Origin of the sequence: Aminobacterium sp. UBA4987, from assembly GCF_002396985.1 — a bacterium.
GTDB classification, from domain to species: Bacteria; Synergistota; Synergistia; order Synergistales; family Aminobacteriaceae; genus Aminobacterium; species Aminobacterium colombiense.
Window position 1 is genome coordinate 117249 of the sequence record NZ_DGZF01000004.1, and the last position, 56947, is coordinate 174195.

At 45.1% G+C, this 56947-nt stretch carries 56 protein-coding genes (1 of these 56 running past the window's edge); 10 read left to right on the forward strand and 46 right to left on the reverse strand.

The genetic code is table 11. The features are described 5' to 3' along the window. The 27 genes from B2U56_RS01940 to B2U56_RS02070 all read right to left on the reverse strand — a co-directional run. Positions 1-489: the beginning of an MBOAT family O-acyltransferase gene (locus B2U56_RS01940; protein WP_286677069.1), read on the reverse strand. The gene continues 942 nt to the left of window position 1, outside the view; the window shows 489 of its 1431 coding nt (coding positions 1-489); its start codon is at positions 487-489; the stop codon falls past the left edge of the window. Then, the gene (locus B2U56_RS01945) at positions 479-1054 is read right to left on the reverse strand and encodes a winged helix-turn-helix domain-containing protein (protein WP_286677068.1); all 576 of its coding nucleotides are present in this window, start codon (positions 1052-1054) and stop codon (positions 479-481) included. The genes B2U56_RS01940 and B2U56_RS01945 overlap by 11 nt, the downstream gene beginning before the upstream one ends. A 116-nt stretch (positions 1055-1170) precedes the next feature. Continuing rightward, positions 1171-2106 carry a DMT family transporter gene (locus tag B2U56_RS01950; protein ID WP_286677067.1) on the reverse strand — a complete coding sequence of 312 codons (936 nt, stop codon included), beginning with the start codon at positions 2104-2106 and terminating at the stop codon, positions 1171-1173. 125 nt (positions 2107-2231) lie between these two features. Then, entirely contained in the window at positions 2232-2741 is a 510-nt protein-coding gene (locus tag B2U56_RS01955) for a sigma-70 family RNA polymerase sigma factor (protein ID WP_013049114.1), read from the reverse strand. Then, the gene (locus B2U56_RS01960) at positions 2738-3106 is read right to left on the reverse strand and encodes a YcbK family protein (protein ID WP_013049115.1); all 369 of its coding nucleotides are present in this window, start codon (positions 3104-3106) and stop codon (positions 2738-2740) included. Before B2U56_RS01960 ends, B2U56_RS01955 begins: the two co-directional genes overlap by 4 nt. Beyond that, on the reverse strand, positions 3063-3260 hold the full coding sequence (locus B2U56_RS01965; protein WP_013049116.1) for a YvrJ family protein: 198 nt from the start codon (positions 3258-3260) through the stop codon (positions 3063-3065). Before B2U56_RS01965 ends, B2U56_RS01960 begins: the two co-directional genes overlap by 44 nt. A 71-nt stretch (positions 3261-3331) precedes the next feature. Then, positions 3332-3538 carry a DUF2922 domain-containing protein gene (locus B2U56_RS01970; RefSeq protein WP_013049117.1) on the reverse strand — a complete coding sequence of 69 codons (207 nt, stop codon included), beginning with the start codon at positions 3536-3538 and terminating at the stop codon, positions 3332-3334. Between the two features lie 86 nt (positions 3539-3624). Then, positions 3625-3840 carry a DUF1659 domain-containing protein gene (locus B2U56_RS01975; RefSeq protein ID WP_013049118.1) on the reverse strand — a complete coding sequence of 72 codons (216 nt, stop codon included), beginning with the start codon at positions 3838-3840 and terminating at the stop codon, positions 3625-3627. Between the two features lie 187 nt (positions 3841-4027). Beyond that, positions 4028-4474 carry a hypothetical protein gene (locus B2U56_RS01980; RefSeq protein ID WP_013049119.1) on the reverse strand — a complete coding sequence of 149 codons (447 nt, stop codon included), beginning with the start codon at positions 4472-4474 and terminating at the stop codon, positions 4028-4030. 3 nt (positions 4475-4477) lie between these two features. After that, positions 4478-5293 (reverse strand): DUF3100 domain-containing protein, encoded by an 816-nt coding sequence (locus B2U56_RS01985; RefSeq protein ID WP_013049120.1) that lies wholly within the window; start codon positions 5291-5293, stop codon positions 4478-4480. Positions 5294-5308: 15 nt separating this feature from the next. Next, positions 5309-6619, reverse strand: coding sequence for an amidohydrolase (locus B2U56_RS01990; protein ID WP_286951933.1), 1311 nt, complete (start codon positions 6617-6619; stop codon positions 5309-5311). 514 nt (positions 6620-7133) lie between these two features. Next, a complete protein-coding gene (locus tag B2U56_RS01995; protein ID WP_286951934.1) occupies positions 7134-7889 on the reverse strand; it encodes an ImmA/IrrE family metallo-endopeptidase in 756 nt (251 codons plus the stop codon). Further along, entirely contained in the window at positions 7886-8230 is a 345-nt protein-coding gene (locus B2U56_RS02000; RefSeq protein WP_286951935.1) for a helix-turn-helix domain-containing protein, read from the reverse strand. Before B2U56_RS02000 ends, B2U56_RS01995 begins: the two co-directional genes overlap by 4 nt. Positions 8231-8426: 196 nt before the next feature. Continuing rightward, entirely contained in the window at positions 8427-9710 is a 1284-nt protein-coding gene (locus B2U56_RS02005) for a TRAP transporter large permease (protein WP_286951936.1), read from the reverse strand. Positions 9711-9725: 15 nt separating this feature from the next. Beyond that, the gene (locus B2U56_RS02010) at positions 9726-10205 is read right to left on the reverse strand and encodes a TRAP transporter small permease (protein WP_286951937.1); all 480 of its coding nucleotides are present in this window, start codon (positions 10203-10205) and stop codon (positions 9726-9728) included. A 23-nt stretch (positions 10206-10228) separates the two neighbouring features. After that, on the reverse strand, positions 10229-11224 hold the full coding sequence (locus tag B2U56_RS02015) for a DctP family TRAP transporter solute-binding subunit (protein ID WP_013049126.1): 996 nt from the start codon (positions 11222-11224) through the stop codon (positions 10229-10231). A 43-nt stretch (positions 11225-11267) separates the two neighbouring features. Further along, positions 11268-12443, reverse strand: a complete 1176-nt coding sequence (locus B2U56_RS02020; RefSeq protein WP_013049127.1) for a pyridoxal phosphate-dependent aminotransferase — start codon at positions 12441-12443, stop codon at positions 11268-11270. 16 nt (positions 12444-12459) lie between these two features. Then, positions 12460-13422 carry a C-terminal binding protein gene (locus tag B2U56_RS02025; RefSeq protein ID WP_286951938.1) on the reverse strand — a complete coding sequence of 321 codons (963 nt, stop codon included), beginning with the start codon at positions 13420-13422 and terminating at the stop codon, positions 12460-12462. A 17-nt stretch (positions 13423-13439) separates the two neighbouring features. Next, positions 13440-15074, reverse strand: a complete 1635-nt coding sequence (locus tag B2U56_RS02030; protein WP_286951939.1) for an amidohydrolase — start codon at positions 15072-15074, stop codon at positions 13440-13442. A gap of 247 nt (positions 15075-15321) precedes the next feature. After that, entirely contained in the window at positions 15322-16470 is a 1149-nt protein-coding gene (locus B2U56_RS02035) for an ATP-NAD kinase family protein (protein ID WP_286951940.1), read from the reverse strand. 6 nt (positions 16471-16476) lie between these two features. Next, positions 16477-18060 carry an aminomethyl-transferring glycine dehydrogenase subunit GcvPB gene (gene gcvPB / locus B2U56_RS02040; RefSeq protein ID WP_286951983.1) on the reverse strand — a complete coding sequence of 528 codons (1584 nt, stop codon included), beginning with the start codon at positions 18058-18060 and terminating at the stop codon, positions 16477-16479. A 25-nt stretch (positions 18061-18085) separates the two neighbouring features. Continuing rightward, complete coding sequence (gene gcvPA, locus B2U56_RS02045; RefSeq protein ID WP_286951941.1) at positions 18086-19477, reverse strand: aminomethyl-transferring glycine dehydrogenase subunit GcvPA; 1392 nt, start codon at positions 19475-19477, stop codon at positions 18086-18088. 111 nt (positions 19478-19588) lie between these two features. Continuing rightward, a complete protein-coding gene (locus B2U56_RS02050) occupies positions 19589-21199 on the reverse strand; it encodes an amidohydrolase (protein WP_286951942.1) in 1611 nt (536 codons plus the stop codon). A gap of 42 nt (positions 21200-21241) precedes the next feature. Beyond that, the gene (locus B2U56_RS02055) at positions 21242-22552 is read right to left on the reverse strand and encodes a TRAP transporter large permease (RefSeq protein ID WP_286951943.1); all 1311 of its coding nucleotides are present in this window, start codon (positions 22550-22552) and stop codon (positions 21242-21244) included. Positions 22553-22567: 15 nt separating this feature from the next. Beyond that, on the reverse strand, positions 22568-23032 hold the full coding sequence (locus B2U56_RS02060; protein WP_013049135.1) for a TRAP transporter small permease subunit: 465 nt from the start codon (positions 23030-23032) through the stop codon (positions 22568-22570). A 102-nt stretch (positions 23033-23134) separates the two neighbouring features. After that, positions 23135-24211 (reverse strand): TRAP transporter substrate-binding protein, encoded by a 1077-nt coding sequence (locus B2U56_RS02065; protein ID WP_286951944.1) that lies wholly within the window; start codon positions 24209-24211, stop codon positions 23135-23137. Positions 24212-24226: 15 nt separating this feature from the next. Continuing rightward, a complete protein-coding gene (locus B2U56_RS02070; protein ID WP_286951945.1) occupies positions 24227-24544 on the reverse strand; it encodes a pyrimidine/purine nucleoside phosphorylase in 318 nt (105 codons plus the stop codon). 701 nt (positions 24545-25245) lie between these two features. Between B2U56_RS02070 and B2U56_RS02075 the strand changes: the two genes are divergently transcribed. Further along, the gene (locus B2U56_RS02075) at positions 25246-25908 is read left to right on the forward strand and encodes a GntR family transcriptional regulator (protein WP_286951946.1); all 663 of its coding nucleotides are present in this window, start codon (positions 25246-25248) and stop codon (positions 25906-25908) included. Between the two features lie 209 nt (positions 25909-26117). Beyond that, entirely contained in the window at positions 26118-27185 is a 1068-nt protein-coding gene (locus B2U56_RS02080; RefSeq protein ID WP_286951947.1) for an AI-2E family transporter, read from the forward strand. A gap of 199 nt (positions 27186-27384) precedes the next feature. On the opposite strand, the gene B2U56_RS02085 is transcribed toward B2U56_RS02080, so the two are convergent. The 8 genes from B2U56_RS02085 to B2U56_RS02120 all read right to left on the reverse strand — a co-directional run bounded on the left by B2U56_RS02085 (position 27385) and on the right by B2U56_RS02120 (position 36475). Then, a complete protein-coding gene (locus tag B2U56_RS02085) occupies positions 27385-28599 on the reverse strand; it encodes an aminotransferase class V-fold PLP-dependent enzyme (RefSeq protein ID WP_286951948.1) in 1215 nt (404 codons plus the stop codon). 32 nt (positions 28600-28631) lie between these two features. Next, positions 28632-29693: a 1-aminocyclopropane-1-carboxylate deaminase/D-cysteine desulfhydrase gene (locus tag B2U56_RS02090; RefSeq protein WP_286951949.1), complete on the reverse strand. Its 1062-nt coding sequence runs from the start codon at positions 29691-29693 to the stop codon at positions 28632-28634. 57 nt (positions 29694-29750) lie between these two features. Beyond that, positions 29751-31121, reverse strand: a complete 1371-nt coding sequence (locus tag B2U56_RS02095; RefSeq protein WP_286951950.1) for an FAD-dependent oxidoreductase — start codon at positions 31119-31121, stop codon at positions 29751-29753. Between the two features lie 45 nt (positions 31122-31166). Next, complete coding sequence (locus tag B2U56_RS02100) at positions 31167-32084, reverse strand: dihydrodipicolinate synthase family protein (RefSeq protein ID WP_286951951.1); 918 nt, start codon at positions 32082-32084, stop codon at positions 31167-31169. Positions 32085-32141: 57 nt separating this feature from the next. Then, complete coding sequence (locus tag B2U56_RS02105; RefSeq protein ID WP_286951952.1) at positions 32142-32609, reverse strand: RidA family protein; 468 nt, start codon at positions 32607-32609, stop codon at positions 32142-32144. A 45-nt stretch (positions 32610-32654) separates the two neighbouring features. Beyond that, positions 32655-34604 (reverse strand): TRAP transporter permease, encoded by a 1950-nt coding sequence (locus B2U56_RS02110; RefSeq protein WP_286951954.1) that lies wholly within the window; start codon positions 34602-34604, stop codon positions 32655-32657. A 78-nt stretch (positions 34605-34682) separates the two neighbouring features. Then, entirely contained in the window at positions 34683-35678 is a 996-nt protein-coding gene (locus tag B2U56_RS02115) for a TAXI family TRAP transporter solute-binding subunit (protein ID WP_286951955.1), read from the reverse strand. Positions 35679-35734: 56 nt separating this feature from the next. Next, complete coding sequence (locus B2U56_RS02120) at positions 35735-36475, reverse strand: FCD domain-containing protein (protein ID WP_013049147.1); 741 nt, start codon at positions 36473-36475, stop codon at positions 35735-35737. A gap of 212 nt (positions 36476-36687) precedes the next feature. Between B2U56_RS02120 and B2U56_RS02125 the strand changes: the two genes are divergently transcribed. Next, entirely contained in the window at positions 36688-37491 is an 804-nt protein-coding gene (locus B2U56_RS02125) for an arsenite methyltransferase (RefSeq protein WP_286951957.1), read from the forward strand. Positions 37492-37812: 321 nt separating this feature from the next. Then, on the forward strand, positions 37813-38382 hold the full coding sequence (locus B2U56_RS02130; protein WP_286951959.1) for a helix-turn-helix domain-containing protein: 570 nt from the start codon (positions 37813-37815) through the stop codon (positions 38380-38382). Positions 38383-38471: 89 nt separating this feature from the next. Here the strand turns inward: B2U56_RS02130 and B2U56_RS02135 are convergent, their stop codons facing one another. The 7 genes from B2U56_RS02135 to B2U56_RS02165 all read right to left on the reverse strand — a co-directional run bounded on the left by B2U56_RS02135 (position 38472) and on the right by B2U56_RS02165 (position 46245). Continuing rightward, entirely contained in the window at positions 38472-39599 is a 1128-nt protein-coding gene (locus B2U56_RS02135; RefSeq protein WP_286951961.1) for a mandelate racemase/muconate lactonizing enzyme family protein, read from the reverse strand. A 56-nt stretch (positions 39600-39655) separates the two neighbouring features. Beyond that, the gene (locus B2U56_RS02140) at positions 39656-40963 is read right to left on the reverse strand and encodes a TRAP transporter large permease (protein ID WP_286951963.1); all 1308 of its coding nucleotides are present in this window, start codon (positions 40961-40963) and stop codon (positions 39656-39658) included. After that, positions 40951-41514, reverse strand: coding sequence for a TRAP transporter small permease (locus B2U56_RS02145; RefSeq protein ID WP_286951965.1), 564 nt, complete (start codon positions 41512-41514; stop codon positions 40951-40953). The genes B2U56_RS02140 and B2U56_RS02145 overlap by 13 nt, the downstream gene beginning before the upstream one ends. Before the next feature lie 73 nt (positions 41515-41587). Next, entirely contained in the window at positions 41588-42604 is a 1017-nt protein-coding gene (gene dctP / locus B2U56_RS02150) for a TRAP transporter substrate-binding protein DctP (protein ID WP_286951967.1), read from the reverse strand. A 97-nt stretch (positions 42605-42701) separates the two neighbouring features. Then, positions 42702-43787: an NAD/NADP-dependent octopine/nopaline dehydrogenase family protein gene (locus B2U56_RS02155; RefSeq protein WP_286951985.1), complete on the reverse strand. Its 1086-nt coding sequence runs from the start codon at positions 43785-43787 to the stop codon at positions 42702-42704. 463 nt (positions 43788-44250) lie between these two features. Continuing rightward, entirely contained in the window at positions 44251-45525 is a 1275-nt protein-coding gene (locus B2U56_RS02160; RefSeq protein WP_286951968.1) for a serine dehydratase subunit alpha family protein, read from the reverse strand. Between the two features lie 519 nt (positions 45526-46044). Next, the gene (locus tag B2U56_RS02165) at positions 46045-46245 is read right to left on the reverse strand and encodes a cold-shock protein (protein WP_286951969.1); all 201 of its coding nucleotides are present in this window, start codon (positions 46243-46245) and stop codon (positions 46045-46047) included. 288 nt (positions 46246-46533) lie between these two features. Between B2U56_RS02165 and B2U56_RS02170 the strand changes: the two genes are divergently transcribed. Beyond that, the gene (locus B2U56_RS02170; protein ID WP_286951970.1) at positions 46534-47388 is read left to right on the forward strand and encodes a transposase; all 855 of its coding nucleotides are present in this window, start codon (positions 46534-46536) and stop codon (positions 47386-47388) included. A gap of 246 nt (positions 47389-47634) precedes the next feature. Here B2U56_RS02170 and mscL read toward each other — a convergent pair whose 3' ends face one another. Then, positions 47635-48093, reverse strand: a complete 459-nt coding sequence (mscL, locus tag B2U56_RS02175) for a large-conductance mechanosensitive channel protein MscL (RefSeq protein WP_213700673.1) — start codon at positions 48091-48093, stop codon at positions 47635-47637. Positions 48094-48474: 381 nt separating this feature from the next. Between mscL and B2U56_RS02180 the strand changes: the two genes are divergently transcribed. Genes B2U56_RS02180 through B2U56_RS02200 form a run of 5 tightly spaced genes read left to right on the forward strand, consistent with a single transcriptional unit; the run spans position 48475 to position 53900 of the window. Further along, positions 48475-50142, forward strand: a complete 1668-nt coding sequence (locus tag B2U56_RS02180; protein WP_286951971.1) for an ABC transporter substrate-binding protein — start codon at positions 48475-48477, stop codon at positions 50140-50142. Beyond that, positions 50139-51113 (forward strand): ABC transporter permease, encoded by a 975-nt coding sequence (locus B2U56_RS02185; RefSeq protein ID WP_013049153.1) that lies wholly within the window; start codon positions 50139-50141, stop codon positions 51111-51113. The genes B2U56_RS02180 and B2U56_RS02185 overlap by 4 nt, the downstream gene beginning before the upstream one ends. Next, positions 51113-52297 carry an ABC transporter permease gene (locus tag B2U56_RS02190; protein WP_013049154.1) on the forward strand — a complete coding sequence of 395 codons (1185 nt, stop codon included), beginning with the start codon at positions 51113-51115 and terminating at the stop codon, positions 52295-52297. The genes B2U56_RS02185 and B2U56_RS02190 overlap by 1 nt, the downstream gene beginning before the upstream one ends. Continuing rightward, a complete protein-coding gene (locus tag B2U56_RS02195; RefSeq protein WP_013049155.1) occupies positions 52294-53076 on the forward strand; it encodes an ABC transporter ATP-binding protein in 783 nt (260 codons plus the stop codon). Before B2U56_RS02190 ends, B2U56_RS02195 begins: the two co-directional genes overlap by 4 nt. Then, positions 53073-53900 carry an ABC transporter ATP-binding protein gene (locus B2U56_RS02200; RefSeq protein ID WP_013049156.1) on the forward strand — a complete coding sequence of 276 codons (828 nt, stop codon included), beginning with the start codon at positions 53073-53075 and terminating at the stop codon, positions 53898-53900. Before B2U56_RS02195 ends, B2U56_RS02200 begins: the two co-directional genes overlap by 4 nt. Here the strand turns inward: B2U56_RS02200 and B2U56_RS02205 are convergent. From B2U56_RS02205 to rfbD, 3 genes are read right to left on the reverse strand one after another with little or no spacing between them, the layout of a single operon-like run. Further along, the gene (locus tag B2U56_RS02205) at positions 53845-55068 is read right to left on the reverse strand and encodes an MFS transporter (protein ID WP_286951975.1); all 1224 of its coding nucleotides are present in this window, start codon (positions 55066-55068) and stop codon (positions 53845-53847) included. The genes B2U56_RS02200 and B2U56_RS02205 overlap by 56 nt on opposite strands. Before the next feature lie 33 nt (positions 55069-55101). Beyond that, entirely contained in the window at positions 55102-55713 is a 612-nt protein-coding gene (locus B2U56_RS02210) for a ribonuclease HI family protein (RefSeq protein WP_211204278.1), read from the reverse strand. Then, a complete protein-coding gene (rfbD, locus tag B2U56_RS02215; RefSeq protein WP_013049159.1) occupies positions 55691-56566 on the reverse strand; it encodes a dTDP-4-dehydrorhamnose reductase in 876 nt (291 codons plus the stop codon). The genes B2U56_RS02210 and rfbD overlap by 23 nt, the downstream gene beginning before the upstream one ends. Positions 56567-56947 lie beyond the last annotated feature (381 nt).

The following is a 56947-nucleotide window of genomic DNA, read 5'->3' on the forward strand; positions in this document are numbered from 1 at the left end:
TCCTGCGATAAGTTGAGGAAAAAAGGAAACAAACAACGAAAAATTTAATAGGGAGGGAGCAACGATCTTCCCCTGGTAGACCTCAACTAAAAAGGCTATTTGTTGGAAGGTGAAAAAAGAAATCCCCAATGGAAGGAAGATATCTTTATCGACCCATTGGGAACTGGACAGGGCAAAGATATTGCTCATAAAAAAGTTCCCGTACTTAAAGTAGACAATCAATAATAAATTGACTGCGACTCCTAAGAACAGGAAATATTTTCTATATCTATTTTTTCCCTCAAGCGCCTTTCCAATACTGAAGTTAAATAATATGGAAAAAAGCAGCAAAAAAATAAATGGCGGGTTCCAGTATGCATAAAAGTAGAAAGATGAAATTGTTAGCCAAATTAAAGCCCCCGTCAAAAGCCTATTTGACGAAAGGAATCTAAATCCTAACCATACAATGGGGATAAAAAAAAGGATAAAACTATAGGAATTAAATAGCATTCTTCTCCCTGCCTTTATCGTTAACCATTAAGCTTGATTTGCCTTCCCAAATCACAAGCAGGTTATCTGCAAACCTGTTATGCAACGCTTGCAATTCTTTGGTAGTCAAAACCAGCACCCGAATCTTCCGTTCAATCATCTTTTCTAGCTTGTCTATGAGGTTTTGGAGGTAGGCTCTGTCAATATCGCCAACCAGCACGAGGTCGATGAGGCCAGAGTCTATGCCTTTTGCGTAGTCTCCCGTTATAAAGGCGAGCTCTACGTTGCCGAGGCGCCTTATAACCTGGTCCACAAGCTGGTCGATACCGAGGGTTTTTGTGACTATGGCCCGTATTTCGGGGAAGAGCGGGTGTTTTGTATTGGCTTTGTAGAGCTTGGTTCGCCCCTCGTCTTGGGATTGCAAAAGCCCTGCTTCAGCAAGGCGGTTGAGCTCTACCCGCACAGCATTGGTTGATTCGCCGAACTCTTCGGAAAGTTCACGAAGGTACGACCTGTTCTCAGGGTTGAGAAAGAACTTTAAGAGCAATTTGACACGGGTTTTTGAAGTAATTAAAGAATCAATCATGATTTATGTTTTTCCTTCTTCTTTTCGAGTCATTTTATTACTCACAAAAGAGGAAGTCAAATAAAAAGAAGGCTCTCTGCGCATATGTTTTTAGCTATTCGTAGTTTGATGCCTCTTTAGGCGTTGTTTTGCCGTGGAGCGCCCTTAAAACGGCCTTTAAAGACCCTTGGGGGAATAGCAGCCAGCACAATAGCCAGAATAATAATAGTGCAGCCCGCCATTTCTCTCAATGTGGGGAATTCTGCGCTCATAAGGGCGGCCAGAGTGATGCCCGTTATTATCTCTACAGTGCACATGAGGCTGGCAGCAGTGGCTGATATGTATTTCAAGGCCGTATAAAAAGCGGCATAGGCCAAGAGGCTGCCTACACAGGAAATAATGGCGATATATCCCCAGTTGACGAGGGAAAGGGGCGACACATCGGCCCACCCGGCAGTGAAGGTCTTTATGATAATGAGGCAAAGGCCGCCCCATACATGTGAATAGAAGATGATGCTGTTTCTGTTGAGTTCCCCTTTCTTGGACGTTTCTCTGCCCAGAAGGGATTGTCCCGACAATCCGAGAACAGCCACAAGCCCCCAGAGGATGCCGGGCAGTGAGATCTCTTGAGTTCCCTCCTTGCCAGAAAACATGCCTACCCATACTCCAACAAGGATGAGAAGGGCTGAAAGCACCTGTGCAGGTGTGGGAGGTTCTTTTGTTATCAGGAGGCCACCAAGAAGGGTCACCATTGGAAAGGTGTAATGAATGATAAGGGCTGCCGAAACAGTTAAATACTTGAGGGAAAAAAGAAAGCCTGTATAGGTAAAGACCACTGACAGAATACCGTATATTAAAAATATTTTCTGTTCTTTGAGGGAAGTGCGAAGGTACTGGGGACTCCGCAACGCCAGATAGAGCCCAAAGCCCGCAACCACCAGAAAGGTTCTGAGAACTGTAACGGTTACCATATTGATGCCCTGAAGGGCAAGGATTCGCCCGATAGGGCTTACTGTGCCCCATGAAACGCCTGTCATAAGGGCTAAGGAAATACCTAGAAAGTGCCTATCCATTTTTATATCGATCTCCACATGTATACGTTATTGTTTGTTTTACAGAGCTAACAGATGAAATTATACCCTTTCTGATGTAAAAGAGGGAGCCTGACGGCTCCCTCTCAGATTACAAACAATAGAGTCTATTCCATATCCCAATAGCGCCTCAGAAGGTCTTGTAAGTGTTTTCTTATTTTCGTAAGGCGATAGTGGATGGATTGCTGCGTCTTGTTAAGTTTTTCAGCAATCTCTTTCTGAGTGCAGCCCCACGAGAGGGCCCAGATGATGAAGAGGTCGGATTCGCTGAAGTTCCTTTCTAAAAGATCTATAAAATCGATTGGTATGTGTTTTTTTGGTGCGGGGATTGCCTCTTTGTGGGCTTCTGTCAGTTCGCAGTGAAGATCGGGATAGCGGTAGCGGTGCGCGGCATCCCGCACTTGGCCAGGCAGGCGTTTTCTAATGTAATTGGAGAGTTCTTCATTGGGGGGACATTTTCTTGCTAATGTGATGAGGCCCATTGACGCTTCTTGTTCCAGGTCTTCAACCTCTGCGCCGCGGCCTGCGTAACGCCAGGCTATTTTCTTAATGTAGTCAAAATAGTCTCTAAGGATTTTTTCTTCTGGGTCTTTGTCACTACAGGGAACACAGATCATTCGTTATGCCTCCTTGAATTTTTTATGGCCAGATGAATGAAGTTTCTTTTTCCATAGGGCAAGATGCTTGTGAAGCCAGCCCTTTCGGCCAGTTCACAAAAAAGTGGCTGATACCTATGCATTACTACCACGTCGGCAGCCCGGCCTTCCACGTGAAGGCTATTGGCAACTCCCCCAACCCTTTTATTATGGTTGGGGCAACGATATCCGCTGGTAAGTACGATGGGTTCTTTCCAGAGGCTTCTCAGCTTTTCCAGGCACTCTACTAGCGGGGGCCACAGTTTTACCTGTTGGCAACAGGAACATTGAAATTCTCGAAGATTAAAGTGGGGTGTGAGCTGCAACGAGTTGATGATTGGTTTCACTGAGTTCTCCTCCTTCCATATGGGTAATAGCGCTCTCCAGCCGCCGGATGGCTCCTGTCAGTTCATCCAGCCGTTTTTCCATGCGCACAAGCAAATAGGCTGCTACGGCTACAGAAAAACCACTTTGAAGACAGGATGCCAAAAAGTCTTCCATAACGTCACCTCCTTTTTTCAAGACACGAAAAAGCGGCCGGAAGAAGATTCCGGCCGCATGAGGCCTATGCTCTACTCTTCAATGAGAGTAGTGACAGAGGTCTCTACGAGTTCGGCCCCAAGAATTGAGACCAAACCCTTTATAAATATATTGTTGTCTATGATGGCTTGCATTGCTGTGCGAACCTCTTCTTCCGTCGCATCCTGACGCGCATAGCGAAGGGAGAGGGTTCGGTTCTTTCCATCGGCAGTACCAAACTTAAGGCGAAGGGTTTTCATCAAGTTTCACTCCTTTCTGCAATCAACCCGGGAGCGTCACTAATACCGCAGCGCGCTCACATTATACACTATTGACAAAATCTTCTCTACTCCACGACATTAGTGTCTATTTTTCGTGTTTCTGTTATGGGATAGTCGAGGAGTCCGCCAAGAGCCGCTGAAACAGCTGCCACATTGAGAGCCACTGCTTCAGATTGCACATCGGCAAAATTGAGAGAACGGGTTACTGGGTCTCCGTTATCGTCAAAACCAATGTTGACTCGAATCTGCAGGCGGCTTTCCATTGGAATGTAGACCTCCATATGTTTTCACCCCCCCTCACCTTATATAAGTGGGTTGAAGGAGGTTAAAAAACAAAAGGTTAAATTGATTTGGGGAATAATTAATGTTTCGGTGTGGTGTTGCTGGCAGTTTTAGTGAAGGAAAAGAAGGGAGGGGCTAGCCCCTCCCTTTGCGTCTGGAGTGTTACTTCTTTTTTACATGTGGTGCTTAGATTTCTCCTATCATTTTCAGGACAGCCTGAGCTATAACGGCTGAACCAATGTACGTTCCTATAAAAACGACGAATGAGACTACGACTATTCTCCAGCCTGTTTTTTTCAGCATTCCCAGGTCTTTCCCAAGAGAGATGCCCGCATAGGCAAGAATAGGTGTGGTAAGGGCCAGGAAATTAACGTTCTTGACCCAGGCCGAGAGAATGGCGGAACCGGGAAAACCAGGATAGGTCAGGATGCAGCCAATGGTTACGATATAGGCAACAGAGGGAATGCGAACTGGAATGGCCTTTGCGCAAAAAACTCCAGCCATGCAGATAGCCACTAACGCTGCCATGCCTGGAATGGCGCTCATAAGAGGTGTTTTTGCCCCCACCAGGTTTCCTATGAGGGTCATGACGGCAACAATGAGAAGCACAATAAAGACTTCAAAAGATTTCATGGTTTACACCTCCTTGTATTCTGGCTTTTCAGGGAACTCGCCGTATTTTATTTTATAAGTTCTTCGATAGAGCCATTCTGAGAGAGGCAAGGCCATCCATAGAGACATGTAAAGGCCGTCAAGGCCAGAGAGCATGTTGCTTGCCGCGCCAAGGGCCTGGATCTTGTCGGCGATATCAGGATACATGGCGCTCAGGGAACCGACGGAGGCGGTCATCATGCTGGCGCTTCCAACGCCGGAAGCCATTCCCAGAGCCAATGGATGGAAGATGTTAAGCGCTGCGGTAACAGTAGCCATAAGGCCATAAAAGATGGTTCCGAAGACTGTTCCGCAGATATAGACTCCCATTACCCCCTGCCCTTCAGGAGTATCGAGGCCATAGACGTCTCCGATGAGAGCTACGTTGGGCTCTCGCGATACAGAGTGGGCAGCACCGATTGCCTCCCTCTTCAGGCCGAGGAAAACCGCTATGGGAATACCTATGAGGACGGTTCCCAGATTGCCTAATTCCTGCAGAATAAGGGCCGGGCTTGTTTTGAGAATCATGGGCAGGTTGGGCCCCACAAGAGTGCCGTACCTCGCCATAAGAAGCATGAGGGTGACGCCGATGAGGCTGCCTGCGTCCACCATATCTTTTTGATTGACAACTTTGACAAATTTTGGCCCTAGAAGAGCCCCTATAATAAGAGCATAAAGCATTGGAAGAAGAACGATGGTGCCAATGCCAACCTTAAAAGAGTGAATGCCGATCAACTCTGCTATTACTACAAGGATGACAACTAAAGCATGAATCTTCCAGTTGCGAATTGCATCCTTCACCTTTTACCACTCCTTTCATATGTTGAAGTAACGCTCCAGAGTCTGAAGATATTCTTCTCGTGACATAAGAGGACGGTGGGCTTTAAGCAGTTCACGCCCCTTCTCTGCCCCGTTGCATAAGAGATCTATAACAGTTGTTGCCATAACCTTTGCAGGAAGAATCACCGCTGCATCGTAATCCACTACCCTGAAATCACCGGAATGGAGGGCTCCTGCAACCCCGCCGAAATAAGGATGGATAGCGGGCATAATGTGGCAGATATCCCCCATGTCGGTAGAGGCATCGAAGTGGGGAGCCGTGGCGATATTCTGATGGGGGAGGAAGCTCCCGGCATTCGACTCAAAAAGGCTGTTCATGGCGGCTGAGCAGGCGAGGGGAAGGTATCCCGGAATTGTAACTATTTCGGTTTTGGCCCCTACTGCATCGCCGCCAGACCTGAAGGCACGGTCGAACTTTTCGTGGGTGCTGTTGATGGCATCCATGGTTTTGCCCCGCACATAGGCTTCGAGACGAACGTCGGCAGGGATGGTGTTTACAGAGTCGCCTCCTTTAGTGATGATGAAGTGGACTCGAACGTGGTCGTCGTCGCGAAAAGTTTCTCTCATAGAGTGCACTGCGTTGATGCCGAGAACCGCGGCGTTAAGGGCGTTGATGCCTTCATGGGGGGCTGCGGCGGCGTGGGTGGCTTTTCCCATGTAGCGAATGGTTTTGGCAATGAAGCCATTGCCCGTCTCGCCAATCATGAACGAGGGATGGGGCATGTTTGTTCCGGCGTGAACCATCATGGCCATGTCTATATCGTCGAAGGCCCCCTGATAGACTAGCTCTTGTTTGCCTCCCAGGAAATGGATCTCTCCTTTTTGGCGGCGCTCCATTCGCTCTTGAATTTCGATAAACTCCTCTGCCGGCACCCCCATAAAGCAGATGGATCCGTCAAGTTCTTTTGCCGCGCTGGCCCATGTAAGGCCCATGGCAGCGCCAAGCATTGTGCCTATTTGCAGGTTGTGGCCGCATGCGTGGGCCGCATTTGTGCCTTTCACCACTTCCGGGTGGTCTGGGCTGATAACCCCGTCAAGCTCTCCTAAAATAGCCACTGTTGGCCCTGGCCGGCTTCCCTTCAATAGAGCTTTTACGCCTGTTACCGCCAATCCCGTCTGGACGGGGAGACCGAGGTCTTTTAAAAAAGCTGCAACGACAGAAGAGGTGCGGTACTCCTTGAACCCTAATTCTGCGTGGCTGCCTATTTCGCGAACGAGAGAGAGAAGGTCTTCTTTTTTCTCGTCAATACACTGACATATCTGATCTTTAAGATGTTGTACATTCATGGTGGCACCCCCTGTTGAGCGGAGAATGAGCTCGTTTTGTCATTATAACTCTTTTTTTATTGAGACGTATATTTAATTTTGATAGACAGAATATTAGCTATTTTGTGCTGTGATGTGAGTTGGTGTTGGCATCGTCGAATACTGAAGAGATTTTGAGAAAGGCAAACATTGAAAGCTACCTGATTGCGCAGCACCTTTGTATAATACACTGTTGACTAAATTTTATCTACTCTATAGCATTTTTGTTTATTTTTAGGGTTTTTAATATTGGATGGAGGCAGGGGCGCTTGCGGGTAAATGGGCGGGAGTATTTTTTTATTTTTAGTTTTTTAGTTTTTTAGTTTTATATTCCGTAAAGGTTGAAGTCGGCAAGATATGGGGGATACTAGGGTTACAAAGCTCATCGGAAACTTGCTTTGGCAGAATAATTCTTTCTGGGTAAAGGGTTAATAAAATTTTTTCTTCTTTCACCCATAAAAAGGAAGAAATACAGTCGGTATCAAAAAATAGTTTTTTAATCATAGTTTTCTGGAGGATTGAGCCCGTATATAATATCCCCCCTAAATCCTTCCAACATAATCTCTTCATATTTACCAGTAGAAATCAGTTCTTTATCTTTCAACTCTTCAGCCAGCTTGATATATTTTCCAAAGGTAATGTGCTGTTTATCTTCTGGCAACGGGCGATATAATTTGTCATCAAACCCCAGCCTTATTGCGGATGATATTATGCCTGTTTTCATTGTATTAGCTTTTTCTTGGGTGATATACCACCCATCATTAACCAATCGCCATAAAGTTGCCTGCCTGCTCAACCCATAGTGTTGCTCTATCTTTACGATATCATCAACGTGCAATGTCTGTTTTTCTTTTTTCAGCTTATTTTTAATAAAAGATGTCAATGCCTCGTAAGGTGCCAAAAAATAGGATGCAAAAAGATCCGCTTCTTTTTCTTGAAGATCCTTTTGAGCCTCAATATCTTTTGAACACACAATACTTTTAAAATCTTTATGAAAAAATAAATGATACAGCTCGTGAGCAATAGTGAAGCGCTGTCTGCCGTAAGTCGAAGTCGAATTAATACAAATGATTTTATTGTTCCCATCCCTTATGCACATTCCGCTAACCCGATTGCTCATAGGATAAAACACAATGGTCAAATCGCCGTTGTTGTGGAGCAAGGAGAAAACATCAATGGGGGAATCCGTATCTTCTCCAAATAGCTTGCGTAAATAGATTGCTTCCCCGTTGATTTCTATCTTCTCTTTCAAATGGATTCCTCCTTAAGCAGCTCTTCCATAAAGCGTAGGTTTAATGCTATTTTGTTCAACACTGCTATAGCCTCCAAATCTTCCCTGGTAACGCTTTTTGCTCGAAAAGCAATAGACATTGGTGAAAATTCGCTTGTTAAGCCTACAATATATTCCACCGGACACCCAAAAAGTGATGCAGCTTTTTCTAAAATATCAATACTGAATTGCCGTTCATTTTTTTCACATTTCGAAATATAGCTCTGATCTACGTCTAGATAAGCTGCCATCTGGCCTTGTGTTAGGCCACTCTTGCTCCGCAACTCATTAAAACGCTGTCCTATCAATTCATAATTTAGCATCTCATCACCACCCCTCCGCCAATATAATACTCCAAGTCTGTCATAAATTCAACTAATATATTGCTTAAAAATATGACAAGCGGTGAGCAGCAACTCTAAAACTTTCTACTAGAGAATTAAAACATTCTCGAAAGAACGATATGGGCAAGGAAAAATGGAATTTAAAAAGGGCGGTTTAAGAGCCGCCCTGAAAGGATTATCGCATTAAAAGATTGACTAATCCCATGCTGAAGACTGGGAAATAGGTGAAAATGGCCAGACAGATGACCATGGCTCCCACGAAGGGGAAGATCTTTCCGGATATTCTGTCTAACTTTTCCCCAGAAACAGCTGATGCTACAAAAAGATTGGCCCCGTAGGGAGGGGTAATAAAACCGATGGCGAGAGCAAGGGTCATGACCACTCCGAAATGAACAGGATCGATGCCTATCTGTTTTACGACAGGAAGAAAGATAGGCGTCAAGATGATCATGGACGATATGTTATCCACAAAACATCCTACTACAAGGAGCATCAGGTTGATGAGGAACAGGATAACCCACGGTTCGCTAGATACTGTGATGATCCACGCCCCCACCCGCATGGGGATCTGCTCCATGGTTAGATAAGTGGCAAAGGACATGGAAAGTCCCAGCATGAATGACGTGGCGCCGTTCACCATCACCGCATCCTTAAAGGCTGCTTTGGTGGTTTCGTAATCCAGCTCCTTATAGATGAACTTCCCTATAAAGAGAGCATATACTACGACAACCACAGCCGCTTCAGTGGGAGTAAATATTCCTCCGTAGATACCGCCCATAATAATGACCGGCACAAGCAGGGCCCAGAAGCTGTCAACAAAGTTTTTTATAAAATACTTGAGTCCCAGTGTCTTATCAGAGCGAGGGTATCCATGTTTTTTGGCAGAAAAATAAGAAACGATCATTAAGGCGATGCCTATGATGATACCCGGAATGACTCCCGCAACAAAAAGCTCTCCCACTGAAGCTCCCGATACGACGCCAAAAATGACGAAAGGAATTGAGGGAGGGATAATGACGCCGATAGAGCCTGCGGCAGCGGTAAGGGCGGCGGCAAAGGCTCCTTCGTATTTTTTGGCCCGCATTTCAGGGATCATAAAAGACCCAATGGCTGACACTGTTGCAGGGCCCGATCCGGAAATAGACGCAAAGAACATGCAGGCTGTCACTGTGACCATGGCAAGACCGCCGATAAGAAAGCCCACAAGGCTTTCTGCAAGGTTGACGAGCCTCTTTGAAATTCCGCCATAGCCCATGAGCGATCCCGCCAGCATAAAGAATGGAATGGCAAGGAGGGGAAAAGAGTCAAGCCCCGTAAAGGCCGTCTGGGCTATCATGGTCAAGGGAATAGGGCTCGTTAAGAACATGGTAAGCGCGGTGGCCAATCCCAGGGCTATGCCTATGGGAAGGCTTAGCGCGAGAAAGAGGGCGACAAACCCGAAAAGTACAGCTATATCCATCGTACGCCCCTCCTTCTACTCATATCTTTTCTCTAAAAAGCCGCTAAAGAGCCTAAAAGCCAGCCGCAACGCCATAAACAGACATCCCAACGGCACAGCAGCATAGGCCAGGGCCATAGGAATCTGCATGGCTGCGGACAATTGACCCCGCGTCCAGTTCAGATTTGTAACAATCCACCCTTGATAGACGAGGAATACGCTAAAGCCTAGCCAGAGAACGAGAATTAGAAACTCCAGGTAGTACCGCACCCGTACGGAGAGCTTATCCACAAGAAATTCTATCCGCAGGTGGCGGTTGCTCTTAAAGGCATAACCCGTGCCGAGCCAGGTGAGCCATATAAAAAGATACCTTGCCAGTTCTTCGCTCCACGTAAGAGAATTGGCAAAGACATATCGCATAATAACTTGTAAAAAGATGATGATAACCATGAGGGCTAAAATGCCGCAAAGCAGATTTTCCTCAAGGTCGTCCAAAAAGATCTTTAAACGCTTCATTCAATACGAACCCCCTGTGGTTCTTAAGATGCCTCCTCACCTTTCAGGATCATGTTCAGAAGATCTGTTCCTATCTTAGACTCAAACTCTTTATATACTGGCAATGTGGTTTTTTTGAAAACCTCAAGTTCTTCTGGCGTCAGCTCATTGACCTTCATGCCATGATTTTTCAGCTCCTGGAGCATCTGTCCCTCAAGTTCCACGGTTGATTTCCGTTCTCCGTCTGCATAGAGTTTGCCGGCGTCGAGAACAACTTTCTGAAGGTCTTCTGGCAGGCGGTCAAAGAATATGGTGCTTACCACGAGGGGAGCCACAGCATACACATGACCTGTAAGGGAATAGTACTCCTGCACTTCGTAGAACTTTGAAGAGTAAGTGAGGGTTATGGGGTTTTCCTGAGCGTCCACGGTCTTCTGGGCCAAAGCGGTGTAGAGCTCTGAAAAGCTCATGGGGGTGGGGCTTGAACCAAGGAGTTTAAAGGCTGCGATATGGATGGGGTTCTCCTGGGTTCTGATCTTCAGTCCCTTGAGATCTTCCGGTTTTGTTATGGGACCGCGGTTGTTTGAAATGTGCCTGAATCCGTTAACTCCATAGCCGATAATACGCATGCCCTGGCTCAGGAGGGCCTCTTTCAATTTTTCGCCAAGAGCGCCGTCAAGGTGTTTGTAGGCTTCTTCGTGGCTTTTGAAGATAAATGGAAGCTCAAAGATGTTAAATCTTGGGTCAAAGGAAGCGATGGTCGTAGTTGGCAACACTCCACACTCTATGGTTCCAAGCTGCATGGCTTCTGTGGCCTGTCTGTCTCCGCCAAGCTGGGCGTTGTTATGGATGGAAACGCTTATTCTTCCGCCAGAGTTCTCTTCTACATACTTTTTAAATTCATGAAGCATGGTTGTTGAGGGGTGGGCGTCACTCCCTACAGAGTGTACTTTCATTCGAAACTCGGAGGCAGCCAACGCTGAGTGTGCCGACATGACAAGTAATGCGAGTGCTACTACAGAAATAAGAAATCTCTTCATCGTTTATTCCCCTTCCTATTTAATAGTTGACGTTTATGAATGCTCAACCTCTTATTTTTTCGTTATAAAGGGCCACAAAGCCCTCCATGGCCTGGCGCAGATCTTCAGCCGGAATAGCATAAGCTATTCGAACGTGATTGTCTATTCCGAAGGCGTTTCCGGGAGTAATGGCAACTCCATAGCGTTCCATGAGTTCTTTGGCAAAATCCAGGGGCTTCATGTTGAGCTTTTCTATTGATGGAAGAACGTAGAAGGCTCCCTGGGGGTCGGGGAACTTAATGCCCGGGCATCGATTCAGCGCCGATACCACAATGTTCCGCCGCTCTTTGAAGGCCGCCACCATTTCTTGCGTATGGGCCGCTCCGCTCTTGTAGGCTTCGGCGGCTCCCACCTGAGCAAAGGAATTAGCGCATGAGATGGTCATAAGGTGAGCTTTGCTTAAAAAGGGAAGAACCGGTTCCGGCGCCATAAGGTATCCAATGCGCCACCCTGTCATAGAAAATGTTTTTGACGTAGAGCTGACGAGGATGACCTGTTTTTTCATCTCCGGGTAGCTGGCAATGCTCACATGTTCGTTGTCGTAGATGAAATCAGAGTAGCATTCGTCAGTGACAACCCAGATATCCTTACCCTGAACGAGCGCTATGAGCTCTTCCACATCGCCACGATGCATAAGAGCGCCGGTAGGGTTATTGGGCGAGTTTATGATGATCATTTTGGTTCTCGGAGTAAGAGCCTTTTTTATGGATTCCATATCGAGCTGGTACCGATTTTCTAAAAATGACGGAATCATGACTGGCACCGCACCAGCCAAAAGAGCCTGTTCTCTATATGAAACAAAACAGGGGGTCGGCAGAATAATCTCGTCCCCCGGATTCAAAAGGCCCATCATGGATGTCAGGAGGGCTTCCGAAGCGCCGCTGGTGACAATGACGTTTTGAGGCCCAAAGAGGCAGCCCTTCTTTCTCTCATGCTCTGCAATTGCTTCCCGCAAGCTTGGGATTCCGTTCATGGATGTGTAGTGAACAAACCCTTCCTCAAGAGCCTGTATGGCTGCTTTTTTTGCGCACTCTGGGGAATCGAAGTCGGGACGGCCTATTTCCAAGTGATAAATTTTCTGCCCCTTGCTTTCCAGTTTTAAAGCCGCTTCAAAGATGTCTCGAATGCCCCCTTCAAAGGAACATTGCTGCATGCGAGCGCTTTTCTCATATAACTTCATTCAGATCCGTCCTCTCTTAGTTAACCCTGCCCACAGGTCGTTTTCCAAGAAGTGCATCTCTGACCTCCTGGGCCGGCACTGTTCGAAGCAGATGTAAAGAATCCTGGCTATACCACGCCGTATGTGGTGTAAAAATGATTCTGGGCTCCTTAAAGAGCGGAGCCTCAAGATCAGGTTCCCACTCGTTCTCAATAACGTCAAGGAATGCGCCTGCGACTATTTTTTCCCTTATGGCCCAAAGCAACGCTTCTTCATCGATGAGAGAACCTCGGGAGGTATTGATGACAAACATACCCGGCTTCATATGAGCGAAGGTGTTTTTATTGAGAAGATGGTGGGTTTCTGGTGTAAGGGGCACGTGCAAGCTGATGATATCGGCAGTCTGAAACAGCTCTTCAAGGGTATTTTTTCCTTCTACGCCAAGCTCCGCAGCAGCGTCTCTGTTGAGGTAAGGGTCAAAAGTCGTGATATTTCCAAAGATACCCTTGGCCTTTGACGCCAAAAGCTGACCTATTTTACCGAAGCCGATTATGCCGAACTCCATGGCGCCAACCCTTTTGGGGGCCGGGAATGAGAGGTGAGACCACTTTTTTTCGTTCTTAATGACATGGTTGAAGAACGGGATGTATCTGGCAAGGCACAAAGCGGAAGCCAGCGCATGGTCCGCAACTTCCCTAATATTGAAACCTGGAGTATTGCAGACCTGGATGCCCCGGGCCGTGGCAGCTGGGATGTCAATATTGTCGGTTCCCATTCCTTGGCGTACAACAACCTTGCATTTTTCCAACTTATCGAGGACTTCTTCTGTTATTGCAGCATCTGCGATAATGAGCCCGTCAATTTCAGGCAGCATTCTTTCGAAATCTTCTTCTGTTTGGATGTTCATCACCTGGGCATCGATTTCTTTGAGTATTTTCTGTTCTATTTCTACTCCATTTTTGTTGACGACGCTAAATATGCCAACTTTGTATTTCCACATTCACAATGCCTCCTGCCTTAGCGGATATCTTTTATGTGAGGCCAGTTCTCTATATTCCCGTAGCTGAGCTTGCCGTCAACGAAGGTGTAAAGAGATTCTGTGTCTTTTAATTGCTGTACGGGCATGGTAAAGGGATCCCCGTCTATGATAGTGAAATCGGCAAGATAGCCCTCTTTGATTTTTCCCAGGATATGGCCCATCCCCGCCGCTTCTGGGGGATTGACGGTGTAGATGCGAAGGGCCTGTTCGAGAGTGAGCGTTTCATCTGGATTGAGGTAGCTCAAAGGAGCGCCGTCCATTTCGCTGCGTGCTACGGCCGCCCATATGCCTAACCATGAGTTTGGAAGCTCCATGGGGCAATCACTTGACCCAGTGAGCAACAGGCCTGTTTCGTAGAGGGTTCTAAAATTATATAAATAAGGCAACCGGTCAGAACCAAGGCGTGACGGGGCCATCACCCTGTCTGTGTAAGACTGGGTTGGCTGAATGTCTGCCACAATGGGAAGGGTTTTGAGCTCTTCTATTTGTTCAGGATGGCAGACTATAAGATGGTTGAACCTGAAGGGCAGGGCCGGTTTTTCTATGTTCGAAAGAAGCCGTTTTACAACCCGGATGCCCTGCTCTATGGCAGCATCGCCGATCATGTGGATCTGAACCTGGATTGAACGGCTGGCGGCGTCATACAGAAGGTTGTAAAGTTCGTCATCAGAGTAAAGGAGGATTCCTTTCTCATCTGCTTTGTCTGAATAGGGAGAAAGAAGGGCTGCAGTGTGCCCGCCTAAGGATCCATCGAGAAAAACCTTTAACCCGCCGTAGCGAACCCAGGTATCGCCAAATCCAGTGCGGAATGTAAAGTTTGGAAGGGCGTCATGGTATGTGTTCACCCGAATTGGCAATGCGCCTTCCTCAGCGAGACCCTGAAAGGCAAAAATATCTTCTCCCAAGCCGTATGACCGGGCATCGCTGGCATGAACAGATGTGGTTCCTGTTTTTGCCACGATGAATCCGGCCTCGGCAACGCCTTTTTGCATCTTTTCGGGAGTCTCATACTCTTCTTCTACACGTCTTAGAAGGGGCATTGCCGCCCGTTCAAAAATATTGCCTGTGAGTTGGCCAGAACTATCCCGCTCCACTTCATCAGAGGAAAGGTTGGGGGATTGCAGAAGCCCTCCCTTTTCAAGGGCCCAAGTATTGGCTACGTGGGCGTGGCCGCAATATCGGCTTAGAATAACGGGATGAGGCAGATTTAAAGAATCAAGCACGGAACGGGAGAGTTTTTCGGGTTTTTCCCAGTTCATTTCGTTGTATCGAACGCCCCGTATCCATGAACCTTCGGGCACATTACGCGCATAGTTTTTAATAGTTTCTAAAAGCTCGTCGAGGGAGCGGATATCCTGAAGATCAAGATATAGATTCTGTTTGGCGAAAGCTGTGAAATGAAAGTGAGCATCTGATATACCTGGCATAACAAGATTGCCGTTGAGATGTAACTCAGTGGTTTTTTTATTTTCTGCCTTTTTTGCGGCGTTTCTAACTTCCTCTAGGGTACCGACAGCGATAAAACGGTTTCCCTCCACAAGTAACGCCTCTGCAAAGGGCTTATCCGAATCGCCTGTCCAAACTTTTCCTCCATAGACAAGAAGTTGTTCCATTATTTTTCCTCCTATCACCATCGTGAGCATCTTACCAAAACTCTATATGATAAGTATTTGTAGCGTGAATTTTTTAAACATACAATGGATAATAATACCAAAGAGAAGGGAATGGTGCCAGGTCTTGAAAATGTGCAATTGTGTCAGAAACATGCTGTAATGGGAATGTTGAGATAAAAGACAGGGGCCGCTCAGATCAATTGAGCAGCCCCTGTTATTACTTGTGTCTTGCTCGTGAAACTATACGCTAATGCACATTTTCAAGACCTGGCACCACTACGTTATACATTACGTATTCGTTGTACCCCGTAATGAGGCGCATGTAACCAGAAAACTTTTGATCAATAGAACTGTCGCCGGTATCTATGAGCAGCGGAGAACCTTCTAAAGCATGAAGTTTTGCCGGCGTGCAGAGAACAAGAATATCGTTACGGGAGAAAAAACGAAGAACTTTTGAACTTATCTGCTGATTTCCTCGCCCTAGAAGAAAACCTTGTCCCCCGATAGGAGTAATTATGAGCTTTCGCTTTTCGTATTGAGCACAGAGTTTTAAGAGCGCCTCTTCCGAAAGGTCTTTTCCTGCAAGTTGTTTGTTGACAACACAATCGACGCCCAAAAGAGAGTAGTCAAGTTGAAGGGCCATCATTACAGCTCGTGTTGTTGTTCCGGGCCCTATGACATAAAGCGTGTCGGAATTCATTTCGTTGGTAATAACATGGGCCGCTATAGCCTGGTGAAGCGCCTCTTCTGATATCGAGCTCCCGGCTTTAAGGCGCTGTACCCTCCTCTTTTCGAAAGGAATTTTGAGGTACCCGCAGAGTTTGGCCGTAACAATGCCCTTTCTGAAAAGGTCTTCATCGATATCCATGACCTCCGCACTTTTTTCACGTGTTTCGCTACCATTTAAGTACAAGAGTGCCAGCTCTCCCGCCTGCTGTGGGGAGCAGCCAAAAACGGCAGAGTGTATTTTTACTCCCGAGGGGATTCCTAATACTGTGAGATTTGTTTTTACACTTTCGTAGATGTCACGGGCTGTGCCGTCTCCACCTGCAAAAAGCAGAAGATCTACCTTTTGATCGAGCAGTTCTTTTGCAGCCCTGAGAGTGTCTTCTCGTGTGGTGTTTTTTTCAGAGACTATCCCTTTCAGGAGGGTCTGGGTTGAAAAACCCCATTGCTTTGCCACGGTTTCACCCATATCGCCGGGAAAGGTTACAATTTGTATATGCTCTTTTATACCTAGAAGCTGTTTTAAAGCCGCAGCGGCACGGCCTGGAGAATGGGGGGCGGCTCCCATTTCCAGAGCGCGTGATAATATGCTGAGGCCATCTGTTCCCTTGAGCCCAACCTTGCCACCCATGCCAGCTATTGGATTTATGATCAGCCCCAGCTTCTTCATTTTGATTTATTCCTCTGTTTCTTTTTTCTCAAAGTATCCCTGATATTTTTTATTGTAGACCCGCCATGTGATGGCCCATTTTTCCGGATCGTCAAAATACTCATGATGTACATGGTGGATCGTGCTGTTGTGAGGTGCTGTCTTCACAATTTCCGGTTTTTCGTAGGCTTCCTTCACAATCTGTTCTGTAATGGCAAGGAACTCGTCGAGTTCTTGCTTGGAATAGGATTCCGTAGGTTCGATAGTGAATGGTTCCGGTACAATCCATGGCTCATGGCTGGTCCAGTAATGAACGCCAAAATCGAACATCCGGTTCTGGACATCGGTTGTGGTTATGCCAGTTTCTTCTTTTAGTTTCTGCCAGCTGTAACGGACCTGTTCAATACGATGCTCCCCTTCTGCATAGGGTGCTGACGCTCCCCGAATGGCCAGAATCTTTCTAAACATATAGTTGTTGTTTAAAACCGCTACTCTGGCAGCCTCTTTAATTCCATCGGCCCCCAAGGCTCTAACCCATGCGTAAGCCTTAAGAATGGCCGGGATGGTTCCGTAGAAGTTTTTGTTTTTTCCAATGGTATGGGCAAGATCGTTATTCAAGAAGAAAGCCCCTGTCTCCGGATTCTTTTCTACCACAGGAACGGGAAGGAAGGATTTCAACATATCGGTAACGCCAACGGCTCCGCTTCCCGGACCGCCGCATCCATGAGGAGCGGAGAAAGTTTTGTGGAGGTTGAAGAAGCAAATGTCAAAACCGGCTTCCCGGGCCCTGGTAATGCCCATAATGCCGTTGAGGTTGGCCTGGTCGTAACTGCAGAGTCCGCCAACGCTGTGCACCAGGTCTGTGAACTCCTTAATGCGGGAGTTGTAAATGCCAATGTCTTCAGGGTTTGTAATCATGAGTGCCGCGGTACGTTCCGACACGGCATTTTTAAGGGCTTCGTAATCCGGCCGCCCATCTGCACCGGGGTAAATGGTGATTACCTTGAAGCCTTTGAGTTTCGCCACAGCTGCATTTGACGGGTGGGAATAGATGGTTGTGATGATTTCATCTTTGGTTTCCGTCTGTTTGGTATGTTCAACCCAGGCCCTGATAATAGAAATTATCGAATAAAGGGCCTGAGAGCCGCCGCCTGTTTGCAGGGAGAAGGCATCCATGCCGGAAATGGCTCTCAAGGCATGATCCATGTTATAGATAATTTCGAGAGCTCCCTGAACTGTAGATTCATCCTGATAGGGATGAAGTTTACTTATTTTGGGATTGCGTGCCAATTCTTCGTTTATTTTAGGATTATATTTCATGGTGCAGGTTCCTTGCCCAATGTCGATATTAAGATCAGCGCCAAGGTTTTCCTGGGATAGGCGCAGATAGTGCTTCAACACTCTCATCTGCCCCATTTCAGGAAGATTTGCATAGTCTGAACGAACCATGTGGGAGGGAAGTTTTGCCATAGCATCTTTTGCGCTGTTCTGAATGCCTTCCTCTATTTCAGGCAAAAGCACTCCTCGCTCACCTGGCGTAGAGAGTTCATAGATAATAGGCTCATCCCATCGAGCCTGATGGAAGTCTCTCAGTTTGGTTTGCATATTCATTCCCATGAGTGTTCCTTCCTTTCTTTTATGCAAGAATTTCGACCAGAGCTGTGATGAGCGTATCCATGTCTTCCTGGGTCACAGTCTCTGTTACGCAGTAGAGGGCACACTCGCCGTAGCCGGGGAATATTTTTGAAACGTCAAGGCCGCCAAAAATATTCTTGTCCAGAAGAGCCTTGTTGATTTTTTGCACCGTTTTTCCAGTACCGTCAAAATTCACAAGGAACTCTTTGAAATGAGCTGTTGATGCAAGGGGAATCTTGACGCCCGGAAGCTCTTCCATCCTCTTCATGAGGTATTGGCAGCGCATATAAATGCTCTCCCCAAGCTCTTTCATGCCTTTAGGGCCCATAAGGGCTAGGTAGACTCCTGCGGTGATGCCCCAAAGGGCAGCTGCGGTTCCTACAAATTCCTTTGCGTTCTCCCGTTCGGCAAAGGAGGTACGTTCCCAGGCAACGTCTCCAAACCCCCATTCTCCATGAGAGGTGGGGGCAATGCCAAAAAGCCGGGACGGATATTCTTTGATAAAGGCTTCATCATCTCGAACGCCCATGAAACCGCCTCTGGCTCCGCCGTAATAGGTGTGCATGCCGAGAGGCTGTATATCGCCGCACACGATATCAGCGCCGTAACGGGAAGGTGGGGTGAGCAATCCCATGGAGGAAGGATCAACCCCTGTGACCATGAGAGCACCGGCGTTATGAAGAATTTCTGTCATTTTTTCGCCGTTGGGATCTATGGTGCCGATAAAAGATGGGTTTTCGAAGTAAAGAACAGCTGTTTTTGACGAAACATGACTCTGGAGTTTCTGAAGATCAAGGCAGCCTGTTTTAAGGTCGCACGGAACATAGGCAATAGTGAGATCAGGGGTGCAGTAGTTTTTTATGACCGACATGGTTTCAGGATGAATATTTTCTGCCACAAGAACCTCCTGTCGGCCTGTAATACGAGCGGCCATTCGAATAGATGTAGCGGATGCCTGAGCCCCGTCATAGGTGGGGACGTTTACTACATCCATGTCTATAAGCTCGGCCATCATACTTTCATATTCGAAGAGTGCCTGAAATCTACCATGATCTTCGTAGGGCTCCCCAGCGTAGGCGGTGAGAAACTCGGAACGTTGGTTAACTTCGTCACACACGGCTGGAACGTAGTGGTTCCAGCAACCTCCGCCAAGAAAACTGATATTTTCAGATGTTGTTGCGTTTTTAGAAAGGATTTGTTCGATATGACGCTTCAGCCCTGCCTCGGAGAGAAGAGGGGCGGGAAGGTCAAGAGGACCTTTAAGTTTAAGCTCTTCAGGAATACATTCAAAAAATTCATCAATGCTTTCTGCTCCTATTTCTTTTAACATTTCTTCTTGAATATAAGGAACAGAGTTAGGAATATAAGGATATACAACCTTATTCTTGGCCATGAGCTTCCTCCTCTTTCTTGAATTCATGGTGTTCAAAGAATACATATTTTGACGATAAACTAATAGTACAAAATACTGATAAGAAACGAATTTGAGATTGCTCTGCGTATTTTACTTGCTGATAGTAGGCCAGTCTGTCAAATCGCCAACACTTTGAAGCCCATCAACAAATACATATTGAGGGGTAACATCTTTTAATTTCTGGGTGGGCATCCCCCAAATGTCATTGTTTAGAACGACAACGTCTGCTTTCTTGCCAACTTCCAAAGTTCCAATGTTTTCATACCCCATAGCTTTGTAAGGATTGACAGTGTAAATTTTTAGGGCTTGTTCCAATGTAAGTTTTTCTTTAGGCGTCCATCCTTCTTCAGGCTTACCGTCGGCGCCAGTGCGATTTACAGCAGCCCACACACCTGTCCACGGGTTGATGGATTCTGCCGGAGTATCGCTCGAACCTGTCAAAAGCAAACCGCCGTCATAAAGAGAACGCCATGGATAAGCCATTTCAAGACGTTTTTCTCCCAGTCGAGAAGGGGCCATATGCATATCACTAGGCAAAAACATGGGTTGAATATCACAGACAACTCTGAGAGATGCCATTCGTTTAATTTGATCCGGCCTGCACAGCTGTGTATGAGCCAAACGAACCGGCAAAGAATGGGAGGTTGTTCCCCGTTTTGACACAACGTATTCTATAGCGTCAAGTGCCTGATCCAGAGCCCTGTCTCCTATAACATGAATCTGCGCCTGAATACCTCTGGACTGACATTCTTCAAGCCAGCCCTTAACTTCGTCAAGGGAATGGTTTAAAAGACCGCAACTTTCCGGATTGTCGGAGTATGGTTCTGTGAAGGCTGCGGTAGCGGCTCCGAGTGATCCATCCAGAAATGTTTTCCATCCCTGATATTTAACCCAGTCATCACCTAAACCACTTGAAATTGGCAGATTGGGCATAAAATCGAAATAGGCAAATACTCTTAGTGAAAGACGATTGGCAGCTCTGAGAGACTGGTATACCTCGAGACTCTCTTCAAGACCATAGGAAAAAGCGCCGCAAGGATGGATCGCCGTTAAGCCATAGGCAGCAATTTCATGGCACTTTTCTGCAACAAGCTCGGTAACTCGCTCTTGAGTGTAGAGACTTTTCTTCATTTTTTCCACTACATTAAATCCCGCTTGCTCATGAAGTATGCCGTTGAGTTTGCCGTCAAGTCCTTTTACGGCTCCCTCTATGTCTGCATCTAAGGGAATGCCGCATTTCTCCAGCGCATTCGTATTAACCACATTGGTATGGGAACAGATACGGGTTACCACAATAGGATTAGGCAAGTTCAGGGAATCAAGATCTTCCCGGGTGGGAAGAGCAGGTCTATCCCAATGTGCCTCATTTAATCTGGACGCATACACCCAACTGCCCGGAGTAGAATTCTCAGCGCCTTTTTTTATTCTTTGCAAGAATTCTTCTTTACTTTTAACATCACTCAAATCTATAGCTACTTTATATTTGGCAACAGCCGTCAAGTGGAGATGGCTGTCTGTCATGCCTGGAATGACTGTTTCTCCCTTGAGTGCAATTTTTTTAGCCTTTGCCGCTTTCGGATGAGATTGCACGCTGCTTTTGCTGCCCACAGCAATTACCTTGTCTCCCCCAAGAAGAAGCGCTTCTTCTACAGTACCTGCGCCAGTCCAAACTTTGCCGCCCTCTATTAACAAATATTCCATGGTTTAAGCACCCCTTATTTACATATTGATTTTCTTGTTAAATTAAATGAGCAACTTGGATAAACCCACAGCTATTTCCGGGAAAAAGGCCAATAAAATGACGGCCAGAATTTGTAGGCCCATGAACGGCACGCTAGCTGCATAAATATCTGAAATATCAATATCCTTAGGAGTGGCTCCCTTAAGATAAAAAAGGCTGAAGCCAAAGGGAGGTGAGATATAGGCCATTTGAAGCAACATCATAAATATGAGTCCCCACCATAGAGGATCGAAGCCCATTTTTGCCATCAGTGGAGAAAGGATTGGAGCTGCAAGCATAATCATGGCTGTGGGTTCCAGGAACATGCCAAGAAAGAATATAAAAATATTCGCAGCAATGAAAACTCCCCATCGCCCTCCAGGAAGGGAGGTCGCAATAGTCATGACAAGCTGGTTTCCACCTGTTCCGGAAAAGACAGAACCAAAGGCAAGAGCTCCAGCAACAATCCATCCCACCATAGCGGTTATTTCAAGAGTTTCCCATGCTGACTCAGCTACCATCTTCCATGTAAGACGACGGCTCATCATACCAAGCATCAAAGCCCCTGCTACGCCAACTCCTGCAGCTTCTGTAGGGGTCGCTGCTCCTGAAAGAATGGAACCCAAGACAAGGAAAATTAAAATAGTAGGAAGGATAATTCCTTTAGAACTTTTTATTTTTTCTATAAAAGTAGCGCGATCTTCTTCTGGAAGAGCTGGACAAAAGTCCTTGTTAAGAAATGATCTGGTAAGGATATAGACACAGTAAAGGAAAGCAAGAAAGAGCCCACATGTTATTCCTCCAGCAAAAAGACCACCGACAGATACTCCCGTTATGGCCCCATAAACCACCATAGTAGTGCTTGGCGGAATAAGCTGCCCAAGAGTTCCACCTGCAAGAACCGACCCCAAACTGACTTTTTTATTGTAGCCATATTTCAACATTTGAGGCAAACCGATGAGTCCCAGTCCGATTACACCAGCGGCAACAACACCGGAAACTGCCCCCAAGATGGCTCCTACCACTATAGTCGTAACAGCCAATCCACCTCGAACGCCTCCAAACCACTTGTAACAGGCGTCATAGATATCTTCAACAACTCGCGTTTTTTGCAAAATAAGGGCCATGTAAACAAATAGAACAACAGCTATGAGAGCGAAGTTGTTCATCGTCCCCCATACAGCCGTTGTTAGAAGAGATACGCCACCAAAGCCCCAGAGACTCCACGCAAAAATAATACTGATAAAACAGAGAGAAAAAGCAATGGGAATCCCTAAGGCTAAAACCGCAAAAAGAACACCAAACATCGCAAGAGGTACATATGAAATGGTCATGTTTTCTCCTTCTTTTTACTTTCCCCGGCACTCCCGGATTTTTATACTGAGATTGCGAAAAGATTGCACCATAAGCAGTAGCGTTCCTACAGGAACAACTGTTTTAAACCACCAGATGGAAGGATTGAATGCTGTTTGATGCATGGATTTTTCACCTATCATAAAGGATTGCCATGCCCATGGAACGCTGATGTAAATGAGAATAATACAAACGAATAGGATGACACACTCTGAAACAATCTCAAGACGAATTTTACCTTTAGGAGAAAGATATTTTTCCAAAATATCTACACTTACGTGCTTTTTTCTTGCGTGGCAATACGCTCCTCCCATTATGGCCTGGATACCAAACATAAAAAGAGATATTTCGAAACTCCAGTCAGGCATGTTGTGAAAGACATATCTCATGAAAGCGCTGTAAACTATAACTACGGCCAAAGGAAGTGTCAGGTAGGCTAATAATTTATTGATCTTTTCCATCAACGGAGATTCTCCTTTCGAGCAATTGCATTGAAAGGCAGAGTGAAGGTTGATCATTAAGAACCCCACCTTCACTCTGTCAAGAACAAAGATTACTAATTACTACTGTCCATATCCATAAAATCTTGCTTCTTCCTCGTAACCAAGCTCATGGAGTACACGGGCATATATCTCTAAATACGCCTGACCATTGGGAGCCTTTTCAACATATTCTTTATAAACTTTCATTCCGACTTTCTGCATTTCCTTAAAATCTTCTGCAGGGAGACTTACTACTTCCACACCGCTCTCTATCCACTTTCTCTTGTAAAACTCATCACTAGAATGCATTTTCAGGGCAGACTGATATCTGGCATGATCCATTGCTAGAAGCACTATGGTCTTTAGATCTTCTGGAAGAGCTTCCCATTTCTTAGGATTCACTGTGAGGAATTTGCTTGAAGTTGCTCCAATATGGACTGCCGGATCAAGAGCATACTTTACTACTTCATGGAATCCCATTTCCATATTTTCCTGCCAGTTTGTCCACTCCGCTGCATCGATGGTGCCAAGCTGAAGTGCAGTATAGATTTCAGGACCAGACAATGATACGGCAGAGGCTCCTAAAGCCTGATAAAACTGTGTGCCCATTCCGCTTGTACGGATATTCATTCCCTTAAAATCCTGAATGGACTGAATGGGTTTCTTAGCGAGCATTAAGGGTTCTGGTGTGCAGGCGTCAAAAGTTCCGAGGAGCGTAAGGCCGTGTTTTGCATAAAGTTCTTTCATAACTGGATAAGCAGCCCTATCAAGATACATAACTTCATGGTAGCTGCGAATAGGACATCCCGGACGGGTGGCAAAGGCTGCAAACATAGGATCTTTACCAGTCCAGTAGCCTGTTGAACACATAGATAGTTCTACAATGCCGTTCTTAATAGCATCAAAAGAATCGAAAACTGGAAACAAAACACCGGCACCAAAAGGTTCTATTACAAGTCTGCCGTTTGAAGCCTTATTAACCATTTCACAAAATTCTTGAATGATCTTGTAGTCTTCCGTTCCCGAGAGAGAATGGGTTACCGCTCTCCACTTGTAAACAGTGTCAGCTGCTTCAGATATTTGTGGGTTCATAAAACCACATGCCAAGAACAACGCGACACATAAAGCAAAAATTCCTATCTTCGACGAAACTTTCATTTTTTCCCCTCCCTATTAATTGTTGGAATAACTGCAAACATACTCTACAATTTCTTTGCATTGCAGCTCAAATGAGGTTGATGCAGGGAGCACGTAAAATTCCCCTTCTCCATACCGTACCCAGCTGCAGGAAGGATGGATCTTAACCTCAATGAAGCCCGAGGTTATCTCTACTTTTTCTTCCCCATCTGTAGAAAATGAATAACGACCTGGCAACAGAATTCCTATCGTTTTTTTCATTCCTTCTTTTGTCCAGAAAGTTCTGCTCGTAACTTTTCCATCGTTATAGACATTTGCATTGACAGCTATATCCACGTTTTTAATCACGTCCATACACATAGCCCCCCTAAATTTATGCTGAAAGCAAGAGTCAATTAATGCCGAAGTTTTGATATACTTCATGGTTTCCTCGTTTTTCACGCAGGGTTTCTAAAACTCCAATTAAATATTAATTGATTCAAATTAAGCACCTTTTGGAGATAAACGCTATTCTGTCAAAAGAAATATGTCTTGTACAGATGCAAAGAAGCGGGAGATCATTTGAAATATACGTGTTAGAATCATTTTGTATTCTTGGGATACAAGGTATTCATAAGTTATTTATAGCGTATTTTTACCTTTTGTCAAGTTTTGAAATTGGCAAGTGTGGCAATTTAAATGAGATGTATCTTAAAACTGTTTAAACAAATACATCTGGTGATGTGAAGATATTCTTTGACAATTCACTTATCTAACCTTAAAAGATAGTTTTACTTTTTGCTTTACTAACGTTTTTAAAATGAATAATTCTTGACAAGGCTGCTGGCATCTTTTAGTATTCAATGGATACAGCAACTCGGTTAAAGCTAAAAATTGAGGCTTGTAAAGAAACACAACACTCAATATAATCGCCAAACTATACTTTTTTTGAAAAAAATTGGTACAATATTACAAAAAGTAAAGATATTTTTTGTTTTGTTCGAAAAGCTGATTTTATAGGGGCTCTCAATGGGCTGCCTGTATTAATAAAAAACCCATGTTGGGGGGAGTTCTTGTTGAGAAACCGTTCGCAAGTTCAATCATCTGTAGATTATGCATATAAGGAACTGCGCCATAAGATTATGAATAAAGAATTTAAACCTGGACAGCGCCTTCCGGAAATCGCTATTGCTGAGCAGTTAAATGTAAGCCGGACACCTGTGCGGGAAGCCTTTAGGCGATTAGCGAATGAGGGGTTAATTAACATTTTCCCTAACGAGGGGGCAAGCCTGGTAAACCCTTCGAAAGAAGAAATAGAGAACACCTTTGAAATGAGGGCCTATCTGGAATGCCTTGCCATTAAAAAAGCTGTGCACCGAATTACTCCACTCCAGCTCTGCATGTTAGAAGAAGAAATTCAGAAAGAAGAAAGCATCTTTGCCGCAAAAGACCTCGATAAGTATCTTGAAATCAATAATGCTTTCCACAAAATCATCGCAGAGGCCAGCGGAAACGTGGTTTTATACGAATTTATAGTAAGCGTGCTCTCTCGCTCTTTTGTGTATCTGGTTCTTTTTGAGTCGTTTTTTGATTTTGGAGGAAATCCAAGCCTCGATGAACACAGGGAAATCGTTAGAGCATTGAGGAACCGTGATGAAGAAAGAGCTGTTGAATTGATGCGGGCACACGTTCTCGCTTCTGCCGAAGGGATCCGCGACGGAAGTGGTGCCAGGTCTTGAAAATGTGCAATTGTGTCAGAAGTATGCAGTAATGGGAATGATGAGAGATAAGACAGGGGCTGCTCGATTAAACTGAGCGGCCCCGTTTTGATTTGTTGCTTTGTGCCTAGTTAGTGAAATCATGCACCAATGCACATTTTCAAGACCTGGCACCATAGGGTAAAATAGGTAGGATTAATAGGTTGAATTACTGTTCAGGGGGGCACAAAATGACTTTTTCCACTAATAATAAATACGACTCCAAAGAAAAAGTACAAGTCGTCGGTCGATATGGATTACGAAGTCAGGTTTTCTTTTTGGGTTTCCTGAGCATTGTTGCTGCGGGGATGGTATTGCATTTTGCCAGAGGAGTCGTGATGCCGCTTGTAGTAGCCTGGCTTATTTCTTACATTTTCAAGCCAATGATCCGCACCCTTGAGCGCAAAAAAATTCCGCCTGTTCTTTCTATCACCGCTCTTATAGCGGTTTTTCTTGGGCTTTGCCTATTGGCATTGAGCTTTTTGTACAGGCGCTTAGTTCCCTTTGCAAACGCTTTTCCTTCATATTACGATAAGCTATTACTGCTTGTGCAAGAATTCGGAAAAACAAATGACATCCCTATAGAGCTTTTACTTGAGTTTGATTGGGGGAAACGGCTTACTGCTTGGCTTATCACTTTGCCTGGGACAGCCATATCGTTAGTAAGCAACTTGTTTCTCATGATCGTCTTTCTCGTTTTTATTTTATTGGGATCACCTATCTCTGCGGACAAATTAGACAGGGCTTTTTCGCCCAAAAATTCTGTTCGTGTTCAGCAAATCATCAACTCTATTTCAAAACAAATTGGGAGATATTTGACCACAGCAGTCATAATCAGCGCAATGACGGGCATAGCCGTATGGATGGCACTGAAACTCATCGGCGTGGATTTCTCTGTAAACTGGGGAGTTTTAGCCTTTCTGCTTAACTTTATTCCCTATATTGGGTCGATTTTGGCATCCATTCCGCCCATTCTTGTGGCATTAGTAAAGTTTTATCCTGATTTTACACCTGCCATCATAACGGCTTTTGCATTATTGTCTATTCAGGTGGGTATTGGCAATTTACTGGCTCCAAAGGTTATGGGAGACGCCCTTGATATTAACCCCATTGTGGTGCTTGTTTCGTTGCTCTTTTGGGGATGGCTGTGGGGAGGCGGTGGTGCTGTTTTGGCCGTTCCCATTGCAGTGGTAATAAAAATCGTATGCGAGAATATCCCTTCTCTCCACCCCGTTGCGATTTTCATGTCGTCAAAGTAATCGGTGCCAAGTAATTCGGTGCCAGGTCTTGAAAATGTGCAATTGTACCAAGAGAATACAAAGTGGGGCGGCTTTAAGCCGCCCCACTTTCGGAGAGGAGTTGCTGCTCTTTGCGCTATACAGAGAAGGAAGATTTTCTTTTTAGGGGCATTAATTGTGAAAACATGCGCTTATGCACATTTTCAAGACCTGGCACCATTTATTGTTTGGCACCATTTATTGTTTCGATTAAGGCCTTTTCTATCTTCTCCGCTATTTCTTTGTTCATATTTATAGAGTAGATCCTGACTATTCCCTGGTTGACGTAGCGATCACGTAAATAAATATTTTTTAAACGCATCTTTGCGCATATCTCATACGCACTTATGCCGGTGATTTTTTCATCCACATTAATTTCAAGGGTGGGGTAAGAGCATAGGCAGTATTCGGATTCAACAAAAGTCGCGCTAATGCCAGGAATTTTCTCTATTTCTCCTTTTATTCCTTGCAACAACTCTATAAGGGCTGCCTCTTTAGCCGCAAAAGCTTCTACGTTTAGATTCTGCAACGCTGTCAACAGACCTACGATATTTTCTTTGCTCACTTTCATGGCGCGCCCTATTCCATGGCTCGGAGTTCCCCGGAATTTATCTTTTGGTATGAAAGAGCTTGGCGGGTTCCATTCGTCATAGGCTTCTGATGGAGCTTCCAGCATTTGGATAGCAGCAGAAGCTATGAGATCTTTGCGACCGCAGAGGATGCCGCTGTTCTGAGGTCCGCGGATTCCCTTGCCGCCGCTGATGCATACCAGATCGGCCCCCATGTCTATAAACTTATGAAGGTTTTCTATTGGAGGAATTTCCGGAGCAGCATCTACAATTACAGGGATATTATACTTTTTCCCAACTTCGATAACCTCTTCGAGGGACGGATGGCTTCCTGTTCTTACAACATAGGCAATGGCAGCTGTTTTTTCTGTGATCATAGATTCAATGTGCCATTTATTGGTGATATATACAGAAAAAGGAGCAACTGGCGCGTGGGGGATTCCTACGCCAATAAGTTTGGCGCCAGCTGCCCGTATAGCATGGGTGTATCCGCTAATCTGGTGGCAAGGCATTATGACTTCGTTCGGCATATCAGTTGTATCGGGCAACCGATCCATACGAGCCACATCGTAGCCACAAATACATGCTGCTGTAGCCAAAGTAAGAGCAGCACAGGCTCCACCTGTTACAAGCCCCGCTTCGGCATGAGTTTTTTCTGCGATGATCTTAGATGCGACCGCCTGAAGCTGATCCAGTGGAACAGAATACTTTGCTGCCTCATCCATGGCATCCAAAGTTTCTTTCTCCATAATGGCGCCGCCGTATCTTGTGAGGGGCCCATCCACATTGATAATCGGTTCTATTCCAAATTTCTCGTAAATTGTCATGGCTACTCCTCCATTACTAAATTTATGATTGGTTACTCATAAATCGTTCCGGCAGTTTCCCGGCCTGAAAATAGGGCAGGAAGACCGCCCGTATGCCAAAATAGAACGCGGCTTCCAGAGGGTATCAATCCTTTTTCTAAATAATCAAGAAGTCCGGACATGGCTTTTGCTGTGTATACTGGATCTAACAGCACCCCTTCGCTGCGTGCTACATGTTTGATTGCTTCCGTGCTTTTCGGGGTAGGCACATCATATTCTCCGCCATAGTCAAAGCTGACATGGATGTCGCTTTTGCCGAAAGATAAATCTAACCCTAGGAAATCCGCTGTATCCCTACATGCATTCAGGATGTCGTCTTCCATAGTAGGATGCATGCTCGAGGTGCAATATCCATATATCTTCACTTTTGATTCAAATAGTTTTTTTGCCACGAACAGTCCGGCATAGGTTCCCCCGGCACCAAGGGGGGTTACGATGTAATCAAGATCATCCAGGGTCATTCCCAAATTCTGTAATTGATGAACAAGTTCAGCCATGGCCCATACATAGGCCGCATGGCCTTTTGGGAAAGGCGCTCCCACCTTGAGGTAGAAACATTTATGACCTGCGTCTTCGAGCTCTTGTATGCGTTTTTTGCGCATTTCCTCAGTTCTGTTGAGCCCGTCATAAAGGTTCTCTCCCTCATTTAATTTGATAAGGTGGACTTCGGCTCCTAAAGTTTTATCTAATAACAAGTTGCCTTGGTATTCAGTAGGAATGTTGGGCCCAAAGAGATAGAGAATCGTTTTGAGTCCGCATTGTACGCATGCTGATACCATCTGTCTGCACCAATTTGATTGGATTGAAGCGCCAGTGATAATATAATCGGCTTTCGCTGCTAAGGCGTCAGGAAGAACAAATTCGAGTTTGCGAGTTTTATTCCCCCCTAATTCGATCCCCGTCAAGTCGTCCCGTTTGATGAATAGTTCTATGTCATACTGGCGAGAAAGTCTTGGGAGCTTATGCAGAGGGGTTGGAAGGAAAGCCAGATTGACCCGCGGCAAAGCTTCCTTTAGTTGGTTTAGCGTTCTTTCTATTTCTTGAATGTCTTTCATTATTTGATCTCCCCTCTTATCAAGAGATGTTTTTGCAGTCTGCCCTGGTCGTTAGGTCTAATCCCTTTTTAAAACTACTTTTTTCACTGCCTGGCTGGCCGCAATCAAGATAGGATCGTAAACAGGGGCTACAGAGGGAGCATATACCAAATCGACCTCTGATAGTTCGGCGACTGTCATACCTGCTGTTATTGCCGTTGCAAGGAGATTTATTCTTCCTGCGATAGATTCACTGCCTATTGCCTGGGCTCCAAGAAGTCTTCCCGTATTTTTATCGAATATAAGCTTTATGCTGTTGTCTTTTCCCCCAGGATAATATGACGCTTTATCCTTTTTCACTATTTTCGCCTCTTCTGGCAGAAATCCGGCTTCTCTCGCCTGATCCACTGTCAAACCTGTTGATGCTATATACAGATCGAAGACTTTTGTGATCTGGGATGCCAGCACTCCTTTAAACGTACTTTTATCACCTGCAATATTTCCTCCGGCAATTCTGCCCTGCTTATTGGCAGTTGTTCCGAGAGGGACATAAGTTTCTCTTTTTGTTATTAAATTAAAGGTCTGCACACAGTCTCCACATGCCCAAATCGACTCATCAGAGGTTTTCATGTACTCATCTACAACAATAGCGTTTTTAATTCCTGTTTTTAGTCCAGCGTTTTGAGCCATACTGGAATTTGGCCTCACTCCTATGGAGATAATGGCCATGTCTGTGTCAAATATTTCACCGTTATTTGTTTTGACCCCTACAACATTGCCATTTTCACTTATAATCTCGCTTACTGTTGTTCCGGTATGCAAGTACACGTTGTTCTCTTCTAAATTTTTCTTCACAGCGTTGGAATATTCTTCGTCAAGAAGAGGCAGAAGCCGTGGCAAAGCTTCAACAATTGTGACCTCTATGCCTAAAAAGGATAGCTGCTCCGCCATTTCAAGGCCAATGAACCCTCCCCCCACGATAAGAGCTTTTTTGACATTTCTTTCTTTAATCGCGTTTTTAATAGCCATTCCATCCTCGACGGTTCTAAGGAAGAACACGCCATTGGCATGAACGTGGGGAATATCTGGTATTATTGGTGACGCTCCCGTCGCAATGACAAGATAATCATAGGGAACTTTGAAAAACTCATTTTTTCTTAAATCATAAACATCTAGGATTTTACTGTCTGCATCAATTTTAGTGACCTCGTGATGGATGTATGTGGAAATATCCCTTTTTTCTTTTAATTCATCTGGGGTAAAATCCGCCAACTTGCCTTCCGTTTTAACAAGATCCCCTATGTAATATGGCAATCCGCAAGCACCATATGCTATGAACCCTGTTCTTTCATACACAGAGACTTTTATATCAGGATCCATTCTTTTTGCCTTCGAAGCAGCACTCAATCCAGCGGCTGTTCCACCAATAACTACCAGATGCTTCCCCACCTTGGTTCACACTTCCTTTCTAAAACCTTACGTGACTCTTTATGATTATTTGCCGTTGCCATACTTTTCTAATACGCCAAGTTCACCCATTAACTTTTTGAGCTCATCAAATTTGGGCCCTACAAAATCAGAATAGGGTTTTCTCAAGTGACCACCCGGCAAGCCCAGGATCTTCAAAGCAGCCTTAATGACGATTGGGTTAGACAACTGGTAAAGACTTTCAAGAAGCGGGAAGTATTTAAAGTAGGTTTCTCTGCATGTTTCCATTGTTTTTACGCTATCCCACGGACGGGAAAACAACGCAACTTCCTCAGGAATGATGTTCCCGCCGATATTAGCTGTTCCGTTTCCGCCAATAGCAAGGGTGGGAATAACAATTGAATAGTTTGGATAATCACAACAAAGAATATTAATCTTATCGCCACACAGACGTTTTACCTGCACTAGCTGTTTTACATGGGGCATGGCTTCTTTATCCACAACAAAGTTTGGGTGTTTTTCAGAAAGCCTGGCAATGGTACTTGCCTCTACAAGAACTCCTATCCTTGACGGATTGTTATAGATACCACAGGGAATATTAATAGAGCCCATGCATGTATCAAGATGGTCATAGACTGCGCCCTGCGGAATCAGAACATATGGCGGTACCGTAAAAATAACGCCGTCTCCACCCTCGCCTTCAATATACTTCGCAAATTCAACACTTGACTCCGTAGTATTTGACGAAGCATTGAAAAAGACTGGGATTCTTCCCTTTGTCATTTTTATTACTTCTTTGACGATCGCTTTCTTTTCTTCAAGAGTAAGCAGGCTTGTTTCGCCACATGATCCCAAAACAAACAATTGGGATGTTCCATACTTGATTTGTCTTTCAATAAGAATTTCAAACCCGTTATAGTCGATAGTGTCGTCAGGCTTGAAAGGAGTGGGCATTGCCACCCATGAACCAGTAGGTTTAAACATAAGAAGTGCCCCCATTTATATTTGAGTTTTTAATCGTATTCTATTTAAAAAGTACTGCTAGTCTTCTTTTTTTATTTCAACAATCAAATCTAATTCCACAGACGTATTAACTGGGAGCTCTGCTGTGCCAATTGCGGATCTGGCATGTCGGCCAACTTCTCCCCAAAGCTCTACTAACAGGTCTGATGCGCCATTAATCACCTGCGGCTGCTGATAAAACCCTGATGCGCTATTAACATAGCCCACTAATTTGATTATTTTCGTGACTGCATCAAGGGTTCCCAGCTCTTTTTTCAAAGAAGCCAGGCAGTTGAGACATGCATCCCTAGCAGAGAGTACTCCTTCTTCTAAAGACACCTCTTTTCCTACTTTACCCAGATATCTTCTTTCCCCGTTGATCAACGCCGTCTGTCCAGAAGTAAAGGCCATATTCCCAGAGATTTGAACCGGAACATAAGAGCCTCCAGGAGCAGGGACTTCAGGCAATTCAAGACCTAATTCAGCAAGTTTTTTTTCAACATTCATATGAACATCCTCCCGTAAAATATCTTCTGAACAAAAAGGCGCCTGTTAGCTGTAGCTTACGGCATTTTCAAGTTTCAAAAACTTCTGTATGGCAAAGGCGATGGCAAAAAGGATTATTCCCAATAGAGAAACCTTAAAACTAGGGAATATTAGCGCTATGCCTGCAATAAAGAAAAGCATTCTTTCAATAACCTTGCATCTTCTAAATAAATATCCTGTCATAACGACATCAAAACAAAAGACCCCGGCAAAGGTTGTGATGACAGTAAACAATATTTGAGAAAGGGTTCCGTCCAAAAGGAGAGCGGGCTGGAAAATAAAAACATAGGGAACACAAAATATTGGAATCGCAAGTTTAAAGGCAGCTACCCCGGTAGACCATGGGCTTGTTTCCGCAATTCCGGCAGCACCGTAAGCCGCTGTAGCTACAGGAGGAGTTATATTACAAAGAATTCCAAAGTAGAAAGCAAATAAATGGCTTCCTAAGGTGTGCAGCCCCATAGATGTCATTGCAGGAATTAATAAAACAGAGACGATTATGTACACCCCAACGGTCATCATTCCTGTGCCCAGTACAAGAGCAGTTATCATGACAAGAGGCAAGAGTATAAGGGCATTTCCTTTTGCAATTTCCACCAGGGAGGTGCTTAATGTATATCCAAGGCCTGACTGCATGACACACCCCACAATAATACCTGCACACGCACAAGCTGTTGTAACGGAAAAAGCCATCTGGACACCTGATTTTAAACCTGCGCATAAACTTTTAAGGGTGAATCGGGTTTCTTTTCTTATAAGGCTCACCGCAAGAAGAGAAATTATTCCCCAAAACCCCGCTCTGACCTCGCTAAAACCCATAACCATTATTAAAATCAGCACGATCATGGGCACTGCCAAATAGCTTCTCTGGAACAAATACCCCCAAGAAGGCAAATTGGCGTGATCTTCATCGGTAAGCTGTTTGAGGTTCCATTTCCGTGCCTCCAAATGGACTATCACATAGAGGGAAAAGAACCATAAGAGAGCCGGCACCAAAGCAGCTTTGCATACTTCGTTGTAAGAAATGCCAAGGAACATCGCTATGATAAAAGCCGCTGATCCCATGATGGGAGGCATAACTTGTCCGCCAGTGGAAGCCGCAGCTTCTACAGCCGCTGCAAAGGGCGGTTTATATCCCATTTTCTTCATAATTGGAATGGAAACCTGACCAGTGAGGAGGGCATTTCCTACGGCTGTTCCATTAACCATTCCTACTAGCGTACTAGAGACTATTGCCACTTTAGCAGGCCCACCAACAGATTTACCAACAAGCTTCATAGAAAAATCCATAAAAACATCCAGGATACCCGTTTCTATAAGCAAGCCGGCAAATATAAGAAAAACAATGACAAAGCTGGCAGAAGCACCTAACGGAGAACCCCAAATACCCTCAAGATCCAAATATTGGATATTAATAATTTCACCAATAGTAAAGGGTGCGTGACTTAAAAATCCGGGGAACCACGGCCCGGCGTAAACGTAAAAGAGGAAGAACACACTTACTATCACGATACCTAGACCAACGTGCCTTCGCGCGGCCTCTATGGTTAAAAAAAGGATGATACCGCCAATGACGATGTCGTAAGTATTTGGATTCCCCGCACGTAAAGGAAGAACAGTACTGTTTGTAAAGGTATAGTACAAACTCACAGCTGCCAATAACGCGAATAGAATATCTAGCGATATCAACCACTTTTGGCCACTTGACTTATTGACGTCTTTAATCCTTTTTTCTATAGAGCTCAAAAAAACTAATACCAGAATAACCAAAAGGTGTGTCGCCCGGTGCTGGAAAGCTTCAAGTTGACCTACATAGGACGTAATTATGTGAAATAAAGCAAGCGATACAGTAACAAGACCAATGAAAGTTGAAAGAATGCCATTTTTTTTTAGTTCCGACCAGATGGTTTCTTCGTCGGGGATACCTAATATATGTTTTTTTATGTTAGCAAGCATAGGCCAACCCTCCTGTTTAATACTCTACGCACCGGTAGACACACTCTTTTGAAACGCTTTTTCTAAATTGACATCAAACTATTTAAGGGGCATACCCGCCTCAGGAATTTCCATACCCTTTTCTTTGTAAAATTTATAGGCTCCTTCGTGAAGAGGAAGCACTGTTCCACGAAGAGCGTTCTCAAGCTTAATCTGGCTCTTAAATGAAGCTGGCGCAGCGTCAACGAATCTCTCATAATTTTCCCAAAGAGCTTTGGTTATTTCATAAACCAGGTCTTCAGGCAAATCTTTGTTGCAATAGAATCCACCGCCATAACCAACTGTGGTGATATCATTTTTCACACCAGAATATGCACCAGCGGGGATAATCCATTTTTCCATACCATATTTTTCAGCCATTCTATTTAGCAAATCTTCAGGAAGCTGCAGGATATCGACAGCGGAAAATGTGTCTACATCCATAAACGCGGAATTAGGAGGCATTGTCAAAATAGCATAAAAATCAAGGTGTTTATCTTTCATCAGAAGAGCTCCGTCTGGGAAACCTACATACGTTGCTTTTCCAAGCATGTCATAAGAGATATTGGCTTCTTCTAGCAAACGGTCAAAAACGATTTTTCCCGTAAAACCTTCCTTACCAGGGCTAAAGGATTTACCTTTTAAATCATCTAATGATTTGAAACCTTGTTCTTTTAGAAACAGGATGTGAAATGGTTCAATATATTGGTTTCCGATGTATCTCAAATTTTTTAATGGCTTTTCAAAGGGAACTCTACCTTCCCATGCATCAAGAGCCGTTCCACTATAGGAATATCCAATCTGTGCTCTATTGGCATCTACGTCCCTGCAGTTACTTACTCCGCCGCCAATCGTAGGGGAAGCGTTTGCGCCTTCTACCTTTTCTGTAATAATGCTTGCCAAAACTGACCCGCCGGAAAACCACGTGCCGCCCACAGTGCCTGTCGCTATTTTGAGGTATTTCGTACCCCCACTTGCCCAACCAATTCCAGAGAAAAGAAAGATGCATAATAACACTGACAAGATCCTTACTAGCTTTGTGTTGATTTTGCTCATGACCTTACCTCCTTTTAATCTTGTTTAAAATAGAGTGTTCAAACATAAGCACACCTTTAAATGCAGACACTTTCGTTAGACTCCTGTGTGGTTTTCTCCACAAAAGACAAATCTTTTAAGATGTTATTCAAATGTTCAGTCATAAGTTGGCGCGCTTCTTCTTTCTCTTTGTTTTTTATTGCCCTGTATATGGCTTTATGGTCTGACCCAATAGTGCTTCCGGCCTGATTTCTCAACCTCTCAACAATTGAAGAGTCTTGGCCGCCGTGCCGAATGACACGCAAGGCGGTTTCAATAATTCGATTCTTGGAGGCCCTGGCAATGGCGTCGTGAAACTTAACGTCAGTAACTGCCATACTCTTATTAGAAGCAAGTAACTTTTCCATTTCGCATAAGATTTTTTCGATTTCCTGCAAGTCTTCCAAAGTTGCGTTTTCAGCCGCAAGGGCGGCAGCTTCAGACTCTAAAGCACGTCTCGCAACCAAAATATCTCGCACATACGTGCCTTCTTCTGTGAATAAAAATTGACTAAAATCCCTTAAAGATTCTTTTTTCTCTTGCAAAGAAAGAAGATACTTAAGGTATTCTTTCCCTTTATCGGAGAGTATCCTTCCCTGAAAACCAATCTTGTTGAGAAGTCCACCATCGTCTAACTTTCTTAGAATCCGTCCAACAGTGGCCTCTCCAAGTTGAAAGCCCTTCTTATCCAGAAAAACACGTATTGCCCCCGCACCCTGGGGACTGTCGTTCATAGAAAAAAAAGAAAGAACTAGACATTCAATTTTTTTATTGCTCACCTGTACCCCCTCCTCGCTGCTCATCGCTGATGAGTAGCTTGTTATTATTATAGTCATTTTTTGCACAATGTCAAGAAGCTGAAGAAGCTGGTGCCAGGTCTTGAAAATGTGCATGAATGAATTTTTTCACAAACTGTGAGCTTTTGCTCGCTTTTGCCCATTTACATGACCCTGTGTGGTCTTATATATTTAAGATATTAGGGGGGAGAAATATGACTGATAAGAAAAAACATAAAGCAAAAAGCGCTGATGAAATCCGAAGTAAAATACGGGAGCGATATGGAGCTATTGCGCAATCCGGAACATCGTGCTGCGATCAGGGTGCTTCATGCTGTTCAATCTCTTCACAACCTGATATTTCACAAGTGTTGGGATATTCTGATGCAGAACTTTCCTCCACAGCAAAGGGAGCAAATATGGGGCTTGGCTGTGGAAATCCTTTAGGGATTGCAAGCTTGAAAGCAGGAGAAACTGTTTTAGACCTGGGATGCGGAGGAGGTTTTGACTGTTTTCTTGCAGCACAGGCTGTTGGAAAGGATGGTTTTGTTATAGGAGTCGACATGACTCCCAACATGATTGACAAAGCACGTTCCATAGCGGGAAAAGAAGGCTATTCCAATGTGGAGTTCAGACTCGGAGAAATAGAGCATCTTCCTGTAGCAGATGCCACTGTGGATATTGTTATATCAAATTGCGTTATTAATCTTTCTCCACATAAACAGCAGGTTTTTTGGGAAATATACAGAGTGCTTCGCAAGGAAGGGCGAGTCGCTATTGCTGATATAGTAGCTTTACAGAATCTTCCGGAAGAAATTCGAACAAATCAGAACGCTTATAGCGGGTGTGTTGCAGGAGCGGCCCTTGTTAAAGAAGTAGAAGAAATGTTAAAAAATGCTGGTTTCAAAGATATTATAATTACAATAAAAGAAGAAAGTCGTGAATATATAAAAAACTGGTTTCCAGGGAGTGGCGTTGAAAACTTTGTGCGATCCGCATATGTCGAAGCTAAAAAATAGTGGTGCCAGGCCTTGAATTTATGCATGAGGGAATGTTTTCGCAATGTATTATGATTCGACAAGTCAGGTGCCACTTGCGCTGAAAAAGCTAACGGAGACATGAAAAAGTTAAGGAGCCCCTATTTAGTATGCTTTTGGCACATTCTCAAGACCTGACACCGCTACTTATTATTACGTTATAATTACATTATTAAGGCAGATCTTTGGCGGGCTTTATACATTGTCAGTGAAATTAGCGTAACTAGTAGTTGGAGGGATGTTGTATCTCTTTCCTTCGCAATGCTCGTAGCAGGGAACAAACTACAATTGGAGGAGTTCTATATGGAAGACATGGACGAAATGGAAATTTTAATCGGGAAACGCATAAGAGAACAACGAAAGTCCCACAAGATGACATTACAGGATTTGGCTACAAAAGTTGGAATATCAAAAGCAATGCTCTCCAAAATTGAATTAGGTAAAGTAAGCACTCCTATTTCTACCTATTCAAGGATTGCTAAGAATTTAGAAATGTCACTTGTAGCCCTTATTGGGGAGACAAAGACTGGTTTTCTCCTTATACGAAAGGAAGACAATAAACCAATTTCGTCAAGAAAGACAAGCAAAGGATATCGTTATGAAATGCTTGGCAATACCTGGCCTAACAAGATATGGAGCGCTTATCTAATTACTTATTCAGCAGAAACAGCTAAAGAAAAACCAAATTACATACATGATTCCTGCGAGTTTGCATATGTACTAGAAGGCCAGATGCAATTTCGTTATGACGATCAAACTTTTCTTCTTTCAGAAGGCGACTGTATTTTCTTCGATGGGAGCAGACCCCATGGAGGTAAAGCTTATGGAGGTAAGCCCTGTAAAACTCTTCTCATTTTGACACCTAAGTGCTAAAACAAGTCGCAGAAGCGAGTGTGGCTTCTGCGACTTGTTTCATTAATATGCGATATTCATTTTTACTCATGTGAAACTGAAGGGTGTTTTTATTTCTTGATAACTGTTTGACTGACAATATAACGATCAAGAACATCCTCAAGCAAATCGACCCCAAGTCCGGGTGACGTGGGAGCAAAAACCCTTCCATCATGAATTAAGCTACTAAAGGTAGTAATATCCGCTTCCAAGCGCAATGGAGAAAAATAGGCATGCCCGTAAGGGTATAGATTTTTCGTTACAAGAGCCATGTTAAGGGAAGCGGCCTGTGTCACTCCCTCTTCCAACATAGAGTTAAACAAGATATTAATTCCATTATTTTGAGCGAGCTCTATGATTCTCATCGATTCTTTAATGCCACCATTTTTGCAAACCTTAACGCTAAATACATCTGCAGCGTTAAGGTTAATTATAGCTCGAGCGCAGTCAAAAGAAGTAAGGCTTTCGTCAACAGAAACAGGTACATTACAACTTCTGCGTAGTTCCGCCATACCTTCAATATCCTCTGCAACAAGCGCTTGCTCGAACAGAACTGGGTTTGCTTCTTCAGCAATAGAAATAAACTTCTTAGCAGAGGCAAGATCCCATCCTTGATTTGCATCAAGAATCAATGGATACTCTGACCCCACAGCTTCTCGGACAGCAAGAACACATTGAGCATCTTGAACAGGGTCTCGACCAACCTTAACCATTAAGGAATGGTATCCTTTTGCTTTGGTTTTTAGAGCAGCAGCCGCTGCTTCTTCTGGCGTTTCTCCCCCTATAGCCCCCATGATTGGTAACGAATCATACAAATTTCCACCAAGGAGTCGGTAAACTGGCATCCCAGCTTCTTTTCCGAGAAGATCGTAACAGGCCATGTCAATCGTTCCCTTGGCCATATAATTTTCACGCATAATAAAATTCATCGTGTCATGTAATTTACGAATATTAGTTGCTTCTTCGCCAAGAATCGCAGGAGCTATGTTGTGCCTCAAAACAGTAGCAACTGTTTCAGGTGTTTCAGACGTAAATCCCACCCATGCATCAGTCTCTCCATAACCAACCAATCCATTATCTGTATGCACTTTCACAATAGTAGGGTGTGTGAATGCAACAACACCGTATTTTTTCGACAGTTTATAAGGAGGATTCAACGGAATTTTTGTTTCAATAATTTCAACAGCAGTTATCCGCACAATTGTCACCCTTTCAAAAAATTTTATTCAAAGCATCTTCTCTTTGAAGATATACTTTAGTGAATCAGCCCCGCTACTCTAGGAAGATAAAGAGAAAGAGGTTCCCAGTATGTCGTAAACAGAATAATTGGGACATAACAGAAAGTGATGAAAATCATTATAGGTTTTATCATTTTATTAACGGTTACTTTTCCTGTCTTAGCCCCCATGTAAAGAATCCCTGCCATAGGAGGAGTCAACATTCCCATTCCCAGATTAACTCCCATAATAGCTGCAAAATGTATGGGATGAATTCCTAGTTTAAGAATGACAGGATAAAGTAAAGGAGTTACCAAAAGAATTCCACTCAAAGCATCCACTATCATCCCTACAAAGACCAGGAATACGTTAATAAGAAGCAAAAGAATATATTTATTTTCTGTTAGGCCCAGTAAAATATTAGAAACAGTATGTGGAACTTGCTCCATTGTATATATTCTGCTCAAAATCGCCGCAAAGAATGTCATAAGCATCATTGTCCCAGAAGCTGTGACAGAAGAACGGAGATAAAGAAACACTTTCCCTAAAGAGAGCTCGCGATACACTATAAAGCTCAATACGATAGAGTAGATTACCGCTACCGCAGCTGCTTCAGTAGGCGTCATAATCCCCCCATAAATTCCTCCCAAAATGAGCACTGGAAGAAATATTGCCCCTATGGCCGGTTTAGTCTTTTCTCTAATCAAAGCAATTTTTTCCCCAAAAGAAATGTTCGGAAGCGTCTTGACGGAGGGCATTTTTTTTACAAGATAAACGTTAACCACACTAAAAAGTAAAGTCAGAAGCAATCCTGGAATTACGGTTGACAAGAAGCAAGCAGCAACAGATTGGCTAGTTACAAACGCATACATAATCATCGTAATGCTCGGAGGAATCAATGTACTTAAAACAGCTGAGGCACTGATTAAAGCAGCTGAATAACCCCTTGGATATCCATGTCGTTCCATCTCTGGGATCATTATGGTTCCAATGGCGATTACCGATGATGCTGCAGCGCCAGAAATCGCCCCAAAAACAGCAGAAGTTACACATGCTACGACTCCAAGACCCCCTGGGATCCGACCAGCGAATGCATTGGCAAGATCAAGCAGACGACGAGCAATGCTTCCCCCTGTCACCAGATAACCAAGAGCAATAAAAAATGGCATGCTAAGGAGTGTAACTGAATTTAAACTTGTAAAACCGACTGGCAACAGGAAAGACGGATCCATCCCTTTGGTAATTGTTAAAAAAATAATAGAGACGAGAAAACCAAATGGGATCGGTACGCCAGAAAAGATCATGAAGGCAAATATAATCAGGGAGCTGACAATCATCCAATCCATGAGTCTATCTCCTCTCTGGCAACAAGCAGTTTTTCGGGCACATGGCGATCAATGAAAGCAGCCTTGAACCATTGGCCAGATTCTACGAAAAAATAGAAACTCATCAGGGCCAGGCCTACGAAAATGCTACCCTGAAAGAAGACCACCGGATAGGTGCTCCCCCAAAAAGTCGATCTTGACTGCTCGTTCATTACAAAACCCCATTTGACGTAATCAAAAGCCCAAATAAGAGCATAAAGAGCAGCAAAAGCTGAAATTAGACTCGTAATCGCATGGGACTTTGCATAATGAAGTTTATTCTTGAAAACAAGTTGAGAAATATCTGCAGAAATATGGCTCCTTTCATAAGATCCGTAGGAGCCTCCAATAAAGTAAAGCCAAAATGCAACGTAGGCCGCCAGCTCTTCAATTCCAACTAAAGGAGAATGAAAAAAATAACGCATGATTACTTCTAGGAACACCGCTACTGTTGAAAAACATATAGTAAAGAGCATCACTGCCCTTTGAGCTCTTAGCAGTAAATGCCAGATAAACAAAAGGAACGTTTTCACGCTAGCTTCCCCTTTCTACTGGAGATCTCGAGAACAACATCTATGCTCCCGAGATCTCCCCAAACGTATTGGCTTACTTTGTAACACCAAGCCCCGAAAGGACCTTGTCCATTACCTCTTTGCCAACCACATTTTCCATAATCGGCCAAGTATTTTCCCGAACTTTTGTGGCAATTTTCTTAAGTTGTTCGTCTGCCGGAAGAATAATTTTTATGCCTGCGTCACTCATCTTCTTCATATAAGACTCATCTTCAGCCTCTGCAAGGGCAAAACTCGTATCTGCATATTTTTGAGTAACTTCCTGAACTATTTTCTGAAGATCTGGGGAAAGAGAATCCCACATCTTCTTGTTCATATATACAAAGGAGTGCTGAAAATGGGTATTATACTGAACCCATACTTTGGTTATATCGAGGAAAGAGGCATAGGTGTTGTAAGGCTGTCCACCAATTTGGCAGTCAACGAGCCCAGTTTGAAGGGCTATATAAATCTCTCCCCATGGCACAGAGGCAGGGATATACCCAAGTTGTTGAGCAAGGGACTCAAAGGCCTGATTTCCGGCTGGGACACGAATCTTATAGCCGTGTTTATCAACGTCAGGGTCAACTACATCAAAGTCTGGAGCCTTACCAAAACCTGCACCACCAAATCCCTCAGCTACAACAGCAAGAGCTTTAAACCCGACTTTCTCCATTTCTTCGGACAGGATATTAAAGAGGAAGGGATCTGCGCCAGTAAAGGCTTTTTTAGCTTCATCCCAGTTCATGACACTATAGGGGAGGACTCTGATTTGTAGTGCCTTATTGTAAACTGGAGATACCGGAAGAATTCCAATGTGGACAGAACCTCGCATCATCTGCTCAGACATCTCCATCCAATCTCCCAGCTGTCCCGCAGGGAAGAGAGTAAATTTTATCTGACCGCCACTCTTTTCTTCAATTTCTTCGATCATATTCTTTGAAAGTTTGTCCACCATAGAATCAACTGGTAAATAGTGAACCCACTTCCAATTAACCGCTGCCAGAGAAGCGGTGGAGGACACTACCAATAAACAAAGGATCATAACAAACAGCGAGAACTTTTTCCGCATTTCCATCATCTCCCTTTTTTGTTAAATCTTTATTTCAAACTGGTCCTCTAAAACAATGTTACGAGCATCATTCCCCCTTTATTATTAAAAATCAGGATTAATCCATCATCTCTATGATTTCTTTTGTGCTTTTGCCTTCTATACCAATTGATTCCAAAGTTGTTCCCTGCGTCCAATAGTCAACGCCATGAAGCTGTGATGCTAAATCAACAATAGTATCAGATCGTGGAGACGGAGCACCGGATTTACGAGCAAGCTTCGCCACCGGCATAATAACGCCAGGGACATCTTCTGTAATGTAGCGACTTCTTACATCTTGACCAACAAGATCAGCATAAGGAGTTTCACGGCTATTTACATAGTCGTAAAGGGTGCGGGTTTCATTTTGACCATAATATAATTTCATGAGATCCAAAACAGGCGTCAAGGTAAAACCAAGCTTTGCACCTATTGAAATTCTCTCTTGGTCAAGAAGTTCCATCTGTTCGCTAATTAATGGCGTAATGCCATCCATGTAGTGTCTAAATGTAGCAGGATCTTTCTCTATCTGCCCATAATTTAAGAGTACAGGATAAGGATGCATTACATAATTGGCATTAGACAGGTCTTGAGCAAGAATATGCTCCGCTGGTAGAAAATTTACAAAGCCATCAAAAGCATCATTCAAAATTGATCTTACTTTCGATGCAGCTGAAGCAGGGGTGCTTGCAATGTGGATTGAAAATTTCCTCTTATAAATTGCAACGGTGTCGAAAGTCTTAATTCGGCAAGCATAAGGCATTGTTTCAGTTGTGGAGATAGTTATTCTCTTATTACAATTTACTTCCAACATCATTTTCTTCAAACGGTAGGCACCGAAATTACCTGGGATAATAATGACATGTTGCCCATTTTCTAGGTATGGAATAAGTTTTGAAAAAATAGGCGCGTGAGCAAAAGCAGGAACAACTACAAGCACTACTTCAGCAAACCTTACAGCATCAGCAATATCCATAGTCACATCTGTAAGGTTTCCACAAATATTAACATCTCCCTGAAGATAAATTCTTTTTGTCTTCTGCAGTTTGCAAAAATCTTCTGTTCTTTCAAGAGGTTCCCACATTTTTACTTGGTTTCCTTTTGCGGCGATCTGGGCGCACAAAGCACGGGCTCCATTGCCACTTCCCAGAATTGCAAATTTCATCAAGCCACTACCCCCTTATGATAACAATTTAGATAAATGAAAATACAACATGCAAAAACTTCAATATCTTCAAAAGAGAATAGTTCAACTTGTCCGATAAGTCAACTGTGAAGAAACTATTCTACTGTAACGATATTATTTAAGGGGATTCTGAGTGCAAATACGCATGAGATAGAAAAAGTGCCGAACCATAAAATTTTTCAGCAATTGTATTTAAAATATATTCAAGTGGGGAATGTTGTGTTATCTTTCCTTATGAAGGGTACGAAATTCTAATTTAATGCCGCCGCAGGGGAATATTTTCATATTGAAACTCTTCCAAGAGTTCGCTTTTATAAAAACAGAGGTTTCGCCTTTTGAATCACCTTAAAACAAAGGATACGGCTTATTGGTGCGCTTACAGCATAAGCGCATCTTCAAAGGGAGAAGATACTACGCAAATCCTTCTCCCTTTGAAGATGCACTAAAAACCTTGCTCGCGTTCTATAATGGCGCGACACATTTCTTCATCGGCAGGAGCCATGCCCTTTTGAGCTATCCTTCCAAGAATCGCAATAGTGTCATCGGCTTTTTCACAAACTAGTCCATCGCCAGGACGAATAGCGATGTGATCCATGGCAAGATAGGCCGATTCTATAGCTGTTCCAACTGCATTCGCTAATTTCATGGCACAGCCAAACTTTGCGCCATCACATAAAATTCCGCCAATACTTCCCACTACTGTATTCACTGCTTTCTCAACCTGTTCAAAGGAACCCCCTAGCTCCACTACCATGCCAGACGCGACACCCAGTCCCGCTGCAATGGCGCAGGCACACATGGGAGAAAGACGGCCGATATGACTTTTAAGGTAGATAGTGACAAGGAAACTCAGGGCGAGGGAACGTAAGAGAGTTTCGTTGCCTTTCCCTAATTCGCGAGCCATGACTACAAGGGGAAGGGAAGCTGTAATTCCTACATTTCCGCTAGTGGCACAACTCATAGCAGGGAAGCTCAGTCCTGCCATACGAGCGTCAGAGGCAGCAGCCGTCAAAGCCTTGGCTTTCATCAAGGGACTTTGGTATGGACAACCGAGCAGGCCGTGCCCAAACCTTCCCCCCGCTTGCTCTTCGAAACCAGCCTTGGCAAGAACTTCGTTCATTTCTATGGCACTTTGAAGGAATGAGATATTTTCAAGGGGTTCATTCATAGAGAAGTTGAAGAGGTCTTCAAGACTATAGCTCAATATGGCATCTTTTGAATAATCGGAAGCTGAAATCTGTTCCTGTGGTTTCTCCAGAACAATTTCTTCGTTGGCCCTGATAAGAACAACATTTGTATGGGTTTTAACAACAGTTGCCTGCCCCGTTCCATTTGTTGTCTTTACCGTGGCATCAATGTAAAGACCTACTTCCTTGCGGTTCCAGTCTATAGAGATGCGGGTTTGAGGCAGCAAGGACATCGCCCGCTTCTCATCTTCAACAGTAACATTATGCAAAACTTCAAGCCCTGCATCCGCATCTCCTGCAACAGCACCAAGAGACGCAGCTATATCAAGTCCCATATGGTTTGTACCTGGAATACCTACAGCAATAGAGTTCTTATAGGTGTCTCTATCCATGACAACCTTTACAGACTCAACTTCACCGCCTACAGCTGCTCGGGCTACACTTGTAGCAAAAGAAACAGAAGTCGGGCCTGTACATCCAAGAGCTGGTTTGACTTCATTTTTTAAGATAGTAAGCAACGATTCAACCACAATTTTTACCTCCTTGAAAGACAGAGGCTCTTGCAAGCCTCTATTATTTTCTTTACATGTGTATAATTTTCAAAGGAACATAGTTCCACATATTCATCAATTGCCATATCTGTTAGCGAACATGAGGCAATATCCAAGAGTTTAGGGCTTCTTAAACTTTATATACTCCCGCCCTTTTTTATGATTTATGACTCATTGCTGCCAATTTAGCAAACCATTTTCCTTTTATCTTTCCGCTGTGAACATCGAAGTGGAATTAGTTTCGTCGAAAGTTAATGTTCTACTGTATGAACGATTGGACATTAGCATGGGCATAGAAAGCCGTCAAGGAAGAAATTAAATACAGGGAGCAATATGGTTAAATCAGCTAACACAATAAAGGGCTACAGTTGAGAACCAACAAGAAAAGGGAACGGAAAAAGAGGAAGCATAAAATTAATTAAAATATATAGGTATAAACATACAATCTAAAAACAAAAAACGGCCTCGAAAGAGGCCGTTTTCATACTCAGCTGAGTCTTAAAGCTTGACTACATTTGCTGCCTGGTCACCTTTAGCGCCAGTTGTCACTTCAAATGTAACTCTCTGACCCTCATCAAGAGTTTTAAAGCCATCTCCCTGAATAGAGCTGAAGTGAACGAACACGTCTTTGCCCTCGTCGCTGGTGATAAATCCATAGCCCTTTGTCGCATTAAACCATTTGACTGTTCCCTGACTCAAGTTGTTGCCTCCTAATTAAACGAGTAGCCGGCAAGTAACCAGCGATAGTAAAATTATCACATTTACATACAATGGTCTAGTAGGCGCCTTTCTTTTATACAAAAAACATTAAATGGTGCCAGGTCTTGAAATTGTGCAAAAGTGCACGGATTCACATAAAACAACGAGAAATCTTCGCTTTATAAAAATGATGTCTTAACAACTTTACAAAAAGTTCTTCATCTCTCTTGAATCTGTACCTACATGCATAATTTCACTTTTTCCTTTATGTATGCTATGTTATAAGGCATGACAAGACCACTCCGAATTGAGTTCCCAGGAGCTCTTTACCATGTCACTTCCCGAGGAAACGCCCGGCAGAATATATTTAAAGACGATCTGGATCGTCGCCAGTTCCTAAAAATTTACGCCCGGAACTACAGTCGGCTTGGGTGGAGATGTTACGCCTATTGTCTTATGTCAAACCATTATCATTTTGTCATTGAAACACCCCGGCCTAATTTATCCGCTGGCATGCGGGATTTGAACGGGAATTATACACGCTTCTTTAACACGCGTCACGAACGGGTCGGCCATTTATTTCAGGGACGCTATAAAGCTTTCCTAGTCGATCGCGATGAGTATTTACTTGAAGCCGTTCGCTATGTAGAGCTAAACCCCGTTCGGGCGGAAATCGTAGCCAGCCCTGAAAAATGGAACTGGAGTAGCTACCGCAGCACTGTCGGGATAGCGAATTCGCCTGTTTGGCTTCATAGTCAGGAGGTGTTACAGCATTTTAAAGGTTCTGCTTCTCAGGCAAAAATGGAGTATTCTAGTTTCATATCTGAGGGAATACCTCATTGTGATTCTATATATGATCTCGTAAAAAAGAACCTCTACTTAGGAAATGACAGCTTTGTGGGAAACATAGAAAAGGCCATTCGAGATCAGAAAACTTTATCCTCCGAGATTCCTCGCGAGCAACATCCAGAGAGCAAACCACATAAAAGTCTTTCTTATTACGAAAAAGCCTACACAGACCAATGGGAAGGAATGGCAAGAGCTTACGAATCAGGCGACTTTACCATGTCCGAAATTGCACGTTTTTATCAGGTTCACTACAGCACCGTAAGCCGCGTTGTCAAAAAATTTCGAAAAGAATAATGGTGAAGAACGGTGCCAAACTTTGGAAATGGGCAGTTTTATAGATGATGTGCAAAGTGACATAAAAAAGGGAAAGGTCCTATTACAGGCTCTCCTCTCCCTAGTTTTCCTTTGAACAAATGACAAAATCCAAAATGAATAAAACTTTCCTCTATCTATATTCCTCTCACAGTATCTATCTTCCTTACTTATCGCTCTACTTGGTGCCCTGAATCACTAATGCACATTTTCAAGACCTGGCACCATTTAGCTGGCTTCGAGGGTAGATGTGCAGGCTGGACATCTGACTGCTTTTTCTGGAATCTCCGTTAAGCAATATGGGCAAACCTTAACGGGAGCCTTGGGAGCAGGTGCTGGTGGTTTGCGCAGCCGGTTTATATTTTTAACAAGAATAAAAACAGCAAAAGCTACAATGAGAAAGCTGATCACCGTATTTAAAAACACCCCCAAATTCAGTGTGACCGCACCCGCTTCCTGGGCCTGGGTTAAAGAAACATAAGGTTTGGGAGTGGCACCTTCCTTAAGCACCAGATAGAGATCTTTAAAATCCACGTTTCCCAGGGCTAAGCCAATAGGCGGCATAATAACATCCTTTACAAGAGACGAAACGACTCCCCCAAATGCGCCGCCTATAATGATACCCACAGCCATGTCCAGGGCATTCCCCTTCACAGCAAACTCTTTAAACTCTTTTATTATTGACATTTTCCTTCCCCCCTGTCATTAAAAAGGTATTACATTATAATTATGTTGATTATAAACAGAAAGCTAAAATGTAACAACAGACACTTTTTCAACAAAATTGCAAAACAAAGTCTGTTTCGCGAAGGCCTTTTTGATACACTTGTCGGAACCAAAGTAGGCAATCTACACAATACGTTTCAAGGCATCTTAAGATCCGTCTGCTTAAAAAACACCTGCGGCTACTATGCAGAATCTGATACCATGACACTATAAGTTCATAAATATTATACACAGCTAGATGGCTTCTAAACGCCATTATCAAATAGAGCGCCAATATAAAACAGGCATGATACCGCTATGGGTATGCAAAAATTCAAGACCTGGCACCGTGGGGGTGGGAGAATGAGACGATTTTCTATTTTGATTGGGGTTATTCTTTGTTTGAGCACTGCTGCCTTTGCTTTTGATGCCACCACTTTTAAGGGGCCGAAGGTAGAAGACCTTTATTTAGTTATTGTGCGGGATCCTGACGCCCAGCTGCTGGCCCTCGAGAAAGATGAGATTCATATTCTTTCTGACATTGCCCGGCCGGCTGATATAGAAAGGCTATCACAAAATTCTTCTGTGCTTATGTCCCTGGCCAAGGGGTTTCACGGCTTTTTCTTCGGTTTGAATCTTCGTACTTTCCCTTGGAACCGCCTTGAACTGAGACAGGCCGCCTGGGAAGCCATCCCCAGGGAGAAGCTTGTCCGCGATCTTTTTGCGGGGTACGCCGAACCCCTTTCAACTTTTTTGCCTCCTGCGTCTCCTTATTTTGAGGATGACGTGGTGAAGTATTCCCATAGTTTTGAAAAGGCTAAGGAACGTCTGGGCAACGCCGGCTGGAGCTGGAACAATAAGGGGATTCTTATGGCCCCAGCAGGGGAAGGCTCAACAGAGAAGATTACTCTTTCGCCCATGAAGCTTCTTTCTCCCACTGCTCAGGTGGCTCCAACAACCGCGGAGATTGCCGAGCGGATTGCCGCGTCTCTTCGGGGCATTGGCGTTCCCATAGAAGTGGAACCTATGGATTTTTCTGCCATGATCGCCCGCCTCGACGAGAGGAACTTCGATTCTTACGTCATGGCCTGGCAGATGACCCGTGACCCTGACTCCCTTTTCGCCTTTTACCATTCTTCCATGGATGTAAAGGGCGGCTACAATATTCCCGGCATTGCTGAACCTCGCCTCGATAAGGTTCTTGCTGAGCTTCGGTGGGCTCCTGACGAAGCATCTGCGCGGCAGGCTGCTTCAGAAAGCCAGAAGCTTCTTGCGGAGCTTGTTCCCGTGATCCCAATTTATAGCCGCTACTTTATTACGGCAGCATCTTCTTCGTGGAAGGGCTACGTGACCACTCCCTACGCTACAGCGGATAATACGTGGAGTCTTTTTCAGCTGGAACCAGCCTCCGGTGCTATGAAGCCGCTCCGCTGGGCCCTTTCAGATGAGCCCCGTTCACTCAACCCCCTTGCGGCAGGTTCGGCCTATGACTGGAGTGTGCTGGGATTTATCTATGATGCCCTCATTACCGTGGATCCGGAAACTCTTCTGGATTTGCCGTGGATTGCAGAGTCATGGACTATTGACACTGCCGATGGGGGAACAAGGCTGACCTTCCATCTGAAGGAAGGGCTCATCTGGCAGGATGGCCGTCCCATTACTGCTGGAGATAGCGCCTACACCATTCAGTATCTGCGAGAGCACCAGCCGCCCCGCTATTACGATTCTGTTCGGGATGTGGCCTCTGTAGAGACACCTGACGACCTGACCCTTGTGGTTACTATGAATTCCACCAGTTACTGGCACCTCCACAACATTGGCGGTCTGCCCATCTTCCCCCGCCATGTTCTTGAGCAGGTAAAGGACTGGCGAAGCTGGAAACCGGCTGAAACCTGGCTTGACAAAGATAAAAAACTCACCCAGCTCATGGGGTCGGGGCCTTTTATTTTCAGAGAATACCGTCCCGGCGAATATGTGCATCTTACCCGTAATCCCGCCTTCTGGCTTCTGAACAGCAGGTGGAAGAGATGAAAAATTACTGGTTGCGAAGGGTTGCAGGCTCTTTTCTGGTGCTGCTCGTAGTGCTCATTTTAAATTTCTTGCTTTTTCGCCTTATGCCGGGAGATCCTGTGGCCTCTATTCTCGATCCACGCTTTTCTCCTGAAGCAAAAGCTGAGTTACAACGGCTTTACGGCCTCGACAAGCCTTTAAGCTTTCAGTTTTTGCTCTATATGAAACAGATGGTTACTTTCGAGTTTGGCTATTCCTTTTTAACAGGTCGCCCTGTATGGGATGAGCTGGCCTCGCGCCTTCCCAATACCGTGGCCCTTCTGGGGAGCGCCCTTTTCCTTTCCGCTCTTCTTGGAACCTGGCTCGGGATCCAGGCTGCGCTGGAACGGGGCCGCTGGCTCGAGAAGATGGTGCTATGGAGCGGTGCCGTTTCTTTTTCTTTCCCTTCTTTTTTCGTGCAGCTGGTGCTCCTCATGACCTTTGCCTACGCTATTCCGGTTTTCCCCTTGCGCGGGAGCATTTCTGTTCCTCCGCCCACGGCCTTCTGGGCCAGGGTTTCTGACTATATGTGGCATCTCGCCCTTCCTGTAAGCTCTCTGGTTCTTCTCAGTTTTGGCGGATGGGCCCTTTACGTACGAAATCTTATGGTGAGGGTTATGGGTGAGGATTTTATTCTCATGGGCCGTGCCCGAGGACTTCCACAGAAGCGCATTGTCTGGAATCACGCTTTCCGCACCCTCCTGCCTCCCCTTTTGACAATCCTCCTTCTCTCTTTGCCCGGAGTTATTTCAGGAGCGGTCATAACGGAAACTGTTTTTTCCCTCCACGGAGTGGGACGTTTTCTGCTCGAAGCGGTGACTGGTCAGGACTACCCTGCCGCCGGAGCTTCCTTTTACCTTTTAGCCATCATGACGGTGTTCTGCAACCTCGTCGCAGACCTCCTCTACGGCCTGGTCGATCCCCGTGTCCGCTTTGAAAGGAGGGGGCGCTGATGAGAGGCCTTTTCACTCGATGGAGTTTTATCACTCTCTTGCTCCTTCTGTCCGTCGGTTTTCTTGGGTCTCACTTTTTTACCATTTCTCCCAACTTAGAGGTGGCGCCGCCCTTTTCAACGCCCTTATGGCTTAACAGGAACCTTCCTCCCACCATGGCCATAACCCTTTCAGATACGTCGGTGGAGGCCCATGTGGATTGGGAGTATGAAGCCCCATCCCAGGTTCATCTTTCTGGGAAGGTGACCCTCGCCGCTCCAGCAGCCCTTATCTGGGAAACCCCGTCAAAAAGAATGATTCTTCAGAAGCTCCCTGGAGGAGCCAGCTTCTTTGACATTGACAGCCGAGACCTCTCCTTTAAACAGATGCTGGGGCTCAGCCCCTTCACCCAGGTAGCCGGAGCGCTTTTTTCAGAGAAGGGGAAATACTCCCTGAAGCTGGAACCTGCTCAGGCCATAGATGGAACCATCATCCTCCACCTGAAAGGAGGCCGATGGGGATTTCTGGGAACTGACCAGCGGGGGCGGGATATTTTTGCCCTCTTTATCGCCGGAATCCGGGTTTCTCTTATCGTCGGCATTTCTGCTACCCTTCTCGCTTCTTTGCTGGGGCTCTTCTTCGGCCTGGCAAGCGGATATAAAGGAGGTTGGGTGGATGGGGCCATTATGCGCGCCGTGGATATTCTTCTCTCCATTCCCATTCTTCCCATCCTTATGGTGCTTGCCGCTTTCTGGGGCAAGGGATTGTGGCAGCTAGTGCTCATACTTTCACTCTTTTCGTGGATGGGAACCGCCAGAACAGTTAGAGCCATGACGTTATCGCTGCGGGACAGCTATTATATTGAAGGGCTGCGCGGCCTTGGCGCACCCACCTTTTATATTCTGTGGCGCCATCTGCTGCCCGAGACCCTTCCCCTTCTTCTGGCCAATATAGCTCTGGGCGTTCCCGGAGCCATTCTGGCAGAGGCAGGTATCTCTTTTCTCGGCCTCTCCGACCCCCGCATCATCTCTTGGGGGCGAATGCTTCATGAAGCCCATTCCTTCGGGGCTTTCACCCAGGGAGCGTGGTGGATGCTGATCCCTCCGGGATTGGGCATTACTCTGCTGTGTCTGATTTTCCTTGACCTCGGCAAGTTTCTGGAGGAACAGGTGGATCCTCAACTGAAGGAGGCTCGTCGGCTATGATTGAAATCGTTGATCTTTCCATTACCTATAAAACCGAAAGCCACGACGTGTCAGCTGTAAAGAATGCCTTCCTCTCCATACCCCGTGGGAGGATCACTGGCCTTGTGGGAGAATCAGGGAGCGGAAAAAGTTCGCTGCTTATGGCCATTCCAGGACTCCTCCCTTCAAACACAGAGGTGTCTGGAGCCGTTATTTTCGACAATCTCAATCTTATCTCTCTCCGGCCGGAAATGCTCAACGCCATCCGCTGGAAGGATATCGCCCTCATCCCCCAGGGGGCCATGAATTCCTTTACTCCTGTGCTGACCATTGGGAAGCATATAGAAGAAGTTCTCGCAATCCATCTTGGACTTTCGGGAGAAGCGCGCAGACATCGCTGCCGCTCCCTTCTTGAGGAAGCTGATCTTGAGTGGTCCCTGGCCAATCGGTACCCTCATGAACTCTCTGGGGGACAGAAGCAGCGTGCCGCCATCGCCACAGCCCTGGCCTGCGACCCAGACTTTCTTCTCGCTGATGAACCGACTACCGCACTAGACGTCATTACACAAAAGGAAATTATCCTTACTTTGGAACGATTGGCCCGAGGCAGAAACATGGGCCTTCTCCTCGTAACCCACGACCTGCCACTGGCCGTCCAGATCTGCGACGCCATCGCCGTGATGCATGAGGGAGAGATCGTGGAAGAGGGGGCCCCCGCTGATATTGTCACAAAACCTCGCCACAGACATACGACACAACTCGTGAAAGCATTGCTGGAACTGGAAGGTGAATACGTATGACAAACCCTATAGCAAAGACAGATAAGGTTAGCGTCTTCTACCCCTCAAGGGATGGTAAAAATTCGGGACAATGGGCCCTTCGCAACATTTCCCTCTCTCTTCAGCAGGGGGAAAGTCTGGCTTTGATAGGAGAATCAGGAAGCGGAAAAACTTCACTTCTCAGGGTTCTGCTTGGTCTGATAAGTCCAACTGAAGGAAATGTGGAACTCTTTGGTGAGAACATCGACAAATGTTCCCACTCCCAGCTTATAGAGCTAAGGAGAAGATGCGGCTATGTGCCCCAGGATCCTTACGGAAGCCTGCCGCCCACCCTTACCGTCCTCGATGCTGTTGCAGAACCCTGGATTATCGTGAATGGGCGAAAATCTCGTCTTGAGGCCTATAGCAAGGCCCGCCGCCTTTTAAAAACCCTCGGCATAGAAGAGGAGCGCATTCTTCTATCAAGGGTCCGCTCCGGATTATCAGGGGGGCAGCGTCAGCGAGTTTCTATTGCGCGATCTCTGATTCTGGAGCCTGCCCTGCTGCTGTGCGACGAGCCCACAAGCATGCAGGACGCTTCTACCAGAAGTGAAATTATCCATGTGCTCAATGAAAGGGTGAAAGAGGGGATGGCCATGGTCTTTGTCACCCATGATCTCTATCTGGCCCGTGGGGCGGCAAAACGAGGCATTGTCCTCCTCGAGGGAGAATGTTGCGAAGAGAACTCTACAGAAGCCCTGCTCTCCGCACCGAAACATGCCTATACGAGGGCTCTTGTAGCAGCTATTCCTACGCTTTCCGCCATACGTGGAGACTCAGGAAAAACCCTCCGGCAAGGGCAGTAACCCCGATGAAGGCCATGACATTTCCCAAGCCAAAGAAGCCCCCTCCGTAGCTGATGATAAAAGGGGTAAAAATAAAACCCGATTCCATGAGCAGGGTGCCGATGGCAATGCCTTTGGGCCTCAGCCGCTCGGGAAAAACATCTGGCATAAGGGCCAGTATCATAGGGAAACCTAAACCCATTCCCAATCCATAGATGAGTCCCAAAAGGAAAAATAAATGGTTTGAAAAGGCAAAGCGCGTTCCAACCACAACAGCTCCCATTAAGGTGATGGCAAGGGCAGCTCCTGTTCTTCTGTCGATGAGATCCATAAATCTCGTGGCAAAAAGCCGCAAGGAAAGAGAAACCCCGGCATTTGCGGCCACAAAGGAGCTGGCAATCAAACCTCGGGAGCGTATAAAGGCCGGCATATACTGTAATGTGGAGGTATTGACAAAAGACCAGGTTAAAAGTGTTAAAACAAGAGGCCAGAACCCTTTCACACGAACCATTTCACCCCAGCTGCCCCATTGCTGTGAAGAAGCCGGAAATGCCCCCTTTGAATCTTGGTCTGGCGAAAGGCTGTTTTCCTGAGAACCTGATTCAGAATTGACTTTGCTTTCTTTTGAGAAATTTTTGAGTTTCGGGAGTTTTTTTGAGATCAGGAACGTTGCAGCAGCGACAGCCGGTGCCAGGGCCAGAAAGGCTTGGACACTTATGGAGGAAATAAGAAACTCACTTAGAGGCACTATGGAAAGTTGCGGCAGCACATAGGCCACGGCTATCCACGCATAGAGGCTTCCCCTTCGCTCTTCCGGGATGCTCAGGGCCTGATACGTGGTCACAGCAAGCATGACAACGCCATAAAAAAGACCCATGAGTCCTCGAGCAACAAGGAGGGCATTAAAGGATCGGAAAAAGAGAAGAGGCATAGAGCAGCAAAAAAGAAAAACCGATGCGTAGAGAAGGCTTTTTCTCACCCCGAGCTTTTCGTTTAATATGCTGCCTGCCGGACGCATAAGCATGGAACCCACACTGAAGATACTCATGAGCCAGCCAGAAAGAGCCAAGGGGATCCCCTGCCGCTGCAAGGCTACAGGATACAAAAAGAACATGGATAGATAGGCTTGCCCAAGATAGGTAACGAGCCAGCACAGAAAAAAGGTCCGACGATCATACTCCGATGTCATGCCATGGGCCCCCCTTAAATTACTCTGCTGTTTTTAATCGAAAGACGGTTTTTGCTCTAGCTTTCGCAATGCCGCTTCAAGGTGCTTGCACTGCTTGCGATTGACAAATGCCGGGCAGGTACATGCCCGGTGAAGGATATCCACAGCATAATCTTCAGAACCGTGGGCAATGAAAATGGTGGGTGTGATCCGCTCTAAACGAACAGCATTCAAATCTGCCTTGAGAACTGCTTTTCCTGAATGCTCGTCAATAGCCTTATTCGACAGCAGGTCCGCATTGCTGTTTTCCTTTCTTGGAACCCACTCGAAGGTTGCCTGGCATCCTTTGAGCAGACTCTGGGCTTCCTCCCAGAGTTCCTTCAAGTGAGGGCTGTTGACCTTCCACTCTTTTTTCATCTGACAAATAACGAGACGGCTATCTCCTCGAATCACAATTTTTTTAATTCCTCTAAGCTGTATTTCTCGAAGGAGGAGGAGCAGACCTCCGTACTCAGCTTCGTTATTTGTTTGTGAGCCGAGGTAGGCAAATTTTTGCCATACCATGTGTCCTTCTTCGTTGTACAGAACAGCTCCAGCCCCGGCTTCACCGGGGTTTCCCCTCGACGCTCCGTCAAAATGACCGCTATACATTGTTGTTACCGCCATTTTTCTGCCCTATGGCTTTAAGGAAACGCAGGGTTGAATCTTCCCACCGCGGCATAAAAATGCCGAATTCTTCTAAGGGGAAGGAGTCAAGAGAGCTCATGGCTGGACGCTGGGCAAGGGTTCTGAATTCATTGCTCTGTGCCTGAACAATGTTCTTTTTCCATCCTATTTCTTTAAGGGCAAAAGAAGCCCACTCATAACGGCTGCACCGTCCGCTGCACGACAGATGATAGGTTCCCCACGCGCGAAGGGTTAGAAGTTCCATTACACGCTCCGCAAGATCAGGTGCGTATGTAGGGCTTGAGATCTGATCTGAGACAATTTTTAGCTCATCCTTCTCTCGGCTCCACCGCAGAACCTTTTTGAGAAAGTTCGATTCTTCCCTTCCTTCTGGCCCGAAGACCCAGCTCACCCGTACGATGAGAAAACGGCGGATGTGATCTTTTACAAATTCTTCTCCCAGAAGTTTTGTCTGTCCATATACATTAATAGGATCCGGTTTATCTGCGATGGTCCATGACCGGACGCTTTTTCCGTTAAAAACATAATCAGAACTGAAGGTTACAAGGGGAATCCCCAGTTCTTCTGCTGCGATGGCCAGGTTCCTTGGGCCAATGGCATTGACCATATAGGCGCCCCGCCAGTTCTGCTCGGCGCTGTCCACATCATTCCACGCCGCGCAATTTATAACGACATCAGGCTTTTCCTCCTGCATTCGTTTTCGCACTCTTGTGATGTCTGTTATATCAAGCTCCTGGCGGGAATATACAGCGAAAGGCAGATTTTCCTCTTTTAAAAGCCGCTGGAAGGCAAGGGCTAACTGGCCGCCCCCTCCTGTTATAAAAAACTTCATGCCTCTCTCCTCCCTAGATGTAGTGTTCAACATTCTATCATAATGGAAGCATTTTTCTGGAGTGTTATTGACCTTTCAAAACAAGAAAACGCTCGTAGAACATGATCGCCATGGCGGCAAAAAGGGCGAGAGCAGCTGCCACAAAGACCTGGATCATACCTAACTTGAGGGGTGGCGATGGGAATAAGGATAGTGAAGCTAAAAAGAAACTGCAGCTGCTTCTTGTCAGGAACGCGGACGGCATAAGCTGCCGGAAAGAACGGCGGTCAGTGGAAGGTTCGTTAAAAAGAGGGTCGGGAAATCATCCGACCCTCCATACTTATGGCCTTTTAAAAGCAAGTAACTTACAACGGCAAGACGCTTACATTCCCGCGTAGAGGG

Coding starts and splice junctions, on each gene's coding strand:
- B2U56_RS01945 (WP_286677068.1), bottom strand. CDS start 1,054: ATGATTGATTCTTTAATTACTTCAAAAACCCGTGTCAAATTGCTCTTA.
- B2U56_RS01950 (WP_286677067.1), bottom strand. CDS start 2,106: ATGGATAGGCACTTTCTAGGTATTTCCTTAGCCCTTATGACAGGCGTT.
- B2U56_RS01955 (WP_013049114.1), bottom strand. CDS start 2,741: ATGATCTGTGTTCCCTGTAGTGACAAAGACCCAGAAGAAAAAATCCTT.
- B2U56_RS01965 (WP_013049116.1), bottom strand. CDS start 3,260: ATGGAAGACTTTTTGGCATCCTGTCTTCAAAGTGGTTTTTCTGTAGCC.
- B2U56_RS01970 (WP_013049117.1), bottom strand. CDS start 3,538: ATGAAAACCCTTCGCCTTAAGTTTGGTACTGCCGATGGAAAGAACCGA.
- B2U56_RS01975 (WP_013049118.1), bottom strand. CDS start 3,840: ATGGAGGTCTACATTCCAATGGAAAGCCGCCTGCAGATTCGAGTCAAC.
- B2U56_RS01980 (WP_013049119.1), bottom strand. CDS start 4,474: ATGAAATCTTTTGAAGTCTTTATTGTGCTTCTCATTGTTGCCGTCATG.
- B2U56_RS01990 (WP_286951933.1), bottom strand. CDS start 6,619: ATGAATGTACAACATCTTAAAGATCAGATATGTCAGTGTATTGACGAG.
- B2U56_RS02000 (WP_286951935.1), bottom strand. CDS start 8,230: ATGCTAAATTATGAATTGATAGGACAGCGTTTTAATGAGTTGCGGAGC.
- B2U56_RS02005 (WP_286951936.1), bottom strand. CDS start 9,710: ATGGATATAGCTGTACTTTTCGGGTTTGTCGCCCTCTTTCTCGCGCTA.
- B2U56_RS02010 (WP_286951937.1), bottom strand. CDS start 10,205: ATGAAGCGTTTAAAGATCTTTTTGGACGACCTTGAGGAAAATCTGCTT.
- B2U56_RS02015 (WP_013049126.1), bottom strand. CDS start 11,224: ATGAAGAGATTTCTTATTTCTGTAGTAGCACTCGCATTACTTGTCATG.
- B2U56_RS02020 (WP_013049127.1), bottom strand. CDS start 12,443: ATGAAGTTATATGAGAAAAGCGCTCGCATGCAGCAATGTTCCTTTGAA.
- B2U56_RS02025 (WP_286951938.1), bottom strand. CDS start 13,422: ATGTGGAAATACAAAGTTGGCATATTTAGCGTCGTCAACAAAAATGGA.
- B2U56_RS02030 (WP_286951939.1), bottom strand. CDS start 15,074: ATGGAACAACTTCTTGTCTATGGAGGAAAAGTTTGGACAGGCGATTCG.
- B2U56_RS02035 (WP_286951940.1), bottom strand. CDS start 16,470: ATGAAGAAGCTGGGGCTGATCATAAATCCAATAGCTGGCATGGGTGGC.
- gcvPB (WP_286951983.1), bottom strand. CDS start 18,060: ATGAATATGCAAACCAAACTGAGAGACTTCCATCAGGCTCGATGGGAT.
- gcvPA (WP_286951941.1), bottom strand. CDS start 19,477: ATGGCCAAGAATAAGGTTGTATATCCTTATATTCCTAACTCTGTTCCT.
- B2U56_RS02050 (WP_286951942.1), bottom strand. CDS start 21,199: ATGGAATATTTGTTAATAGAGGGCGGCAAAGTTTGGACTGGCGCAGGT.
- B2U56_RS02055 (WP_286951943.1), bottom strand. CDS start 22,552: ATGACCATTTCATATGTACCTCTTGCGATGTTTGGTGTTCTTTTTGCG.
- B2U56_RS02060 (WP_013049135.1), bottom strand. CDS start 23,032: ATGGAAAAGATCAATAAATTATTAGCCTACCTGACACTTCCTTTGGCC.
- B2U56_RS02065 (WP_286951944.1), bottom strand. CDS start 24,211: ATGAAAGTTTCGTCGAAGATAGGAATTTTTGCTTTATGTGTCGCGTTG.
- B2U56_RS02070 (WP_286951945.1), bottom strand. CDS start 24,544: ATGGACGTGATTAAAAACGTGGATATAGCTGTCAATGCAAATGTCTAT.
- B2U56_RS02080 (WP_286951947.1), top strand. CDS start 26,118: ATGACTTTTTCCACTAATAATAAATACGACTCCAAAGAAAAAGTACAA.
- B2U56_RS02085 (WP_286951948.1), bottom strand. CDS start 28,599: ATGACAATTTACGAGAAATTTGGAATAGAACCGATTATCAATGTGGAT.
- B2U56_RS02090 (WP_286951949.1), bottom strand. CDS start 29,693: ATGAAAGACATTCAAGAAATAGAAAGAACGCTAAACCAACTAAAGGAA.
- B2U56_RS02100 (WP_286951951.1), bottom strand. CDS start 32,084: ATGTTTAAACCTACTGGTTCATGGGTGGCAATGCCCACTCCTTTCAAG.
- B2U56_RS02105 (WP_286951952.1), bottom strand. CDS start 32,609: ATGAATGTTGAAAAAAAACTTGCTGAATTAGGTCTTGAATTGCCTGAA.
- B2U56_RS02110 (WP_286951954.1), bottom strand. CDS start 34,604: ATGCTTGCTAACATAAAAAAACATATATTAGGTATCCCCGACGAAGAA.
- B2U56_RS02115 (WP_286951955.1), bottom strand. CDS start 35,678: ATGAGCAAAATCAACACAAAGCTAGTAAGGATCTTGTCAGTGTTATTA.
- B2U56_RS02125 (WP_286951957.1), top strand. CDS start 36,688: ATGACTGATAAGAAAAAACATAAAGCAAAAAGCGCTGATGAAATCCGA.
- B2U56_RS02130 (WP_286951959.1), top strand. CDS start 37,813: ATGGAAGACATGGACGAAATGGAAATTTTAATCGGGAAACGCATAAGA.
- B2U56_RS02140 (WP_286951963.1), bottom strand. CDS start 40,963: ATGGATTGGATGATTGTCAGCTCCCTGATTATATTTGCCTTCATGATC.
- dctP (WP_286951967.1), bottom strand. CDS start 42,604: ATGCGGAAAAAGTTCTCGCTGTTTGTTATGATCCTTTGTTTATTGGTA.
- B2U56_RS02155 (WP_286951985.1), bottom strand. CDS start 43,787: ATGAAATTTGCAATTCTGGGAAGTGGCAATGGAGCCCGTGCTTTGTGC.
- B2U56_RS02170 (WP_286951970.1), top strand. CDS start 46,534: ATGACAAGACCACTCCGAATTGAGTTCCCAGGAGCTCTTTACCATGTC.
- mscL (WP_213700673.1), bottom strand. CDS start 48,093: ATGTCAATAATAAAAGAGTTTAAAGAGTTTGCTGTGAAGGGGAATGCC.
- B2U56_RS02180 (WP_286951971.1), top strand. CDS start 48,475: ATGAGACGATTTTCTATTTTGATTGGGGTTATTCTTTGTTTGAGCACT.
- B2U56_RS02185 (WP_013049153.1), top strand. CDS start 50,139: ATGAAAAATTACTGGTTGCGAAGGGTTGCAGGCTCTTTTCTGGTGCTG.
- B2U56_RS02190 (WP_013049154.1), top strand. CDS start 51,113: ATGAGAGGCCTTTTCACTCGATGGAGTTTTATCACTCTCTTGCTCCTT.
- B2U56_RS02195 (WP_013049155.1), top strand. CDS start 52,294: ATGATTGAAATCGTTGATCTTTCCATTACCTATAAAACCGAAAGCCAC.
- B2U56_RS02200 (WP_013049156.1), top strand. CDS start 53,073: ATGACAAACCCTATAGCAAAGACAGATAAGGTTAGCGTCTTCTACCCC.
- B2U56_RS02205 (WP_286951975.1), bottom strand. CDS start 55,068: ATGACATCGGAGTATGATCGTCGGACCTTTTTTCTGTGCTGGCTCGTT.
- B2U56_RS02210 (WP_211204278.1), bottom strand. CDS start 55,713: ATGGCGGTAACAACAATGTATAGCGGTCATTTTGACGGAGCGTCGAGG.
- rfbD (WP_013049159.1), bottom strand. CDS start 56,566: ATGAAGTTTTTTATAACAGGAGGGGGCGGCCAGTTAGCCCTTGCCTTC.